Consider the following 56,556-nt stretch of genomic DNA (forward strand, 5'->3'; position numbering starts at 1 on the left):
AAAATAATCAAATAAATAATTGCTTTAAAACCCATTCGGTGCCTAGACTCTAAATGTGGTTCAGCTGCCCACATTAAAAATGTTGTCACATCTTTTGACATTTGTTCAACTGTTGCTTTAGTTCCATCTCCATATTCTATTAGATCCTCTGACAGTGGAGCAGACATTCTGATTTTATTTCCATACATATATTTGTTGTAATGAACACCTTCATCTAAAGTCATTCCAGTTGGAGCATCTTCATATCCTTGAAGTAAAGAATAAATATAGTCTACCCCACCTCCTCTAGCTTTAACTAAAACCGACATATCAGGAGGATAAGCACCACCATTAGCTGCTTGAGCTGCTTTGACATTTTCGTATGGCATTACAAATTTATCAGATAATTTTGCTGGCCTTTCAAACATTTCACCATCAGCATTTGGCCCATCTATTACTTCAAATGAAGCTGCTATAGCTTTGACTTCAGCTTCTGAGAACTCTGGTCCACCTTTTTCTCCTAAGTTTCTATAACTTAGATATTTCATTGAGTGACAAGAAGCACAGACTTCTGTGTAAACTTGATAACCTCTTTGAAGTGAACCTCTGTCAAATTTACCAAAAAGTCCCTTAAAACTCCAGTCAGTTTTTAAATAATCAACTTTTTCTGCTGATTGTGATTGAGTAAATGTAAAAAAAAATAAGACTATAATTGAAAATAATTTAATAAAATTCTTCACTTTATTTATCTATACTTTCTTTATTTTTAGCCATTGCCAAATTTGGAGAGCCTCCAAGAACAGGTTCAGTTATACTTAGTGGAATAGGCAATGTTTTTTCTTTAAATCCTAAAACTGGTAAAATCACTAAGAAATGAAGAAAATAATATGCAGTAGCTACTCTTGCAATTAATAAGTAAAGCCCTTCAGCTGGCATAGCTCCCATGTATCCTAGAATTAAAACATCAGCTACAAGTATCCAGTAGAACTGCTTGTACAAAGGTCTGAACACTGCAGATCTTATCTTTGAAGTATCTAACCATGGTAGTACAGCTAATATTAAAATAGCTGATAGCATTGCTACAACTCCAAGTAACTTGTCAGGCACAGATCTTAAAATTGCATAAAAAGGTAAAAGATACCATTCAGGAACAATATGAGCTGGGGTTACCATTGGATTAGCTTCTATATAATTATCAGCATGGCCCAAAATATTTGGTGAATAAAAAACAAAAAAGGCAAAAACAATCATAAACATTAGTAATGCAAATCCATCTTTAATAACAATATATGGATGAAACGGCACCGTATCCTTTGAAGGTTTCTTTATATCAATTCCAACCGGGTTGTTATTTCCAGGAACATGAAGTGCCCAAATATGCAAAACAACAAGGCCTAAAATTAAAAAAGGAATTAAATAATGGAGTGTAAAAAATCTGGTTAGAGTAGGATTGTCTACAGAATAACCACCCCATAACCAAGTAACAATTCCCTCACCTACTAATGGAATTGCGCTAAATAAATTTGTGATAACTGTTGCTCCCCAAAAACTCATTTGACCCCAAGGTAAAACGTAACCCATAAATGCAGCTGCCATCATTAGTAGATAAATGATTATTCCAATTATCCAAATAATTTCTCTTGGAGATTTATAAGATCCATAAAACAAAGATCTAAATATATGAATATAAACTGCTAAAAAAAACATTGATGCACCATTTGCATGAATGTATCTTATTAACCAACCATAATTAACATCTCTCATTATATGCTCAACACTTTCAAAAGCCATGTCAGCATGAGCTATGTAATGCATTGCAAGTGTTAAACCAGTTACAATCTGAGTTATTAAACAAAAAGTTAGAATTCCTCCAAATGTCCACCAGTAGTTCAAATTTTTTGGTGTGGGATAATCTGTTAAATGATTTGCTAAAGTTAAAAGTGGAAGTCTGTCATTAAACCATTTTCCAACTTTTGATGTAGGCGTGTATTCGTGATCACTCATAATATTAATTATCCAATTTTAATTGTATTAGCATTAACAAATTCGTATTTTGGAACTTCCATGTTTAAAGGTGCAGGACCTTTTCTAATTCTACCAGAAGTATCGTAATGCGAACCGTGACACGGGCAGAACCAACCATCATAATCACCTTTATCATTTAATGGGACACAGCCTAAATGAGTGCAAACACCAAGCATAACTAGCCACTCTGGATCTTTAGCTCTATCTTCATCTTTTTCAGGATGGATTAAATCTTCCATTTTAACTGACCTAGCTTCTGAAATTTCATCTTGAGTTCTTCTTCTAATAAAAACTGGTTTTCCTCTCCAAAGCACGGTTATAGTATTTCCAGGTTTAACTGAACTTACGTCAACTTCTGTACTTGCTAGTGCCTTTACTGAGGCATCTGGATTCATTTGGTCAACTAATGGCCAAACAACTGCGGCCACGCCTACTGCTCCCACAGTATATGAGGCGGTAAATAAAAAATCTCGTCTTTCTGGTTTTTTATCTGACATATGAATTAGTTGTTTATATTGTCTATTATTGATTTAAAAATACTTAATATACGAATTCATATAATATAAAATAATAATTTTACTACTGAAAGAATGACACAGAATTCAACAATTCTAAGACCTAAAATTGCACTTTATGAGCCAGATATACCTCAGAATACAGCGGCAATAATCAGAACATGCGCTTGTTTAGGCGCTAAACTTGAAATTATTGAACCATGTGGTTTTCATCTGAGTGACAAACGTTTTAAAAGAGTAGTGATGGATTACATGGATTGGGATAAAATTGATTTATATCAAAGTTCAAAACATTTCTTTGAGGCAAAAAAGAATCAAAGAATTATTTTAATGACAACTAAAGCATCGATATCTTATACAAAGTTTAATTTCAAAAAAAATGATACGATATTGTTTGGTCGAGAAAGTGCTGGTGTTCCTGAAAATATTCATCAATCTATAAATGATCGTTTGAAGATACCAATGAAAGAAAATGTCAGATCACTTAATATTGCATCCTCGGTTGCAGTTGTTTTAGCAGAAAGTTTAAGACAAACAGGGTTAATATAAAATGGATAATGAAATAAAAAAAGACATTACTAGTAATTGGTTTAAGCTTTTACAAAATGCTATTTGTGATGACATCGTTAAATTAGAAAAAAATAAAATAAAATTTAAATCAAGCTCATGGCAAAGAAGCAAAAAAAAAGATGAGGGTGGAGGTGAATATAGAATTATTAAAAATGGAAAAATTTTTGAAAAAGTGGGTGTAAATTTTTCAAAAGTTTATGGAAAATTTCCAAAAAAATTTCAAAAAAATATTCCTGGCGCAAGTAAAGATCCAAGATTTTGGGCGTCTGGAATTTCGATAGTAATGCATATGCAAAATCCTCACATTCCAGCTATGCATTTCAACACTAGATATATATGCACAACTCAAAATTGGTTTGGTGGTGGTATGGATGTAACTCCTACCATTAAAGATGAAAAGGAAAAAAATACATTTCATCAATCGTTAAAAAAAATGTGTAATCGTCACAATAAATATTATTATGAAAAATACAAAAAATGGTGTGATGAATATTTCTTCTTGCCTCATAGGAATGAAGCGAGAGGAATAGGTGGAATTTTTTTTGATTATAAAAAAAACAATTTTGAAAAAGACTTTAAATTTGTAAGAGATGTTGGTGTTACGTTTCAAATGATATTTAATGAGATTATAGAAAAAAAAATTAAAAAAAAATGGACTTTAAAAGATAAAGAGATGCAGTATATTAAGAGAGGTAGATACGCTGAATTTAACTTATTGTATGATAGAGGAACTAAATTTGGATTACAAACAGGTGGAAACGTAGAGGGTATATTAATGTCGTTACCTCCAATCGCTAAATGGAAATAATAAATGGATAAAGAACCGATAACATTGAATGGATTAAATAAACTAAAAGAAGAATTAGTTTTTTTAAAAGAAAAAAAAAGACCTGAAATTGTAGCTGCAATTGCGGAAGCAAGATCGCATGGGGATCTAAAAGAAAATGCTGAATATCACGCTGCTAAAGAGGAGCAATCTCACAGTGAGGGAAGAATAACAGAAATAAATGATATTATTGCGAGAGCAAATGTCATCGATGTTACAGTGTTAAGTAATGATGGAAAGGTGATCTTTGGTTCTACTGTATTTTTAGAAAACCTAGATAATGGTGAAAAAATTAACTATAAAATTGTTGGAAAAGACGAGGCTAATTTAAAACAAAAGCTAATTTTTTTCCAATCACCAATAGGCAAAGGTTTAATTGGAAAAAACAAAAATGATTTAGTGGAAATCATAACTCCTGCTGGAGTTAAAAATTTTGAAATAAAAGACGTAAAATATATTTAACTTTTAATAATTTTTTGAATTTGTTTTTCTGAAATTTGAAAACTATTTTGAACCCATTTTTCCTCAATCAATTTAAGCTTACTACCTAATATCTTCCCTTCAGGGATATTATATTTAGTCATTATCATGTTTGCGCCTACTGGAAAGGAAGGTGGGATTTTATTTTTATAAATTTCTATTAATTTTAATAATTTTTTTTCAACTTTAATAGATGTGAATAATGCAAAGTTAATAATATCAAGTACAGTTTGTTTACCATTATAATAAAAAATCTTATTAAAATTCTTTTCATTAAAATTTTTGATGTCCGCAACATCTTTATAAAAAAAATCAATTGATTTTAATCTTTTTTGATCTTTTTTAGATAAGTTGAATTTATAAATAGAATAATCAGTATTGTCACTTCCATCAACTATCATTAAAGACAATAAAAAAATAAAATCAACTTTAGACAGATTGTCTTGGGCATAAGAATTTAATTTCTTAAAATTATCTAGGTTTTTTAATTGAGGGAAAATCATTTTTATGATCTCTAAACAAATATCATCTTTAAATATTTTCACGAATGCGCTTGATCTCGTTAATTTTTTAAATTCATCTAACAATCTTTCTGATGATAATTTTGAAACACCATCAATATTTATTTTTATAATCTTAATTATTTTTGGATCATGACTTTGATTTGAATAATTTATAAAAAATCGCACATACCTAAGAATACGTAAATAATCCTCTTTTATTCTATTTTCAGCATCTCCTATAAACTTAATGTTACCATTCTCAAGATCCTTTTTACCATCATATGGATCAAACAAATTTCCATCTTTGTCTGAGTAAATTGAGTTTATAGAAAAATCTCTTCTAGCCGCATCTTCTTTCCAATCCAAAGAGAATTCTACTTTTGCATGCCTCCCATCTGTAGAAACATCTTTTCTCAAAGAAGTAATTTCATATTTATTTTTGTCAATTATTGCTGTGATAGTTCCATGGTCAATACCTGTTTCATAATAATTAATTTCTTTTTTTTTTAGAGCATCGCAAACTTCGCTTGGTTTCAAATTTGTAGCTAAATCAATATCATCAACTATTTGTTTTTTTATAATCTTCCTTACACAACCTCCAACGTATCTCACCTCACTATTATCAGCATAAGCGTTAAGTGCTTCAAAGATCTTATTGGCAGGTGTTTGATTTGTTAAATTAAATAGGTTTTGACTTATATAATCAAGATTTCGAGATCTAAAAAAAATTTTATCTAAAAAGTTATTCATATATGGCTGGGGCGCTAGGATTCGAACCTAGGATGCCGGTACCAAAAACCAGTGCCTTACCACTTGGCTACGCCCCAATCTTGCTTTCATATAGCACAAAAAAATAAAATTTATATAGTTTTTGATGTATTACACCAAAAATTTTTAAATTTTCTTTTAAATCTAAGTTTTGCTAATTCACAATCTTGTTTTTTTTGATAATACGCAATTATAACTGATCCAGATCCTGTCATTCTTACAAATAAAGGTTGATTTAAATTTTCTAAATAAGATTTTAAAATTTTAAGTTTTGGGTATTTTGTGAATGCAATTTTTTCAAGATCATTTTCATATTTTAATAAAGATTTTAAATTCATCATATCTTTTTTAGGATTATTTAATTTAGGTTTACTAAATTTTTTTACTTCTGAATAAATTTTTTTTGTAGAACATCCAAAATTTGGTTGAACAAGTAAGATATTAAAATTTGAAGTTTTTAAAAATTTCTTAATAACACCATTTGATGATAAAATTGTACTCTTAGGATTGATACCTAAAATTACATCAGAACCAATTAGTTTTGTAATTTGTAAAACTTTTTTTTGGCTAATCTTGATAAAATTTTTTTTAATCAAAAAATTTAGAACTGTAGCAGCATTCATGGATCCTCCTCCAAGACCAGCTTCCTGTGGAATATTTTTTTTTATCTTAATTTGAAATTTTTTATTATCTAATATTTTTTTTTCTTCTAAAATTTTAAATAATTTATTTACTGTATTATCTTTTTTAATATTTTTAGAGAAATTGCCATTAAAAAAAATCTTATGTTTGTTGCTTTTAATTTTTTTTATTGAGATTGTATCATGTAATTCTATAAACTTAACTATACTCTCAATTTTGTGAAGATTAGTTAACTTACCAGTAACATGTAAAGCTAAATTGATCTTAGCAAATGATTTTACTTCATTAGTTTTCATTAAGAATTATTGATACCTTCTGTGATTTTGATATTTATCTTTTTTTTAATGTCTTCATCTACATCCTCTAATTTTAAAACATAATTCCAAAAGTATCTGGCCTGAATATTCCTATTTAATTTCCATAAAATATCGCCATAATGATCATTAACAGTTGGATCGTCTGGCATTAATTCAACGGCTTTTTTAATATATTTTTCTGCTTCAGTATAATTATCTATCAAATAATATGCCCACCCTATTGAGTCTGTAATATAAGGATCATTACTTCTTAAAGCATATGCTTTTTCTAACATTTTCATAGCTTCATCAATTTTATAATCACGCTCTAACCATGAATAGGCTAAATAATTTAAAACATAAGCGTCATCTGGATTAATTCGTAATGAATATTTTAAATCTTTATCTGCTTTTTGATAATTGCCTAATCGTTCATAACTTCCACCTCTTCTATAAAGAAGATCAGATTTAATTTCCAAATTATCATCTAGAGATGAGATGATTTCAGTATAATATTCAATTGCTTTTTCATAATTTTTTGAATTTTTATAAAAATTTGCAATATCAAAAATCATCTTAATATTTGGGTTTTTAATTTTACTGAATTTTGAACTTAAATAATCTATTCCCTCATCATAACCCTTATTTTGAATAATTATTTGAGCTTCTTTTTTAAGTCTAAACCAATAATAAAATTTATATTTCTTATCAAAATTATTTAATATTTTTTTTGCCTTGTCATATTCACCATTTAAATAAAAATTTTCAGCCACAAGTGTTGAATTCAAAATGAATTTTGGATTTAAATAATGTGATAGATTTAAATAGAAATTAGATTTTTCAATATCATCTTGGGATGAGTATAGGTTGGAAATCAAAAATAAAAACTCACTTACAATATCGTTATGATTATCGCATGAAAAAATTTTGCTAAATTCTTTAAATTTTTTATTTTCTACCCAGCTTTTACTTTGAGACAAGAGAAGTGTAGAATTTATATATTTAAGCTTCCCAGAAACTGCCTTGGCTTCCTCAATTTGATCATTTTCAATTAAATAATTTATATAAAAAAATATATATCTTGAATAATCTCCATCAGGATTATTTATTAAGTTTAAAAAAGAAGATCTAGTATTCTCCTTTTTAAGATAACATCTTTGAAATGCTTGATTAATAATTGAGATATTGCCAAAATTTTTTTTGTTAAATAAAGTTTTTTTATTTTTAAAAGTATAAAAATATTGTCTTAATGTTTCAAATATTACAGTATTGAATCTATTTTCATTTTGAAATTTCAAACTTAAATTTAAATATTTCTCTGCTTGTTCGATATTATTCTTTTTTAAACTATCAGCTATTAAAAGCAGGTAAGCCTCAAAAAAATCTAAATTTTCATTGCTATTACTATTTTTGATTACATTAATAGCCTGCGCAACTTTATTTTCTAAGACCAAGGAAAAAGTATATCGTTTTAAATATACATCATGCTTATTCAAAAGCACCTTGGACGCATTAAAAAATTTTAATGCATCAGAATTATCCATATTTTCAAACGCAATAATTCCTGAAAAATAATTTGATAAATCTCTTGAATTAAATTCGTTAAAACTAGCACTTTTAGAATATAGAGGGGTCTGATAGGATAATATAAAAACAACAATTATTTTTATTAGTTTGTTTAACATTAAATCATTCTATGACTAAAAAAGTGATAAATCAAAAAGGCAAATTAGACGATCAGTTAATAGATACTATCGAACCAAACTTTGTATTTAAAGATAAGCCAATTAATAGATTTAATATTATTGAAAATAACAACAATTATAACCAAGCAAATAAAAGTGAGCTCCTAGAGAAATTAAAAAAACAAATTAATTCAATCGAAAATTGTAATTTAAAGGATAATTCTCAGAATATCGTGCTTGGAGATGGAAATATAAATAGCCCAATTATGTTAATTGGTGAAGCTCCTGGAGCTGAGGAGGATAAAACTATTACAACATTTCAAGGCGATGTTGGAAAATTATTAGATAAAATGCTGCTAGCAATAGAAATCAAAAGACAAAATATCTATTGCAGTTATGCAATTAATTTTAGACCTCCTGAAGATCGAAAACCAACCTCCCAAGAAATTAAGAGATACTCTGTTTTTTTAAAAGAACATATTTCAATTATTAATCCAAAAATTATCATTTTAATGGGAGGCTCAGCAATGGAAGCAGTGACAGGAATTAATACCAAAATATCATCTGAAAGAGGAAAATGGAAAGAAGTAATATTAAAAAACACAACCTACCCACTGATGATTTCATTTAATCCATCTTACTTAATTAGATTTCCAGAAAATAAGAAATATTCATGGGAAGACTTAAAAAAAATTAAAAAAAAAATCACTGAAATGAAGATAGTTATTTAAGTTAATATGATTGAATTACATAAAAGATATATTTCTTGGTGGGCAAAAAAACTTAAAATTTCTAATTACTACCTTATATGGATTTCCTTTATAAAGGGAGTTTTGATTGGACTATTAATTTACCACTTCATAATAATTTAAATGAAAATTGTAGCTGGTGTTGACGAGGTAGGAAGAGGAAGTCTAATAGGACCAGTTTACGCAGCAGCAGTAATTTTAAATAAAAATATTGATAAAAAATTATTAAAAGATTCCAAAACTATTAATAAAGATAAAAGAGAATTGTTATCAAGTTATATTAAAAAAAATTCTATTTGGTCAGTTGGCAAAGCATCTGTTAAAGAAATAGATAAAATCAATATATTGCAAGCAAGTTTACTTGCAATGAAAAGAGCCATAAAAAAACTTAAAAAAAAACCTTCTCATGTTTTAATTGATGGCAATAAAATACCTGATTTAAAAAATTATAGTTTAAAAGCTATAATTAAAGGTGATCAAAAAATAGCTTCTATCTCTGCGGCATCAATTGTTGCTAAAGTTGCTAGAGATAAATTCATAACTACATTGGCTAAGAAAAACATAGGATATAGTTGGGATCAAAATTTTGGATATGGAACAAAGCAACATTTAAAAGCTATTAAAAAAATTGGTATCAACAAGCATCATAGAAAAACATTCTCTCCCATATCTAAATTCAAGATACACAATATCTAGTTATCTATCTTTTAGTTAACACAAATCGAATCTAAATAATTCAATCTCAGGTTGACCCAAGAATCCTTTTAGAGTCTAATTATTTTATACAAATGAAAACTGATTTTCAAAATCAAATTATTAATGGAGATAGTCTTGAGGAATTAAAAAAAATTCCAAGCGAGACTTTTGATTTAGTTTTTGCAGACCCTCCATATAATTTACAATTAAAAGGTGAGCTTACTAGACCAGATAGATCTAAGGTAAATGCGGTAAATGATAAATGGGATCAATTTAAAAATTTCAAAAAATATGATGATTTTACATACGCATGGTTAGCTGAGTGTAAAAGAATTTTAAAAAAAGATGGAGCCATCTGGGTCATAGGTAGTTATCACAATATTTTTAGGGTGGGAACTGCAATTCAAAATTTAGGATTTTGGATTTTAAATGATGTTATTTGGAATAAGAATAACCCAATGCCTAATTTTCGAGGAACACGATTTACGAATGCTCATGAAACTTTAATTTGGGCCTCAAAGAGTGAAAAATCCAAATATACTTTTAATTATCAATCATTAAAATGTTTAAATGATGATCTACAAATGAGGTCTAATTGGAATTTACCAATTTGCAATGGCTCTGAAAGACTCAAAAAAAATGGTAAAAAAGTACATTCAACACAAAAACCAGAGTCTCTACTACACAGAGTTTTATTAGCGTCATCAAATAAAGATGACATGATTTTAGATCCATTTTTAGGTTCTGGAACTACAGCAACTGTAGCAAAAAAATTAGGTAGAAATTATTTTGGTATAGAGAAAGAAAAAAGTTATTTTAAAGCAGCAGAACAAAGATTAAAAAACACAAAGCCAATAGAGGATGAGTTACTCGATACGCTTAAGAATAACAGATCCAAACCACGAATTCCATTTGGCTCTTTAGTGGAACTTGGAATAATCAAGCCAGGTACTAACATTTTTGACAATAAGAAAAAAATCTCTGCAAGAATTATGGCTGATGGCAGCATTAAGCATGATCAAACTGAGGGATCTATTCATAAAGTTGCAGCAACTATCCTAGGTGCTGAGAGTTGTAATGGTTGGACTTATTGGCATTGTGATATTAATGGAAGAACACATCCAATTGATTATTTAAGACAAAGATTAATTGCTAAAAATTAATTTTTATAAATTTTACCCAAATAACTTGCTAGAAAAAATTTATTTTTTGTTAAAAATTTTAAAATAATATTTCTAAAAAAGATAATTATTGGATTTGATAAATGAAAGGCGAAATGATTAAGCTTTGATCTATTATTTATCATTCTAACTTTTACAACTCTGTTATTGTAAAATTCATTTTTATTATTTTCAATATCATTAAATAATTCATAACCACTCTCAATAGATTGAGAGGCTCCTTGAGCAAATGAAGGTGGAAAGGCAAAGAAAGCATCTCCAATTAATGAGATATTTGCGCCTGTTTTAAGGTAGCCTTTGCTGACAAAAACTGGGAAACATTTGATGTTATTTAGATTATCTAAAATATTTGAAGAAGTTTGATTTTGTAATTTAGATTTTATATCTTGAATAAAACTATTTTCTTTAAAAAGACCATAATTATCTAACTCATTTGTTGTTAATTTATAATTTAAAACTCCAATGTAATTAAAAGATTCATTGTTGTTGTTTACAGGGTAAATTACATAATGAAAATTTTGACCCATAAACAAAGAAATATTTTTTTTATTTAAATTTTTTAGTTGTTTTCTTGAAATACTACCTCTTACTGCAATAGAATTATTATAAGTAGGTTTTATTTCATTGTTAGAGATTAACAACTTACCTTTAGAAAATACACCATCAGAAATAATAAGATGATCACAAATTACTTTGGCGCCTTCATTAAAAGTTAAAATTATTTGATTATCGTTTTTTTCAATTTTTTGAATATTATGATCATACTTAATTATATTTTCTTTTAACCTACCTTTTAAAAATTCGACTAATTTAGACCTTTTTAGGGTTGTGTACTTACAATTTTCAGAATTAAACTCTGAAATATTTAGATCACAAATTTTTTTATGATTAAGATCGTAAAAATCAATTTTTTCAGGGTTAAATTTATCTTTATTTTCTAAATCATTAAATCCAATTTTATTGAGAAGCTTGATGCTATTTGTAGATAGCTGTATTCCATACCCTTCATCTAGTTCTATAGAACTATTTTTTTCATAAATTATCACTTGGTAATCAGGATTTTCTCTAAATAAATTCGCAATAAATAAACCTGAAATACCCGCTCCTATTATTGCAATTTTTTTCATCAATGGTTTTCCAAATAAGAAACAATTTTTTTTGTGAATGTTGGAAGTGTACATTTTTCTAATTGTTTTGGATCAATCCAATAAGAAAAAGGTACTGTTTTGTCTATCTTATTATTTTCAATTTTAATATTCATATTCATATTAGACATTTTAAAATTTAAATTATGTTCAAAGTTCTTTGGTTTAATTATTTCTTGCATTGGAAAAATATTCAAATTTTTCAGAAAATTAAAATTTTTATTTTTAACTAATAAATATTTATTACCTTTTTTATAAACCTTAAGTATATAATATTTTTCTTTGTTAACTTTTTTAAATTTAGTCAAAACAAAATCTTTTTTTTTAAAAGATTTGCATTTTCCTAAAACAGGACATTTTTCACAATAAGGATTGATTGGCTTACATATTAGTGCTCCTAATTCCATCAATGCTTGAGCATAATCGCTAGATCTTAAAGATGTGCCAAATATTTTTTTCTGCTTAACCAAATTATCCTTTTGAATTTGATTTTCATTTTTTAAGTATAGGTATCTTTTTAAAACTCTTTCAATATTACCATCTAAAGGAATAATAGGTTTATCAAATGCAATAGCCATAATGGCACTTGCAGTATAATCTCCAATTCCAGGAAGTGACTTAAGGTCTAAAAGATTATCGGGTAAATTTTTATTAAAATCTTTAATAACAATTTGAGCAGTTTTTTTTAAATTTTTGACTCTAGAATAATAGCCCAACCCCTCCCAAAGCTTAATTAATTTTTGATCATTAAAATTAGCAAGTGCTTCTAAATTTGGAATGTGATTTATAAATCTATTAAAATAAGGTATCACAGTTGCAACTTGCGTCTGTTGCAACATAAATTCGCTAACCAACGTGTAATATTGCTTTTTTTTGGAGGAAGTTTTTTTTCTCCAAGGTAATGTTCTTTTGTGAATATCATACCAATTAAGAATTTTATTTGTTATTATTAATTCTTTCATATGCAATTTAAAGATAATACTAAGCAGAGAAATAAAACCATTCAAGGTTTAAGATCATTTAAAGACACTTTGCCAAAGAATGTAAAAAAAATTATAAATAAAAAAGGACATATTTATTCTGAAACTTTAAATAACTGGAAATATATAGTTGGTGGGGATTTATTTAAAGTTTGTTACCCAAAAACATTTAAAAATTCTAATAAGTTTGGTGTTAGCACTTTACTCATAATGGTTAAAAAGGGCCATGAAGTTGATATGGAATATTCAAAAAAAGACATAATGGATAAGATGAATAGCTTTTTTGGTTATGGGGTGGTTGAAAAACTTAAATTTATAAGTTTTGATGATCAGCACAAAAATTTTACTAAATCTGAAATTAAACAAGAAAATGTCGCAATTGATAAATACCAAGATAAAATCAATAATGTAAAAAATAATAAAATAAAAAAATCACTTATCGAATTAACAAAGGTCTTTAAAAAAAAATGAAAAAAATTTTAGCTTTTACTCTTATATTTTTCAGCACTATCTCAAGTATTAATGCAGGGGAAATAAAAAGAATATTTGTTGGTAATAAAGATGCAAAAATAACTATAATCGCATTTGAATCTTTAACTTGTAGCCACTGTGCAAGTTTTCACAAAGATGTATTTCCTGAATTAAAAAAAGAATACCTAGATACAGGTATAGCTAAAATTGAATTTAGACATTTTCCATTAGATGCCGCAGCCTTCAATGCCTCTAAAGTTTCACAATGTAAAAATGATGGTGATTCGACAATTTTGAATAGTCTATATGCCAACCAACAAAAATGGGTAAAGGGTAATTCGGTAGAAGAGGCAAATGAAAATCTTCGAAAATTTCTGACTAGCGAAGGCTTTGATATAAATTTTGATAAATGCATAAATAACGGAGAAATAGAAGACTTTGTTTTAAATGACCGAATAGATGGAGCTAAAAACTTTAAAGTAAATTCTACTCCTACGATAGTCATAAATAACAAAAAATTTGAAAAAACTCTAAATTATAAAAATATAAAAAAAGCTCTAGAAAAACTGATATAAGTTAATGTATGGAGTTTAAAAAAATCCAATTAAATGGATTTAAATCTTTTGCAGATAAAACCAATTTTTTAATTGAAGAAGGTCTTACAGGAATTGTAGGTCCTAACGGATGTGGAAAATCTAATATTGTAGAATCTTTGAGATGGGTAATGGGAGAAACATCTGCAAAAAGTATGCGTGGATCTGGAATGGAAGATGTAATATTTAATGGCACTTCTAATAAAGCTTCAAAAAATATTGCAGAAGTCTCAATTAATGTAGAAAACAAAAATAACGAAGGACCTGTTCAATATCGCGATTTGGATCAAATAAGTGTCAGAAGAAAAATAGAAAAAGATAAAGGTTCTAAATTTTATATTAATGACAAAGAAGTAAGAGCAAGGGATGCTCAAATGTTTTTTGCAGATTTATCAACTGGCGCTCACTCACCTTCCATGATTAGTCAAGGACGTATCGGAGCTTTAGTTACTGCGAAACCAACTGATCGAAGAGCTATTTTAGAAGAGGCAGCAGGAATTTCTGGGTTACATGTTCGAAGACATGAAGCCGAACTAAGATTGGGGGCTGCAGAAAACAATCTTAAAAGAGCAGATGAATTACGAAGACAACAAGAAAAACAGTTAGCTAACCTTCAAAAACAAGCAGAGGAAGCTACGAAATATAAATTAATTTCTGAAGAAATTAAAAAGATTGAAGCTGGGTTATATTACTTAAAACTATTAGAAATTGATAAAGAGATAAAAATTGAAAATGAGATTAATAATGAAGCTGGAGGAGAAGTAGAAGGATTTAACAATAAAATAACTGAGCTAGAAAATTTAATTAAAACAGCAACAGAAAAAGTATCTCCTCTAAGAGAAAAAAATATTGAAAATTTGTCTAGAATACAAAGGCTGAATCTTGAACTACAAAATTTAGACGAAGAAAATACTAGAATACAAGATGAAATAGAGTCTATCAATAAATCAATAATAACTCTCGATGAAGATATAAATAGAGAAAGAGGAATAATTATAGACGCAAATTCAAATGAAAAAAGACTTAAAGAGGAAAAAGCAGATTTAATAGAAATAGATTCTAAATATTTTGAAACTGAAAAACTCTCTAACGAAGATTTAGAAAGTGCGAAAAAAGAACTTAAAAAAGAACAGGAGTCTGTAGACGAAGTTGTAAATAATATTGCTGAAGGAGCGGTTAATATAAGTATAGGTCCAATTACAAACGTTCAAAACTCAATTAAAAGAGCTAAAGAATTGATTGATAGTAATGAAATTAATCAAGCAGTTACATTGCTAGACAGATGCAATATTGAGCTTGATAGTTTTTTAAATGATTTAAAAAATGAGAAAAGCAGACAAGAACTATTAAGTGTAAATGAGAAATCTAAAAATATTAAACAACTTCAAGAAAAATATGCTGATGCTTACAGTAAAAATCAATCAATCAAAAATGAGTCAATTAAACGTAATGAGAGAATAAAAACTATTGAAACTGAAATTGAAAGTTGGAAAAATTTGTTATCAAATTCAGAAAAAATGGTTGCTGAATTAATTGAACGAAAAAATAAACTTTCAGCTCAATTAAAAGAGCTTGATAATCAACCTAGAGTTCAAGCAGAAAGAAAAGGACAAATTTCTGAGAATTTAAGAATTTCTGATAAAGAAAAAATTGATAACGATGTAATTATTGAAGAGACTGACAATAGAATAGAAACGTTAAGAAATGAGTTAAATGAAATTCAAGAACAATCTATTCAAATTAGAGAAAGAAAAGCAAGTTCAGGTGCAACAATAGAGGGTCTCCAAAAAAGAAAAAATGATTTATTGGATAGAATAAATTCTGAATTAAATTTATCTGAAGATAATATTTTAGAAAATTCTAATCTATTTGGTGCTGAAGAATTGCCAGAGGCTATTGATCAAGAAGATACTTTAGACAAAAAAAAGCAGGAAAGAGAAAGTTTGGGATCTGTTAATTTAAAAGCTGATGAAGAAACTAGTAAATATGAAGATGAAATTAAAAAAATGGAAAAAGATCGTTCAGACTTAGTGACGGCAATAATGAAATTAAAAGATAGCATCAATGAACTAAATCAAAAAGGAAGAGAAAGATTAATTGAGGCTTTTGAAAAAGTTAATAGAAAGTTTAACGAAGTTTATACAAAACTTTTTAATGGTGGAAATGCTAAATTAGAATTAGTTGATTCGGATGACCCGTTAGAAGCAGGATTAGAGATGCTAGTCAGTCCTCCAGGAAAAAGACTTCAATCAATAACATTACTTTCTGGTGGTGAACAAGCACTAACTGCTCTGTCCCTAATTTTTGCGGTTTTTTTAACTAATCCATCTCCTATTTGTGTATTAGATGAAGTTGATGCTCCCCTTGATGATGCAAATGTTACAAGATTTTGTAATTTGCTTGAGGAACTAATTAAAATTACAAATACAAAATTTATTATTGTAACTCACCATGCTCTAACGATGTCTAAAATGAACAGACTTTATGGAGTAACAATGCCAGAAAAAGGTATTAGTCAGCTAGTAGCTGTTGATTTACAAAAAGCAGAGGGTATGGTTGCCTAAACTATACAAATGTCAAAAGATCCGTTTAAAACTCGCCTAGAGATTGCAAAAAGCAAGATTTCAAAGAAAAATTTGTATAATAAAAAGGATAATCCATCCTCTATTGGAACAGCCTTTAAATTAAGCACAGAATTAGTTTCTGCTGTGGCTGTAGGGACAATTATTGGGTTTATTTTTGATAAGACCTTTGATACTAAGCCCTGGTTTATATTAATATTTTTTTTTGTAGGTGTAGTTGCTGGTATAACCAACGTAATTAGATCTGCAAAAAATATGCAAAAATAGATAAAATTTTATGGCATCAAATCCAATGACCCAATTCAATGTGCACAGAATTGGACCAGACATCAAAATAGGCACTTTCGATATCTCATTTACAAATGCAAGCTTGTTTATGATCATTAGTTCAGTAGCAATATTAATAATTTTTAATCTTGGATCAAAAAAAAATTCATTAATTCCAAATAAAATTCAACTTTTGGCAGAGCTCAGTTATACTTTTGTCTCAAAAATGATTAGCGATACTGCTGGTCTTAAAGCAAAACCCTATTTTGCTTTTATATTTTCACTTTTTATGTTTGTTCTGTTTTGCAATATGTTTGGGATGATACCTTATACCTTTACTGTCACTAGTCATATCATTGTAACATTTGTTTTAGCTTCATTTATTTTTATTGGTGTAACTATTATTGGATTTATGAAACATGGTTTTGGATATCTAAAATTATTTGTACCAAGTGGGGTCCCCGCGGTACTGCTTCCACTGATTGTAGTTATAGAAATAATTTCTTATTTAAGTAGACCAATTAGTTTATCAGTTAGATTATTTGCTAACATGATGGCAGGTCACACAATGATGAAAGTTTTCGGAGGCTTTGTAATAAGTCTTGGAATAGTAGGTGGATGGCTTCCACTGAGTTTTTCAGTTGCATTAACAGGCTTAGAGATCTTAGTTGCTTTTCTTCAAGCTTATGTTTTTGCAATTTTAACCTGCATCTATTTAAACGATGCATTAAATTTACACCATTAATTAACATAGGAGGATATAATGGAATTAGAAGCAGCAAAAATGATCGGAGCAGGTTTGGCAGCAATAGCTTTAGCTGGTGCCGGTGTTGGTATTGGAATAATTTTTGGAAATTATTTGTCTGGTGCAATGAGAAATCCATCAGCAGCACAAAAACAATTTCCTAACTTGCTTTTAGGTTTTGCACTTGCAGAAGCAACAGGATTATTTGGATTAGTAGTTGCATTAATCATTCTATTTGCATTTTAAATTTAATGATTAAAAAAATATATTTTCAGTCAATATTTTTTAGCTTCCTTTTTATATTGGAAGCTTTTGCAACTGAAAGCGGAGGTATGCCTCAATTAAATCCTGAATTTTGGATTTCGCAGATTTTTTGGTTAACACTAACCTTTGGAATTTTGTATATAATTTTATCAAAATTTATACTTCCAAAAATTAGTGACAACTTAGAATCTCGAAAATCACAAATTTTAGAGAATATTGAGGCTGCAGAGAGACAGAGAGAAAATAGCGAAGAAAAGCTTAAAGAATATGAAGAAATTATTTCAAAAAGTAAGCTGGAAGCAAAGAACATTTTCAATCAAGCAAGAGAAAAAGTATTAAAAGACATTGGCTCTAAAAAAGAGGTTCTTGACAAACAAATTGATGATGAAATTGGTAAAGTCGAACAAGAAATAAAAGAACTACAAAATGGTGCAGCTGAAAAAATTAATAAGATAGCTATAGATACTTCATCAGAATTAATCCAAAAACTTATTGGTGCTGAAGTAAATAACAGCAGTATATCGGCAATTGTAGATGATTTATCTAAAAGAAGTGGAGACAAGTATTATGGCAATTGATGCAACATTTTGGGTAGCAGTTTCTTTTGTTATTTTTTTTGGAGCTTTAATTTATTTAAAAATTCCTCAAAAAATCACTGGGATGTTAGATAAAATGATCTCTGATATTAAAAACGAAATTGATGAAAGTGAAAAACTAAGAACTGAGGCGAAGACATTGCTTCATAATGCCCAAAATAAATTAGATACAGCACAATCTGTTAGTAATGAAATTTTGGATGAAGCGAAAAAAGATTCAGATAAATTAATTATTGAACTAAATGATAAATTTCACAAATCATCAGAAATTAAGAAAAATTTAGCTGAAAATAAAATAAGCCAAATGAAGGAAGCGGCAATTAAAGAAATTAAAGATGCGTCAATTAAAATTGCTGTAGATTCGGTGAAAAAAATTATCACAACTTCTGTCGATAAATCTAAACTTGACGCAGTATTTCAAAAAAACTTAGATGAAACTAAAGAAGAGTTAAAAAAGATTAACTCATAATATTCTTACAATTTTATCAAAAAGCTATAAATTATTAAAATGAATTCTATAGTTATTGGTTCTGGATTTGGTGGAATAGCAGCTGCTCTAAGGCTTAAAGCTAAAGGTCATCAAGTTACACTAGTAGAGAAACATCCTGATTTAGGTGGCAGAGCAAGAGTATTTAAAAAAAATGGCTTTACGTTTGATGGTGGACCAACTGTTATAACAGCACCTTATTTAATAAACGAGTTATTTGATTTATTCAAAAAAGATCCCAAAGATTATATTGAACTTACTCCACTTAAAATTTGGTACCAATTCATTTTTGAAGATAAAACAAAATTTGACTACTCTGGAAATGAGTCAGAAATGAAAAATCAAATTCAAAAAATAAACAAGACCGATGTAAAAGGTTACGAAAAATTAGTAAATTTTACAAAAAAAATTTTTGATAAAGGTTTTACTGAGCTTGCGGATGTTCCTTTTGACAAACCATTTGTGATGATGAGGCAATTACCAGCACTTTTAAAACTTAAAAGTTATAAATCTGTTTATTCACTAGTTTCTTCATACATACAAAGTGAAAAATTAAGAAGAATGCTAAGCATGCACCCTCTTTTGGTTGGTGGAAACCCTTTTTCAACAACTTCTATTTATGGACTAATCTTATACTTAGAAAAAAAATGGGGAATACATTACTCGATGGGTGGAACTGGAAATATAATTAAAGGTTATGAAAAATTGATGAATGAAGTTGGTATAAAGATATTAAAAGAAAGCGAAGTTACCAAAATAATTTCAAAAAATAATAAAATTTCTGGTGTTCAAATAAATAGTCAAATCAATATAGATGCTGATAATGTCATTTGCAATGCAGATCCACCTGCTGTTTATGAAAAATTGTTGGGGCAAAACAAAAATAATTCAATCCTATTTAATTGGAAAAAAAATCGTATGGAATATTCTATGGGATTATTTGTGTATTATTTTGGAACAAAAAAAATATATGAAAATGTTGAGCATCACACAATAAAGTTTGGTAATAAATATAAAGAACACCTAGATGACATATTTGACAAAAAAAAATTAAATAAAGATATTAGCTATTATCTTCATAGACCAACAGCAACTGATAAATCAATGGCCCCTGACGGCAATGATTGTTTTTATGTGTTAGTCCCCGTCCCTAACAACCAATCCAAAATTAATTGGGATATTGAAGGTGAAAAAATGAAAAAATTAGTAGTAGATAAAATGGAAAAAGATTTGATGCCTAATCTTAGTGAAAATATTATAGAAGATTTTTATCTTACACCAGATTACTTTGAAAAAGATCTGAATACGAAATATGGTTCTGGTTTTTCTATCCAGCCAAAATTTACTCAATCAGCCTACTTTAGATTTCATAATAAATCAGAGGTATATGATGGTCTTTACTTTGTTGGAGCAGGAACACACCCTGGGGCAGGTGTGCCAGGTGTATTGTCTTCCGCAAAAGTATTAGATAAAATCATATAATGTCAGAACAGAGTTATTTATCAATATACGCAAAATCTTTTAATTGGGCAGGTTTTTTCTTACCCAAACAAACTTATTTAAAGTGTTCAGCTTTGTATGATTTTTGCAGAGTCGTTGACAATATTGCAGATAGCAATGAAACTATCGAGATAAAGAAAATAAAATTTTTAGATTTTCAACAAAATTTTAATAATCGTAAATTTCATGATCCAATTATTAAGAATATGTGGCAACTCATAAATGAGTTTAATATTCCATTAAAAGTTGTTCATGATCTACTAGATGGAATAAATTCTGATATTCAAAAAAATATAAAATTGAATAAAAAAAAGGATTTATTATTATACTCTTATAGGGTGGCTGGAACTGTTGGTTTAATGATGGCTAAAATTTTAAGAGTAAATAAAAAAAGCTCATTGAAGTCAGCTATTGATCTTGGTATAGCCATGCAACTAACAAATATATCTAGGGATGTTGTAGAGGACCTTAATTTTGGAAGATCTTACATAAATCTTAATTTTGAGGAAATAAGATCTACAATCGAACTTTCAGAAAATTATTATAAAAATTCGTTCTATTCAATTAAAGAAATCCCTTTTACTTTTCGTTTTGCTATTTTAGTTGCGAGAAGAGTTTATAGAAAAATAGGTTATAAGATTCTAAGAAAACAAAATTTAGAGGATTATAGAAAATCTGGAAAAATTTATGTCTCAAACATTGAAAAAATAATTGAAACTTTGTTATCTATTTTTGACTTAATTAAGTTATCACTTATAAGTAAAAACGATGACAATATTAAACACGATCATAATTTAATTAATGAAGAAATTAATTTAAATGAAAGAATTTGATTATATAATTATAGGTGGAGGTTGTGCAGGTCTCTCATTAGCGTACGAACTAGAAATTTATGATAAGTTAAAAAATAAAACTTTAGCAATCATTGAGCCAAGAGAAGAGTATAAAAGAGATAAAACTTGGTCTTTTTGGAAGATTTTTTCACATAATTTCGATGACTGTATTAAAAAAAGCTGGAATAATTTTACAATAAATAATCCAGATGAAACAAAATATGTAGATTGCCAATCTACCCCGTATCAGACAATTGATAGTGGTATGTTTTATGAGAAAATACTTTCAAAACTTAAGTCAAATAAAAATATTCACTTTTTTAAAAGTATTGATGAAATAGATAAATCAAATTCACTTGTATTTAGTAGTGTGCCTAATTTTAAAAACAAACATAATGATTTATGGCAGCATTTTTGTGGGGTGGAAATAGAAACTGATAGAGATTTTTTTGATGATGAAATATTTAATTTAATGGATTTTGCTTGTGATCAAAGAAACAAAGTTCATTTTTTTTATACGCTACCATTTACAAAAAGAAATGCATTAGTTGAAACTACATGGATATCCGAACTAAATGATGAAAGGCTTAAAGATTATGATAAGCAAATTGATGATTATTTAAGTAAACACCTTAATATCAAAAACTGTAAAATTAATTTCAAAGAAACTGGTGCAATCCCACTTTTTAGACAAAAAAACTTAAATAAATTAAATGAAATTTACATAGGTTCAGCAGGCGGCATGACTAGATTAAGTACAGGTTACACTTTCCTAAATATTCAAGAACAGAGCAGATATATAAGAGAAAACATAGAAAATATTAAAAATATAAATCTATTTAAGATTAACTCAAAATATGATTTTTTAGATAAAATTTTATTAAAAGTTCTTAAAAATAATTCTACAGAAATGAGTAATATATTTTTCAGAGTTTTTAATTCAAAACCCAAAACAGCTATTAATTTTTTATCAAATAAAAGCAGTTTTTTTGAAGATTTAGAAGTTATTCTTAAAATGCCTAAGTGGAAATTTTTAAAAGAATTAATTTAACATGAAAAATAGGATAAAAAAAATAAATCTAAATCATTCATTTATTTTTTTCTTTGTTGTAAATACTTTTTGTATTTTACTTTTAAAGTATAGCAATTTCAATATTTCATCAATTTTGTGTTTACTTTTAATTTTAATTATAGGCGTTTCCCATGGTTCATTAGACCATATTAAGGGAAAAAAACTGCTTGAGTTATTTAATATAAAATCAAATTACATATTCTATATTACATATATTTTAATTTCAGCAGCAGTCATAGCTAGCTGGATACTATTGCCATCAATGACTTTGACTCTTTTTTTAATAATCGCCTCCTACCACTTTGGTAAAGAGGATACGCAATTTTTAATAAATGATGGATCTTATTTAACTCAAATGCTTTATTTTTTTAAAGGATTTTTAATTATACTTGCTCCTTTGTATTTTCATTTTCAGGAAACTATAGAGATTTTTAAATTATTATTAATTGATAATGAGATGTTTTATTTAAGTTTAAATTTTATTGAAACAAATAAAGTAATTCAAATAGGAATAATCTGTAGCACATTATCTAGTATTTTTCTATTGTCGAATAATTTTGAAATTAAAAAATTTATAATTTTTTTAGATTATTTTTCAATTTTAATATTAAATTACTATTTATCTCCACTTTTAGCTTTTACTATTTATTTTTGTTTTTTACATTCGATTAGACATTCAATTTCATTGGCTATAGAACTTGACCCAAATAGTGTAATTAATGGATTTAAATTATTTGCTATAAAAGCCTTACCTTTAACAATTTTAACATCTGTTTTTTCTTTTTTTGCACTATATCTACTGAATAATTTATACAATCTAGATAGTGCAATTTTAAAAATAATCTTTATAGGTTTGGCGTCTTTAACCTTTCCTCATATATTGCTGGAATATTTTTTAGAAAAAAATGAAAAATAAACAAATTAATATTTTACTATCAGCTCCCCGTGGTTTTTGTGCAGGCGTTGAAAGAGCAATAGAAATTGTTGAAAAATCAATTCAAAAATATGGTTCGCCAGTTTATGTTAGACACGAAATAGTTCACAATAAATTTGTTGTTGATGACCTAAAGAAAAAAGGAGCTGTTTTTGTTGAAGAGCTTGAAGAAATAAAAGATAAATCAAGACCAGTTATTTTTTCAGCTCATGGTGTGCCAAAAAAAATACCCAAAGATGCAAAAAATTATAACATGACTTATGTGGACGCAACATGTCCATTAGTTTCTAAAGTGCATAGAGAGGCTGAAAATTTATATAAAGCTGGATACCATATAATTCTAATTGGTCATAGAAATCACCCAGAAGTTATAGGAACTATGGGTCAATTACCTGATGGATCAATTGATCTTATTCAAAACGAAGATGAAGCAAAAAATTATGTCGATAAAAATTATAAAAAAATTGCATTTGTTACTCAGACAACTCTATCCGTCGATGATACAAAAGAAATTATTCAAATTTTGAAGCGTAGGTTTAAAAATATTCGAGAACCTCAAAAAGAGGATATTTGTTATGCTACAACTAATAGACAGATGGCTGTTAAAAACATAGCAAAAAATTGTGATATGTTTTTTATAATAGGTAGTAGAAATTCATCAAATTCTGTTAGGCTTGTGGAGGTTGCAAAAAAATCTGGCTGTGAAAATTCAATGTTAATCCACTCAGAAAGTGAAATACCTTATGATAAAATTGAAAATTCAAACACGATTGGTATTTCATCTGGTGCTTCAGCTCCTGAAATATTAGTGAATAATTTTATCGATGATTTAAAAAATAGATTTACTATTAAGATAGATGAAGTAGAAATAATTAAAGAAGACGTAGTATTTAAAATCCCAAAAAAATTAAATTAAATGGCTGTTTATACAAAAATAAATAAAGAAGATATTTCTGTTATAAATAATAAATTTGATATTGAAAAAATTATTAGTTTTCAAGGTATTAAGAAAGGAATTGAAAATACAAATTATTTATTAAAATCAAAAAATAAAAAATTTATATTAACAATTTTTGAGAAAAGAGTTTCAAATAAAGAAATCCCTTTTTTCATGAAACTAATGGATCAATTAAATTATTCTAAGATTAATTGTCCAAAACCTTTAAAAAGTAAAAATGGAAGCTATTTAATAAAATTAAAAAATAAAACAGCTTGCATTGTTTCTTTCTTACAAGGTAAAGATAAAAACAAACTTAGTTTAAAAAATTGTTTTGAAGTTGGTAAAATAATTGCAGAAATCCACCACATTACTAAAAATATAAAAATATCTAGAAAAAATTCGATGGGTATTAAAAATTTAGACCCTTTACTTAAAAGTATAAAATTTAAATCTAATAAGTTTAATAATCTAGAAAAATTTTTAAAAGATAATCTAAAATATATTAAGAAAAACTGGCCAAATAAATTACCAAATGGGATTATTCATGGTGATCTGTTTATAGATAATATTTTTTTTAAAAATAATAAACTTTCAGGAGTTATTGATTTTTATTTTGCTGCAAATGACTATTTTATGTACGAACTAGCTATTTGTATAAATGCACTATGTTTTGATAAAAAAAGGTCAAAATTTAAAATTGATAAACTAAAAATAAAAAGTTTAATTATGGGGTATGAAAGTATTAAAAAAATTTCTATTAAAGAAAAAAAATCATTAAATATTTTGTGTCGAGGTGCTGCAATGAGATATTTGCTAACTAGACTTTATGATTACTCGAATACACCTAAAACTGCATTAATAAACATTAAAGATCCTAATGAGTATTATCAAAAGCTTATTACACATAATAGCTTGCTCACGTATAAAGATTATTTGATTTAATGATTAAAATTTATACAGATGGTTCATGCTTAAAAAACCCTGGAGATGGAGGTTGGGCAGCAATAATAATTAAAGATAACGAAAGTAAAGAGATAAGTGGAAGTGAAAGACATACCACAAATAATAGAATGGAGCTTTTAGCTCCAATTAATGCTTTGAAAGAAATGAAAAGAAATGAACAAATTGAAATATATACAGATTCTCAATATGTGAAACTTGGAATTACTGAATGGATTAATAAGTGGGTGCTAAACAATTGGAAAACTTCCAAAAATGAGAATGTAAAAAATAAAGATCTTTGGATCGAACTTTATAATTTAAATAAAAATTTAGATGTTAAATGGAATTGGGTTAAAGCTCATGCCGGAAATATAATTAACGAAAAAGTTGACCTACTGGCCAAAAAAGCAGCGAGCTTAAACTAATTCTAAAAAATTTTCAGCTGCTGAAATTTCACAAGAACCTGTATCTTTTTCTTCCTGTAATTTGACGACCTTCATATCATCAACTAGCATTGTGTATCTATTTGATCTAATACCAAGACCTCTTGCACTCTTATCTACATCTGCACCTATTGCCTTGGTAAAATTTAGAAAAGGATCTCCCATCATTAAAATTTTGCCGTCTACCTTGTTCTCTTTTCCCCACGCATTCATTACAAATGGATCATTTGCTGAAATACAAATTATTTGATCAATTCCTTTTTCTTTATATTTTTCAAACATATTTACATATCCAGGTAAATGTTTTGCAGAACATACTGAGGTATATGCACCTGGAAGACCAAATATTACTATTTTTTTATTTTTAAATAAATTTTCAATATTTTTTTTAACTGGCTCTCCATCTTCTAAAATAAAAACTTCAGAATTTGGTAGATTTTCATTTTCTTTTATATTCATTAAATTCTTTCTTTGATGTGTTTTTTTACTTCATCAACATTATTATCAATAATTTTATAGCTTTCTTTTTCGTCCAAAATATACATTAGTTCTTTTGGTAATTCAGCATTTAAATCTATAGCATTTTTTATTGCATCAGGAAATTTACAAGGGTGAGCTGTAGCTAAAACTATATTGTTGCCACTTATATTCACTTTATCAAAAGCTCCATAGCCTATTGCACTATGAGGATCTAAAACTACGTTAAATTTTTTGTAAACTAATTCAATAGTTTTTAAAATTTCATCTTCACTCATTTTAGATGACAAAAAATTTGTATTAATTTTATCCAATTTTTCTTGGTCTATTTTATATTTTCCTTTTTCTTTAATATCATTCATTACTTTAGCAGTTAGTGAGTCATCACCATTATTTAGATCATAGATAAGTCTTTCAAAATTACTTGCGATTTGTATATCCATACTTGGAGAAATAGTTTCTGCAACTTTTTCTACCTCATAACGCCCTCTTGAAATTGCTCTATGTAAAATATCATTTTGATTAGTTGCAACAATTAATTTGTTAATAGGAAGGCCCATTTTTTTTGCTAAGTATCCAGCGTAAACATCTCCAAAATTTCCTGTAGGAACTGAAAAATTTATAGGCGTATCTTTATCTTCTATTAAAAAATAGCTATAAAAGTAATATACACTCTGTGCAATTATTCTTGCCCAATTAATAGAGTTCACTCCTGACATTTTAATTTCGTTTGAAAAGTTCTTGTCAGCAAACATTGATTTAACTAAATTTTGGCAATCATCAAAGTTCCCATTAATTGCAATATTGAATACATTCTCATCTTTTCCGGTTGTCATTAATTTTCTTTGAACTGATGAGACACGATTATGTGGATGAAGAACAAAAATATTAACATTCTTTTTACCCTTAATAGCATCAATTGCTGCTGCCCCAGTGTCTCCTGAAGTTGCTACAACAATATTAATTTTTTGATTTTCGTTATTAAGGTAATACTCATAAAAATTTCCTAAAAGTTGCATCGCAACATCTTTAAAAGCTAACGTAGGCCCATGAAACAACTCTAGCACAGATCTATCACCAACTTTTATAAGATTAACAACATTCTTTTTTCTAAAAACTGAATATGATTTATCAATGATATTACTTAAATCATTTTCGCTCATGAAATCACCAATGAAAGTAGAGATAATTTTTTTTGCCAAATCGTTGTATTCAAGGTTTTTAAAACTACTAATTTCTGTTTCACTATATTTTCTTAGTGACTCCGGGATAAATAGACCACCATCATCTGCCAGTCCTTTTATAAAAACATCTTTAAATTCAAACGTTTTTTTATTATTTCTGGTGCTTATATATTTCATCTAATAATTTTTTTTTCTAAAATATAAATATATTAAAAGAATTGAAATCGCCATTGAAAACCAAGTAATTGCATACTTTTTATGGTTGTTTGAAATGTTAGATGTAATCACTTTGGGTTTGGGAGCTTTATAATCTCCATTTAAATATATTATATATTTAGAAAAATTTTTTCCAGTATATGAAAAAATATCATCTCTATTTAAAGTAAACCAATAGTTTTCATTAATATCATTATTGGGTTTAAATGAGTTTGCTTTTGATTGAGTTTTTAATGTTCCAATTATACTATTTGTATCTAAAACGTTAATCTCTGCTTTATCCTTTTTATTAAAAGGTATCCAGCCTCTATTAATTAAATAATTTTCATTACCTATTAAAATAGGATTAATTACTTCAAATCCAGGTTTTCCACTATCATTTAAATTATATAAATAAATTTGCTTATCAAAATCAACTGTGCCTGAAGTTGTTATTCTCAAATAATTTTTCTTATTTGATTTTGACAGATCAACTGGATCATTTTTTAAAGAATTGTTAATTTCTGATATTAAATTTAATTTCCAATCTAATCTGTAAAGTTGCCAAGAACCTAATGTTATTAAAACTAAAATAATAAAATAGACAAAAACTGAAAATAGAAACTTGTTCTTCAAGAGTTAATTATTAACTTCCCCAAACATATATTGCTGCAAATAAAAAAAGCCAAACAACATCTACAAAATGCCAGTACCATGCAGCTGCCTCAAATCCAAAATGATGCTCTTTTGTAAAATGTCCTTTTTTAGCTCTAGCTAAACACACTGCTAAAAATATTGTTCCAATGATAACATGAAACCCATGAAAACCTGTTGCCATATAAAATACAGCTCCATAAATATGGCCAGAATAATCAAAAGTAGCATGATGATATTCATAAGCTTGAAGTAAAGTAAAAAAGAAGCCTAAAATAACTGTTAGCGTTAAACCTTGAATAAACCCTTTTCTATCACCTTCTATCAACGAATGATGTGACCAAGTTACTGTTGTTCCAGAAAGCAGCAAAACAAGTGTGTTTATTAATGGAATATCCCAAGGATCAAAAGTTTCTATATCTTTTGGTGGCCAAACGTTTCCAACAAATTCATTTGGAAACAAACTTATGTCAAAGTATGCCCAGAACCATGCAACAAAGAACATTACCTCTGATGCAATAAATAAAGTCATTCCATATCTGTGATGAATTTGAACAACAGGTGTGTGATGACCTTGATGCTCTGCTTCTATTACAACATCCCTAAACCACATGTATGCACCATATAAAACTAATGCTAGGCCAAGATACATACCCCATGAAACATCGTTATGCATATAAAATATTGTTCCAATTGCTAATACTAAGCAAGAGAATGAAACATAAATAGGCCAAGGACTTGGGTCTACTAAGTGGTAATCGTGTTTTTTTTCAGCTGACATTTTTCGTGATTATGATTGTTTATAGTAATCTGTCGAGAAAAAAGTGTACGACATAGTTACATCTTGTAGATTTTTTGTAGTTGGATCATTCACAAGTTCAGGATCTAAATAAAAAGTCATCACGTAGGTAGCCTTCTCACCAGCTTTAAGAGCTTGTTTTTCAAAACAAAAGCAACCTAATTTACTGTAATATTTGCCAAAACTTGCTGGTGAAACATTAAAACTTGCCACTCCATAAGTCGTGTCATCACCATAATTTTCAACTTCAAACTCTATTCTATTAACTTGACCAACTTTAACATCAATCACATTCGATTTAGCTTTAAAATCCCAAGTAAGATTATTCACATTGGTATCAAATCTAACACTTACAACCTTATCAAGTACAATATTTGGAGCTTCTTTAGATACTTGTGTTGTTCCGCCAAAGCCTGTTATTCGACAAAACATGTCATAAAGCGGAACTGCTGCAAAAGAAAGACCAAGCATTAGAAAAAAAATTCCTCCTAGCAAAACTGGTGTTAAAGTTTTTTTCTTCATCATATTTGCCTATCAAAAACTCCCACATTATAAAGAGTGAAAAAAAATAAAAAAACCATAAATGCCAATATTGCTACTGCAGTTAAAATGTTTTTCTTTTTAGTTTTTTTGTCAGGTATCATCATAAGATTTTATCTATTAAAAAAAGAACAAAGATCATAAATAAATATAAAATTGAATATCCAAATATAGTTTTTGCTTTCTTTGCATTAAATTTATTTTTTTTAAAGTTGTAAAGTTCAAAACATAAATAATTATAATATAAAGTTAAAATTAAAGATGGAATTAAAAATACCAAACTAACAAAACCAATTGAGTAAGGTAAAACAATCACAGGAAGCATGATTAGTGAATATATAAATATATTTAATTTTGTACTTTCTACTCCATTTGTTAAAGGAAGCATGGGTATTTTAGCTTTTTTATAATCATCTGATTTATATAAGCTCAATGCCCAAAAATGAGATGGGGTCCAAAAGAAAATTATTAAAAAAAATGTAATTGGTTCTAATGAAAGAGAATTTGTTGCTATAGTCCAGCCAATAACTGGAGGTAAAGCACCTGCGGCACCACCAATAACTATGTTTTGTGGTGTTTTTCTCTTTAGCCAGATTGTGTAAACAATCACATAAAATAAAATAGTAAACAGCAATAAACCCGCTGATATTCTATTAGCAAAAAAATCTAGAGCAATTACTGAAAATATTGAAAGTGTAATTCCAAAAACCAAAGCTTGGTTTCTATTAACTTTTCCTGTTGGTATTGGTCTTAAACAGGTTCTGGTCATTAGCGCATCAAGATCAGACTCATACCACATATTTAATGCACCCGCAGCGCCAGCGCCAATTGATACTAGTATAATTCCAATAATAGCCTCTTTTGTTGGGACAATGTTTGGCGCCATTAACAAACCAACAGCACACGTAAATATAACTAACGACATTACTCTTGGCTTCATTAGTTTAAAAAGTTCAGAAAAATTAAATACGTCTTCCTGACTTAAGTTTCTATTCTTTGATTTAGACTTAATCATTAATTCTCAGTTTAAAAATCTAAAAATTATTAACTAGTAGATTTTTCAATAGCTTCTTCATCTTCAAACTTAGGTAATTCCTCAAAAGTATGAAAGTTTGGAGGTGATGGGACTGTCCATTCTAATGTTGTGGCACCTTCTCCCCAAGGGTTTTGGGCTGCAGCTTTTTTCTTAGAAAAAGCCCAAATAAGATTTACAAAAAATACTAAAAGACCAATAACAGATATATATGATCCAATTGACGATATGTAATTCCAACCAGCAAATGCATCTGGATAATCTGCATATCTTCTGGGCATTCCAGCTAATCCTAAAAAGTGTTGCGGAAAGAATACCAAGTTAACTCCAATGAAAGTTAGCCAGAAATGTAATTGTCCTAAAAATTCTGAGTATTCATATCCAGACATTTTACTAAACCAATAATAAAACCCTGCAAAGATCGCAAATACTGCACCTAAAGATAATACATAATGGAAATGAGCAACCACATAATAAGTGTCATGCATTGCAGTATCAACACCAGCATTTGCAAGAACAACTCCTGTTACTCCACCAACTGTAAATAAAAATATAAATCCTAACGCCCACACCATTGGTGTTTTAAATGTAATAGATCCACCCCACATCGTTGCAATCCATGAAAATATTTTAATTCCTGTTGGAACCGCAATAATCATCGTTGCTGCCAAGAAGTAAGCTTTAGTATCTGTGCTCAGTCCAACTGTGTACATGTGGTGAGCCCATACAACAAAACCTACAATACCAATTGCAACCATGGCATAAGCCATGCCTAAATAACCAAATACTGGTTTTTTTGAGAATGTTGAAATGATATGACTGATCATTCCAAAGCCTGGCAAGATTAAAATGTAAACTTCAGGGTGACCAAAAAACCAAAATAAGTGTTGGAACAGAACAGGATCTCCTCCTGTTTGCGCATCAAAAAAAGCAGTACCAAAATTTCGATCTGTTAAAAGCATTGTAATTGCACCAGCTAAAACTGGTAATGATAGTAATAATAAGAATGCAGTTACCAAGATAGACCAAGCAAATAAAGGCATTTTATGTAGAGTCATTCCTGGGGTTCTCATATTTAAGATTGTAGTAATAAAGTTTACTGCACCTAGAATTGATGAAGCTCCAGCTAAGTGTAAACTTAAAATTGCAAAATCCATTGCAGGTCCTGGCTGTCCAGCTTTAGATGATAATGGAGGATATATTGTCCATCCACCACCAACTCCTGTTTGACCTGGAGGGCCATCCATAAATATTGAAAGTATTAATAAAATAAATGAAGTAGGCAATAACCAAAATGAAATGTTATTCATTCTTGGAAAGGCCATGTCAGGCGCACCAATCATAATAGGTACAAACCAATTTCCAAAACCACCAATCATTGCTGGCATTACCATAAAGAAAATCATGATTAAACCATGACCAGTAACTAGCACGTTATATAAATGATAATTACCACCTAAAATCCCGTCACCAGGATGCATCAATTCCATTCTCATTAAAACTGAGAACGCTGTACCAATAACACCTGCAACAATTGCAAAGATTAGATACATTGTTCCAATGTCTTTATGGTTAGTAGAATAAGCCCATCTCTTCCAACCAGTTGGGGTATGATGATCGTCGTGTGATGCTGTTTGTGTATACATATTAGTTGCTCGCTAGTTTTATATTTTCATTTTCTAATAATGGTTCTTTTGCAAATTTAATTTTTGCACCTGTTAGCCACTCTGCATAATCCTCTTCAGAAACAACTCTTACAGTTATAGGCATAAAAGCATGTTTAATTCCACAAAGTTCAGAACATTGTCCGTAATAAGTTCCAACTTTATCTGCTTTAAACCAAGTTTCATTAATTCTTCCAGGCACAGCATCTCTTTTTACTCCAAAGGATGGTAAGGCCCATGCATGAAGCACGTCATTTGCTGTTATTAAAACTTTAATTACTTTATTTACCGGCACTACAACTTCATGATCTACAGTTAATAGTCTCGGCTGATTTTCTTTTAAATCTTTAGTTTCAATCATATATGATTCAAAAATAATATTTTCATCTGGATACTCGTATCCCCAATACCACTGATAGCCTATTGCTTTAACAGTAACGTCTGCTTTTGGAATAGTGTCTTGTTTGTATAAAATTTTAAAAGAAGGAACTGCCATTACAATTAAAATTAAACATGGAATTAAAGTCCATAAAATTTCAACTGTAACATTGTGAGTTGTTTTAGATGGGTTAGGATTTCTTGAAGCTCTAAATCTAATACAAGCATAAACCATTAAGAATAAAACAAATACACTGATTGCTATAATGATAGGAAGCAAAAGATTGTTATGGAAGTTAACAATATCTCTCATTCCATCAGATGCAGGGTCTTGAAAACCTAATTGCCAGTCTTTAGGTTTGTTAGCTAAAGCACTTGAAGCAGCAAATGCAGATAGAAATATATATAAAATTTTTTTCATTTTTAGACACTATATAGATCGTCTTTTAAAAAATTACACTTTAGTTTTCGCGACAAAATATCAATTAATGGCGTAATTTATGATTGATATAGCAGAAATAACTGCTGTTTCTGATCTAAGGATATTTTCGTTAATTTTTATCGCTTGAACACTTTTATAAGAGAGAATCTCTTCTCTTTCAGACTCGGAAAAGTCTCCCTCAGGGCCAACAACAATACAGGTTGGCTTATTACCAAGTTTTTTTAAATCTACTTTATTATTTGTTGAATTAAGATCTGTAAAAATTAAATCAACATCATTTTTATCTAAAAAATTATTTAGTTTTTGTGAGTCTTCAATATTAGGGACTTGAATTCTATTCGATTGTTCAGCTGCTTCGATTATAACTTTTTCCAATCTCTCCTTATTTATTTTTCTAACGATTGTTCGATCAAAAATAATAGGTAAAAATTTTGTAACTCCTAACTCTGTTGCTTTCTGTATCATGAAGTTAAAGTAATTTGATTTAATTGGTGAGAAAGCTAACCACAACTCTTTAGGATTTTCTTTTTGTCTTAATTGTTTCGTAACATTAAACTCAACAATACTTTTTGAAACTGTTAATATTTTTGCTTCCCACTCTCCACTATTATTAAATAAAGAAAAAACTTCATTTTCTTTGATTCTCATAACTTTTGAAACATAATGAGATTGTGATTTATCAAGTGTGTCTGTCAAATTAAGTGATAAACTTTTTGGAAAAAATAATCTAATGTTACTCATAAAGATAAATTAGTTTATGAAAAATATTAAAGCAATAATTTTTGATGCATATGGAACTTTATTTGATGTCAATTCAGCTGCTGAAAAATGTAAAGATAAAATTGGTGATAAGTGGGAAAGTTTTGCAAATTACTGGAGAACGACCCAGCTAGAATATACTTGGCTTAGAAGCCTGATGAAAAGACATAAAGATTTTTGGCAAGTGACTGAAGATAGTTTGGATAAGTCTATGAAAGCTTATGAAATAGACTCTTCAATGAGAAGTGAATTATTAGATCTTTATAAAATTCTTTCACCATTTAAAGAAGTGCCCGAAGTTTTAAAAAAACTTAAAGAGAAAAATTTTAAACTTGCTATTCTTTCAAATGGTACACCTTCCCTTCTTAATCAATTAGTTAAAAGCAATAATTTAGATAATTTATTTGATGATCTTTTTTCAATAGAAGAAGTTGGTACTTATAAACCAGACTCTAAAGTTTACGATATACCAATTAAAAAATATAATTTTCAAAAAAATGAAGTTGCTTTTTTAAGTGCTAACACTTGGGATGTATCTGGTGGTGGAAATTACGGTTATAATTCTATTTGGGTAAACAGAAGTAATAATGTTTTTGATAAACTTGATTACCAACCTCATAATGAAATCAAAAATCTAAAAGAGTTACTTAATATTATCTAATTCTATTTTCTTCAAAGTTTTTATTAAGTTTTAAAGAAATAGTTCTTATGTTTTTTCTATTCCAGTCAGAAAAAGATTTTAAAATGGGAATTACTGATAAGCCGAATTCAGTTAGTGAATACTCTACTTTTGGAGGTACTACTTGATGAACTTTTCGGTTCACTATGCCATCTGTTTCTAGCTCTTTAAGTTGTTTAGATAACATTTGTTGAGTTATAGTTTTTAAACCTTTCTTAAGAATATTAAATCTAACTCTCTTATTGTTGTACAAAGTAAATAAAATTCTAATTTTCCATTTACCTCCTAAAAAATAAATTGCTCTTTCTGCTGGACATTCTATTAAATTTTTCATGGTATGTTTTTATATACTAGTATGTTTATTTTGCGTTCTTGTGTGATTGATAACAAAGTACTAAATAGAAGTCAATTAATTGAAAGGGTAAATATGACTAAAGGACAAAGAGCAGGAGATGGACCAATCGCATTAGAGGTTGAGAAAGATAAATCTTATTACTGGTGTAGTTGTGGGAAGAGTTCAAAGCAACCATTTTGTGATGGATCTCATAAAGGTTCAGAATTTACTCCAGTTGTATACAAAGCTGAAGAAGCAAAAAAAGTATTTTTTTGTGCTTGTAAACAAACTAACAACCAACCACTTTGTGATGGTTCACACAGTAAGTAATGATTAAAGCAAGTAAAAATATGAACAATATCTTAGATCTAACTGGTAGAATATTTATCTCTCTAATTTTTTTGTTAAGTGGAATTAACAAAATTGGAAACTATGAAGGATCAGTTGGTTGGATGGAGTCTTTAGGTGTGCCTGGCATTTTTTTAATACCAGCAATCATACTTGAGATAGGTGCGCCAATATTAATTATGATTGGATATAAAGTAAAAGTTTCAGCAGCTTTATTAAGTATATTTTGCATTTCTACAGCAGTTATTTTTCATAATAATTTTTCTGATCAAATGCAGTTTATATCTTTTATGAAAAATATTGCTCTTGCTGGGGGTTTTTTATTCTTAGTTGTTAATGAAACAAAAGATTTCAGTCTAGATAAAAAACTAAATAATCGTTAATTAACTAAATATATGTGTCTTGATGCTTTAAATTAAGACACTTATAAAAAATTACATATTATTTTAAGATTTAATTTATTAGAGTAAGGTTATTAATGGACAAGCCAACTATAGCAGATAACAAGCCTAAAAAAGTAGAGTTAGTACAAAATGAAGAATACATGTTTTGTACTTGTGGAAAATCTAAAAACCAACCATTTTGTGATTGGTCTCATGCTGGTACCTCATTTGAACCTATAAGTTTTAAAGCTGAAGAAACCGGTGGTGCTTATCTTTGTATGTGTAAACATAGTAACACCAAACCTTATTGTGACGGTACGCATAAAAATTTTACCTCTAATCAAATTAATAAATCAGAAGAAATTTCAAGTACTAATGAAATAAAGAGTACAGAAGAAGAGCCACATCTTGCATACATCCATGAACTTGCAAAAAATGGCTTAACAAAACTTGGTCATCATGGAGAAATGGGAGCAATGGGTGTTCCCTCGAAAGACTTACCAAAGTGGGAAGATATTCAAATACTTACTGCTCAACTAGCAAAAAAACCTCTTCTAGATAAAGATAAAGTTGGAACAGATATAATTATAGGTAAAAACTCAAAAAAACCTCTAACGTTAAATATTCCAATTTTTGTATCTGATATGAGTTTTGGTGCACTATCAGAAGAGGCAAAAATTGCTTTAGCAAAAGGTGCAGAGGGAGCTGGTACAGGAATTTGTTCGGGAGAAGGTGGAATGCTTTTAGAAGAGCAAAATAATAATTCAAAGTATTTTTATGAGCTTGCCTCAGCTAAATTTGGTTATTCAGAAGATAAGTTAAAAAATATTCAAGCATTTCATTTTAAAGGTGGTCAAGCTGCAAAAACTGGAACAGGTGGACATTTACCAGGGAACAAAGTTAAAGGTAAAATATCTGAGGTAAGACAAATTCCAGAAGGTGAGGATGCTATCTCCCCTTCTACTTTCAAAGATCTAACAACTGTTGATGATTTTTTAAAATTCTCAAACAGAGTTAGAGAGTTAACTGGTGGTATTCCAATAGGATTTAAATTATCTGCTCAGCATATAGAAGATGACATTGAATTTGCAGTAAGTGCTAGTGCTGATTATATTATTCTTGATGGGCGTGGTGGTGGAACTGGGGCTGCTCCTTTAATTTTTAGAAATAATATTTCTATTCCTACGATTCCAGCCTTAGCAAGAGCTAGAAATTATTTAGATAAAAAAGGTTATGACCATGTATCATTAATTGTAACAGGTGGATTAAGAACTTCTGCAGATTTTGTAAAAGCACTTGCTCTTGGAGCAGACGGTATTGCAATCTCCAACTCAGCTATGCAAGCAATAGGATGTGTTGGTGCTAGAATGTGTAATACAAATAATTGCCCCGCTGGTATTGCCACTCAAAAACCAGAACTTAGAAAAAAATTAAATATTGATGAATCTTCTGCAAGATTAACTAGATTTTTTAATGCATCTGTAGATCTAATGAAGATATTAGCAAGAGCGTGCGGACATGATCATCTTAATAAACTTTCTATAAATGACTTAACAACGTGGAAAAAGGAAATAAGCGAGCTATCTGGTGTGTCATTTGGTGGAGTTATAAATAATAAGTAAAACAATAAATAGAGGAAAGAGATGAATAATATTGAAGTAAAAAAAATTATTGACCCTATTTCAGCATCTGATGGGGCTGGAGTAAAATTAAAAAGAAGTATTGGTGTTGAGCCAAATTACTTTGATCCATTCTTAATGCTAGATGAATTTGGATCTGAAAATAGTGAAGATTACATCGCAGGTTTTCCACCCCACCCTCATCGAGGAATTGAAACCGTTACCTATATGTTGGCTGGTGATTTTGAACATAAAGATAGCACAGGCGGCGAAGGTAGAATGACTGCAGGAGATGTTCAGTGGATGAAAACAGGAAGTGGAATAATTCATTCCGAAATGCCTGCAATGAAAGAAGGAAAGCTTCATGGTTTTCAATTATGGGTAAATATGCCTGCTAAACTAAAGATGAGTAAGCCTGAGTATATTTATATCGATGCAAATAAAATGAGTGTTTATAAAGATGACGACAAAACTATAAAAGTCATAGCTGGTAAATTTGAAAATGCTGAAGGCCCTGTCAAAGGTCATAACGTTGAGCCAGTTTATTTTGATGTTGAGTTAAATAAAGATAAAGAGTTCAATTTTAAATTACCAACTACTCATAATAGTTTTATTTATTTAATTAATGGTGAAATTGAAATTGGCAAAAACAAACATGACAATGTTAAAGATAGTACTTTAGTATTATTAACTAGAGGTGAAGATTTAACTGTAAAATCTAAATCGGATGCAAAATTTTTACTGATTTCTGGAAAGCCAATTAACGAGGAAATTGCGAGAGGTGGACCTTTTGTAATGAATACTAAAGCTGAAATCTTGCAAGCAGTTCAAGATTATCATAATGATACATTTGTAAAATAAATTATGAAAGCTGTAGAAATAAAAAAAAATGGTGGTCCTGAAGTTTTAGTGCTTAAAAATATTACTTTAGATAGACCAGAGCCTAACGAAGTAACAATTGAGCAAAAAGCTATTGGACTTAATTATATAGATACTTACCACAGATCAGGTCTATATCCTCTAAAAATGCCAAGTGGTATAGGTTTAGAAGGTGCTGGTGTCATTACTGATGTTGGTGGAAACGTAAAAGACTTTAAAGTTGGAGATAAAATTTCTTACGCTGGTATTCCATTGGGCTCTTATTCTTCACATAGAAATTACACAACAAAAAATCTTGTAAAAGTACCAGAGGGTATTGATCTTGAAGTGGCAGCAACTTTAATGACAAAAGGTTTAACTACGTTTTATTTATTGCATAAAACATTTCCTGTTAAATCAGGACAAACAATTCTTTATCATGCGGCAGCTGGAGGAGTTGGTCAAATATTTGGTCAATGGGCTAAAAGTTTAGGTTGTACAGTTATAGGTACTGTTGGGTCAGATGAAAAAATAAAAATAGCAAAAGAAAATGGCTATGATCATGTAATCAATTATAATAAAGAAAACTTTGCTAAAAAAGTTTTAGAGATTACAGATGGCAAAGGTGTTCCAGTAGTTTACGATGGTGTTGGTAAGGACACTTTAGATGGATCAATTGAATGTCTAGCGATAAGAGGAATGATGGTTTCATTTGGAAATGCATCAGGACCATTATCAGATATAAACGTCCCTAAAATGCTTCAGCCAAAAGGCCTGTATCTTGTAAGACCTGCAATGCAACAATACTTATCTACTAAAGAAGAGCTTTCTGAAGCATCAAAAATCATGTTTGAAAAAATCATTTCTGAAAAAGTAAAAATTAATATTTTTAAAAAATATAAATTAGATCAGGTTGTTGAGGCTCATAAAGATTTGGAAGGTAGAAAAATTTTAGGCCCTGCAGTTATACTTCCTTAATCAAGCTTAACATCCATATCAGCCATATGCAGCTTAAGTGCATTAGTTGAGATATGAATTTCTCTAATAAAAAATAAAATAGAAATAATCATAGACAAACAACAAGAACCAAAAATTAATCTAGCAATAAATATTTCATTTAAATAAAGACCAAGCACTGTCATCATATTAAACAAAAAACCGAAAGCAGCAAACATAATTGTCCATCTCAATAGTGTAATTCGTCCACTTAGATTTATGAATTGTTTTTTCCATTCATGAGGCACATGATTTTCATAAACGTGTTCATCATGAAGTTCTCTGATAAGCTTACTAAGAGAATGAAATCTATTACTATAGATGCTCATTAGCAAGGGAATGGCCGGAAACATAAGGGCTGTGACTGTGTAATCTATGTTCATACGAATCAGTTTGATTATGAATCTAGCCTTTGTTATTTACAAGTAAATTATGAACCAAATAAAGTTATTTATTGAACTTACAAGATTAAAAAGACCAATTGGCTTTATGTTGTTGTTTTGGCCATGCTTATGGGGACTAACAATTGTTTATGATTTTAATTCAGATTTAAATTTATATTTTTTTTATTCTGCACTTTTTCTTTCTGGCTCAATTTTGATGCGATCAGCTGGGTGTATAGTGAATGACATAGCAGACAAAAATTTTGATAAAAAAGTTGAGAGAACAAAAAATAGACCAATCGCTTCAGGAAAAGTGTCTACAAAACTTGCGTCCACTTACGCACTATTTTTGTGTGCTATTGCTTTTTTAGTATTAATTAATTTTAATAATTTTACAATTTTAATGGGTCTAGCCTCAATGCCTTTAGCTTTTACATACCCCTTAATGAAAAGAATTACTTATTGGCCTCAATTATTTTTAGGGATTACATTTAATTATGGGTTAATTTTGGCTTGGATTTCAATTGCAAATGATTTTTCAATAATACCAATCATATTTTATCTAGGAGCCATATTTTGGACACTAGGCTACGACACTATTTATGGATTTCAAGATATTAAAGACGATGAAATAATAGGTGTAAAATCAACTTCTATAAAGTTTAAAAATGATCCAAAAAAATTTTTGTTTATTTCATACTGCTTGTTCATCACATCTTTATTTTTAGTGGGAATATTAATGAAATTTAAAATCTATTATTTCTTATTTATGATTATCCCTATTTTACAGTTACTAGTATTTCAGGTTAAAAAACTAAATATCAATCAATCGATTGATTGTTTGTCTAAATTCAAAAGTAATAATTTTTTAGGACTGATAGTTTTTGTCAATATTCTCATTGGAAAATTAATATAGAAAATGATGAAAGCAAAAATTTTTAAAAGACTCTATCAAGAGTATACAAAAAAATTTATTGGTAAAATCTTATTAGCTTCGTTATTTTCAATTATTGTTGCCATAAGTACTTCTTCAACTGCCTGGCTGTTAGATCCAGCAATAGAAAAAATATTCATTAACAAAGATCAAACTTTGATTATTCTTATTCCACTTGCGATTATTTTTGCTTTTGCTGCAAAAGGTATTTCTCTGTATATGGCAAAACTTCTTATGATTAATGTTTCAGAAGAGGTTAAAAAAAATTTACAAACAGATATGCTAAAATCTTTCATTAAAGCAGACACTGAAATTATCGAAAGTAATCATTCAGGTAAATATATCTCAAATTTAAATTTTGACGTTAATCAAATAACTAAAATGTTGGCAGATGCATTTTTAAGTATTTTCAAAGATGGTCTTACATTAATAGGTTTGCTTTGTGTTATGTTTATCCAAAACTGGAAATTGTCATTAATAGCAATTATCATGATTCCACTTGCTTCAATCACTGCAAAAGTTGTAGGGAAAAGAATGAGCAAAATCTCAACTCAAGCACAAGAAAAATCAGGGGATTTAAATAGATATTTAATTGATCTTTTCAAAAATCATAAAATTTTAAAAATTTTTCAAAGAGAAAATTTTGAAAATATGAGGTCTGAAAAATTTGTTAATGATTTAAAGGAAAAGTCAGCAAAAATTTCAGCTGTTTACATTAGGTCTACACCTGTAATGGAAATATTAACAGGTGTAATGATTGCTATTTTGATATTTTATTCTGGAAAATTAATTATTAGTGGTGAGTTAGCTATAAATAACTTTTTTTCATTTCTTGCTGCAATGATGCTAGCTTATCAACCTGTAAAGACACTTACTAAAGTTAATGTTGCAATTGAACAAGGGTTGGCAGCTGCTAATAGAATTCTTCCAATTATAGATATTAGAAATGAAATTAATTTAAATGAAGATAAGGATAAATTGAATATTTCAGAGGGAAGTATAATTTTTGAAAATGTTGACTTCACGTATAAATCCAATCCAGAGAACAAAGTCCTTCAAAATGTTAATGTAAATTTTACTGGTGGCAAAATGACAGCATTGGTTGGTCATAGTGGATCAGGTAAATCAACATTATTAAACATGATACCAAGAATTTATGCTCCAACTGATGGGACGATTCATTTAGACGATCAAGATATATCAAAATTTAATTTAGCGTCCTTAAGAGGCCAAATATCAATTGTTGATCAAAATACTACATTATTCGACGATACAGTTTTAAATAACATTAAATACGCTAGACCGGAAGCAACCGATGAAGAGGTGTATAAAGCAGCAGAACAATCAATGTGCAGTGAATTCATTAACAATTTAGAGAATGGATATCAAACTATGATTGGAGAGAATGGAGTAAAGTTATCTGGTGGAGAAAAACAAAGACTATCAATATCAAGAGCTTTTCTGAAAAAAAGTAAAATAATATTATTAGATGAGGCGACATCATCTTTGGATTCTGAAACTGAAGAAAAGATTCAAAAAGCGCTGAGTCAATTAACTTTAGACAAAACTACAATTGTAATTGCTCACAGGTTATCAACAATTCTTAATTCTGATAAAATATATGTTGTAGATAGTGGTAAAATTATTGACTCAGGAAATCATGAAAGTCTTTTATTAAAATCTAAAGTTTACAAAAATTTTTATGAACGACAAATTAAAGAGTATTAATGTATTTTTTTTACAACATACTTACAAACTTAGCTATCATCATATCACCTATAATTATTATTTACCGAATATTAAAAGGCAAAGAAGATTTAAAAAGAGTTGGGGAAAAATTTAGTATTTATTCTCAAAAAAAAAATAATAAAAAGGTTTGGATACATGCGGCAAGTGTTGGTGAGCTAATGAGTATTATCCCAATTATAAGGAAATTAGAAAAAAATAAAAAAATAAAAAATATTTTGCTATCAACATCAACTACTAGTTCGGCTAAAATTTTTAATAAACTTAAGTTAAAAAAAACATCCCATGTATATTTTCCATTAGACAACAATTATATAGTAAAAAGATTTATTAATTATTGGCAACCTGAACTGGCAATTTTTATAGACTCAGAAATATGGCCAAATATGTTTAACAATTTACGTATAAAAAATATTCCTATCATAATTATGAATGCTAGAATTACACAACGTAGTTTTAATAGATGGCAGATTTTTCCAAACTTTGCTAAACAAGTATTTGGAAAAATATCTTTAGCGTTACCCCAAAACTTAGAAACCTTAAAATATTTAAAATTATTTAAAGTTAAAGATATTAGGATAGCAGGTAATTTGAAATATTATGGTCAAAAGGATAATCATGCTCATTCAACAAAATTATTAAAAAATAAATTTAAAAACTTTAAAGTTTGGTGTGCTGCTAGCACTCATTACAATGAGGAAGTATTAATTGGAAACTTACACAAGAAACTTAAAAAGAAAGAAAGAAAATTAATTACAATAATAATCCCAAGACATATTAGTAGAACTAGTGAAATTAAAGAGGCTTTAAATAAACTCAGTCTTAATTGCATTTCACATTCTTCAAATCAAAAAATTCAAAAAGATACTGATATATATTTAGTTGATAGTTATGGTGAATCTTCTAGATTTTACAATCTAACAAATGTATCCTTTGTAGGTGGGTCAATCATAAAACATGGTGGCCAAAATCCTCTGGAGCCTGCAAGGCTAGGAAATTACATTGTTAGTGGGCCTAATATTAAAAACTTTAAAGAAATATATGCTTTTTTAAATAATCTTAAAATGTCATCATTTTCTTCTGATATTTTAAAAATGGAAAATTTAATATTAAAAAGATTAAAAAACAAAACACCAAATAAAAACATAAAAAAAATTATTAAAATAGGTAATGATGTTCTTGAAAAAAATTTATTTTATATAAATAAATATTTAATATGAAGTTAATAAAACCTAAATTTTGGGAATCAAAAAATTTTATTTCATTCATTCTTTACCCTTTATCAGCAATCACATTTTTAATTAATTTTGCAAAAAAATTTTCTATAAAAAATAACTTTGAAATTAAATCAATATGTATTGGTAATATATTTATTGGTGGAACAGGAAAAACATCCTTGGCAATAGAAATAAATGATCTGCTAAGAAAAAAATTTAGGACAGTATTTATAAAAAAAAATTATAAAAATCAGATAGATGAAATTAATTTATTAAATAATAAAGGTAAAATTATATCAGCGAGTAATAGAGAAGATGCGCTTTTTACTGCTTCTAAGAAAAAATATCAGGTAGCAATACTAGATGATGGTTTGCAACAAAAAAATATCAATTATGATTTAAAGATTGCATGTTTTAATTCAAAATATGCATTTGGAAATGGATATGTGCTTCCAGCGGGACCCTTGAGAGAAAACTTAAATATAATAAAAGATTATGATTTAATCTTCTTAAATGGAGAAAAAAAAAATAAAAAACTTTTATCAAAATTAAAATCTATTAATAAAAATTTACAAATATTTGAAGGAAAATATAAGCCATTAAATTTGAAAAAATTTGATTTAAGAAAAAAATATTTAATGTTTTGTGGTATTGGAAATCCACATGAGTTTGAACAAACTTTAGTTAAATATAAATTTAATATTAGTAAAAAAATAATTTTTGCTGATCACCATAAATTTTCAAATATTGATCTAAAAAAATTAAAATCTAATGCTAGCAGAGACAATTTAACGTTAGTAACGACAGAAAAAGATTTTTTTCGATTAAATAAAACTCAAAGAAAAAATATTAAATTTTTAAAAATTAAGCTAGAAATCAAAGATAAAGAAAAATTAAAAAAAATTCTAATATCAAAATTATGAAGAAAATAGCTTATTTTTTAGAGTTCATTTTAATCAAAATTTTATTCCTATTATTTCAACTAATAGGATATCGGCTTTCATCAGATTTAGGTTTTTTTATTGGAAGAACAATAGGCCCAATATTTAAATCAAAGAAAATAATCATTCAAAATATAAAAAAAGCAAATATCAAACACTCTGATAATCCATCTCAAATAGCCTCTAATGTACTCGGTAATTATGGAAGGATTTTTGCTGAATACGTTTATTTAAAAAAATTTAGAAATGATGAATTAAAAAAATATGTGTCGATAGATGGTTTAGAACATTTAGAAAATTTAAAAAAAAATAATAAAAAAGCAGTATTTATTTCAGGTCATTTTAATAATTTTGAACTAATGGCAATGGAAATTGAAAAAGCAGGAATTGACCTTGCTGCTATCTACAGACCCTTAAATAATATTTTTTTGAATAAAACGATGGAACAAATTAGGAAAGAAAATATTTGTAAAAATCAGATAAAAAAAGGTCGAGCTGGTAGCCGTGAAATAATTAAAAATTTGACTGAAGGTAAATCGATAGCTTTAATGATAGATCAAAGGGTTAGAGAGGGAGAAAAAGTTAAATTTTTTAACAATTTGGCAACAACTACAACTATACCTGCTCAATTAGTAAGAAAATATAATTGTGAGTTGGTACCTATTTATATTGAGAGAAAAAAATCAAACTATTTTAAAATTTATATCTCAAAACCAATTAAAGTGAGTAAAACAAAATCAGTCTTAGAAATTACTGAATTTCTAAATCATGTACTCGAAAAAATGATTTTAAAAAATGTTGATCAGTGGATTTGGACACATGATCGATGGAAAAGTTAATTATTGTCTTTTTCTCTTTTAATAGAAGACTCAACGTAAGAAAAATAAGCCTCTTGTTTGTCAACATTCCAATAATTTAAATTTTCTAAAGGTATTAATTTTTTAGAGATAGCACAAATTACATGGTCACCTTCTTCAATAATTTGAAAATTATTAGGCATATATTTTAATTTAGCTAATTTATTTTTCATTAATAAGATATATAAATATTAATATGAAAATTGCAATTATAGGTAGCGGTGGCAGAGAACACGCAATAGCAGCAACAATATCTAAGTCTTCAGTTATAAATGAAATTGTTTGTATTCCCGGGAATGCAGGAACTTCAAAAATTGCAACTAACGTTGAGATAGATATTAATGAATTTGATAAATTGCATAAATTCATTAAAGAGAATTCTATAGATTTAGTTGTCGTTGGTCCTGAACAACCTTTGGTAAATGGAATTGTAGACTATTTAGAAAAATTTGACATAAAAGTATTTGGCCCTAACAGAATTGCTTCTCAACTGGAGGGTTCTAAAATTTTTACTAAAAAACTCTGTCAAGAATATAATATACCAACTGCTAACTTTGGTATTTTTGAAAATAGAGTTGATGCAAAAAAATTTTTAGAAAATACAAAATATCCTAATGTAATTAAAGCAGACAATCTAGCCGCAGGTAAAGGAGTTTATATTTGTAATAACGAACAAGAAAGTTTAATGGCTGTCGAGGAAATATTTGATGGAAAATTTGGAGAAGCTAAAAATGTTCTTATAGAAGAATTTCTAAAAGGTGAAGAGATGAGCTATTTTATAATTAGTGATGGGGCAACTATTAAAAGCTTTGAGACTGCGCAAGATCATAAAAGAGTTCTTGAGGGAGATAATGGTAAAAATACAGGTGGGATGGGTGCCTACTCACCTTCCCGACTGATAAGTAATGATTTGGAAGATAAAATTTTAAGTAAAATTATTAAACCTACAATTAAAGGGCTCTCAAAACTTGGGACTGAATATAAAGGCTTTTTATATGCTGGTTTAATGATTGTTGATAATGAACCTTATCTAATCGAATATAATGTTCGAATGGGTGATCCTGAATGTCAAACTATTCTTCCTAAACTAAAAACTAATTTAGTAGAAATACTTGAGGCTTGTTGTAATAAAAAACTTGCAGATATAAATATTGAGTGGACTGATAAAAAAAGTTTATGTGTTGTTTTATGCTCAAAAGGATATCCAGACACCTATCAAAAAAATATCTTAATAAATAATCTTGAAAAATTCAATCTAGATGAAAATAATTTTATATTTCATGCTGGAACTAAAAAAGAAAAAGAAAAAATATATGCTATTGGTGGACGTGTACTAAATTTTATTTCTCTCTCTGATGATTTTTTACAAGCTAGGGATAACGTACATCAATGTATAAAAAAATTAGATTGGGATGGTGGATTTTATAGAGAAGATATTGGTTTTAAAGTTATTGATAAATGAGAGTCATAGGTGGAAGATTCAAGGGAAAAAAACTTCTTGAACCCAAAGATAAAGAAACTAGGCCTTTAAAAGATCTTACAAAAGAATCTATATTCAACATAATTAATCATTCAAACAAGTTTTCAATTGAAATAAAAAAAGCATACGTTTTAGACCTATTTTCTGGAGTAGGTTCTTTTGGTATTGAATGTCTTTCTCAAGGAGCGGATCATGTGACATTTATAGAAAAATATGATGGTGTTTTGCCCATTCTCAAAAAAAATATTAATAATTTAAAATCAGAAATTAATTATCAAATTATTGAAAATGATATTCTAAATAACTTTGAGTTTAAAAGTTTAAAATTGAGATATGATATAATTTTTTTAGATCCACCCTACAAAGAAAAGGCTTTAAAAAATATTCTTAATACAATAATTGAAAATAAAATACTTAAAGATAATGGTGTAATTATTATTCATAGACATAAAAAGGAAATTGATGAATTTCCAAAAAATTTTCAATTGATTGATGAAAAAAAATATGGAATTTCAAAGATTATATTTGGATCTTACTTTTAGAACAGAATTTTCTTAGTTTCTTTTTTTATAAGCTCTACAGCTGGTTGATCAAATGGATTAATCTTTAGGGCTTTACCAATTAATATTGTTTCAAGTATAAAAAAGCAAAAAAGCTCTCCTAGTGTTTTTTCATCTCTTTTTCTAACTTCAAAACTTCTAAAAGGAATATTTTTCTTTTTAAAAACAATTTCTGTAGCCTTTTTTTGAGCATACATAATTTGATTAATATCCTTATTTTTTAAATACATTTGCTCTGGTAAAACTGACTTATTATTAGTTTTAAGAGAATTATTTTCGTGTGAATAGAAAAATGTAAAAAAATTATTCTTAAAACCATCCAGATATAATTGCATCACACTATGATTATCTTTTGGCATTACGGAAATAATAGGAAGTATACCTTTTTTCTCTTTACCAAGGCTTTCAGCTACTAATTGTTGATACCAATTAAATAAATTAGTTGATTGCTCATCATAATTAATAACAATCGAGTTAAATTTTTTAGATTTTAAAAAATAAATTGTAGCTTCTACATTCGAAATCAGTTGCTTCATAAAAATTTTATTTTTTACTAAATCATTTAATTGTCTAAAGTCTTTATAATTTAGCCCCATTAATTCTGCAGGCAACATACCAACCTCTGACAAAACAGAATACCTTCCTCCTATATAATTATTATGATCAACAACTTCTGCTTTTAATTTTTGTGCAAGTAAACTCAAATAGCTTTTTTTTTTCTGTTATAAATAAATTTATATCTTTCTTTTTGATTAAAATATTTGCATTTACAATAGTTTCAGTTGTATTTCCTGATTTTGATATAATTAAATTATTAAAATTTTTTTTTAATTTTTTATTTTCAAAAGCATTTAAATTATCAACAAACGTGAATTTTTTTTTAATTTTTTTTTTAAAAAATCATAAATTGCTTGAGCTCCAAGGGTAGATCCTCCCATTCCTATGATTCTATAGTCAAATTTTTTATTAAAATGTTTTGTATTTTTTTTACTGAAGCTATCTTTGTAAGATTTTGAAAGTGAACGAATTAATTGATTTTTTTCATTTAAAATTAAGTTTAAGTTTTTCTTTGTGATTAATATTTTTTTTTTAGTTAAAAAGTTTTTAAAACTTATATTTTCAGTGAGCATTAATTATTTTTAATTTGATCAAGTATTGACTGTTCAAAATTTTTATCTGTGTCAGTAGTTTCTAATTTTTCATTATTATTATTTTCAGTAATTAATGACTCAATATTATTAATTTGACTTTCTTGATCTATTTTTTCGTTTGATGGAACTGGTAATTCTTCAAAGCTTGGAGGCATAGAAAGAGGGGATTTTTTTTCAATTAAAAATTCTTCAGATGTATTTTTATTCTGTGGGTCAAATGCCTGCTGCATTAAACCACAATTTGAAAGGATAATTGTACCTAAAATTATTAAAATTAAAAACTTAATATTTTTTATCATTATTTTTTTTTTCAGTTTTGTTTTCTACTAGTTCTAAAATAATCATGCCAATTACACCTAATGTAATAAATATATCTGATACATTAAAAATAAACCAATGAAAATTTCCTACATGGAAATCTATAAAATCAGGTACAGCATTAAAAAAAATTCTGTCATGCAAATTACCTAGTGCTCCTCCAACTATCATCAGCAACGAATATCTTTTAAAACCCTGACTTTTTAGTGACATTATAACTAATATCACAACTATTATTGAAATTATTAAGCTTAAGATATTATATAAATGTGATTCATTGAATGAGAGCAATCCAAACGCAATTCCTTTATTCCAAATTAATACAATGTTTAAATAAGTAGAATTAAAGATTTCTGATCCAAGATTATTCTTATCTAATTGAATAACGTATATTTTTGATAGCCTATCTAAAAAATATATTAAAGATACTATTGAAAAACTAATATAAAATTTTTTGCTTAAAAATTTAAATATCATTCAGAGTGTTTCGGACAAGTTTTTCTTGAACAAGCATTCTTGGTAACTTTCCAGCATACTTGACATTTTGAACCTTCGGCTTTCGTAGTTTGAACTTTTATTTCGGATTTTTCTAAATAAAAAACTTCTGCACTTGAAGTGATGCAAAGTTCTGAAAAATCTACATCTTTTGAAATGTCGTTTAGTTTTTTATCTAAATTAATTTTTAAGCTTGCCTCTAAACTTGATCCAATTTCTTTACTTGCTCTTTTTTCTTCAATACTGATATTACAAACATTTCTGATTTTAATAAGCTCTAACCATTTTTGATTTAAATTTTCATTATTTAAAGTTTTTGGAAATTCTATAAATTTTGTTAAATGAATGCTTTTATTATCATTCAATATTAATCTGTATATTTCTTCTGTAGTAAATGACAGAATTGGAGCAAACCACTTCAATAATGAGTTTAGAATAATATTTAGCAAAATAATTGTAGATTTTCTTTTCTTAGTGTCTTTAGAATCACAATATAAAGTGTCTTTACGAATATCAAAATAAAATGCCGACAAATCTACAGTACAAAAGTTTAGTAGCTCTTTGTATAGATTGTGAAAATCATAGTTGTTAAAATAATTTTTAAAATTTTCATTTAAAGAATAAATTTTATGAAGCATAAATTGTTCTAATTCAGGCAGTTCAGATAAATTTAATTTCTCTAAATTTATTTCTTCAAAATTATCATTAAGATTTCCAAGTAAATATCTAAAAGTATTTCTAATTTTTCTGTAAGAGTCGGCATGTTGGTCTAAAATTGAATGATCAATTCTTAAATCCTCTGCATAATTTGATGAAGCTACCCAAATTCTTAGAATATCAGCACCATATTTTTTTAGAATATCTTCAGGAGCAATCACATTTCCAAGAGATTTAGACATTTTTAATCCTTTTCCATCTACAACAAAACCATGTGATAGAATTGACTCAAACGGTGCTTTCCCTCTTGTTCCACAAGACTCTAGTAGCGATGAGTGAAACCATCCTCTGTGTTGATCTGACCCTTCAAGGTACATCGATGCTGGCCATTTTAAATCTTCTCTTTTTTCTAAAACAAACGAATGAGTAGATCCACTATCAAACCATACTTCAACAATATCACTTAACTTTTCATAATCTTCTGACTTATATTTGTCACCTAAAAATCTTTGTGGGTTATCTGAAAACCAGCAATCAGAACCTTCTTTTTCGTATATGTTTGCTATATTTTCATTCACTTCATCATCGACTAATATCTCTTTAGTTTTTTTGTTAACAAAAATTGGAAGAGGAACTCCCCAAACTCTCTGTCTTGAAACACACCAGTCGGGTCTAGTTTCAATCATAGATCTTAATCTTTCTTTTCCTTTGCTAGGATAAAAAGTAGTTTTATCTAAAGCTTTTAAGGCTGTTTCTCTCAGTTTATGACTTTCCATTGATATAAACCATTGTGGTGTTGCTCTGTGTACCAATGGAGCCTTAGATCTCCAAGAATGAGGATAGGAATGTATCAGCTCACCATTTGCTAATAATTTTTTTTGTTCTTTTAGTTTCTCAATAATAATCGGATTAGCTTTAAAGATATGATTTCCTTCAAATAAATGAACGTTCTTAGTATATTTTCCGTCACCATCAACTGTTTCAATAGCTTTAATTCCATGGTTTAAACATAAATTAAAATCGTCAGGTCCATGACTTGGTGCACAATGCACAATACCCGTTCCTTGTTCTGTTGTTACAAATCTTGCCTCCAACATTGGAATATCAAACTTATATCCTAAATCAAAAAATGGGTGGTCACAGATCGTACCTTTTAAATCTTTACCTTTAAATTTTATAATCTCGTTATAATCTTTAATTAAACATTCTTTTATAACAGACTCTAACAAGGCTTCCGCTACTACTATCTTTCGATTTTTGAAATCACCCTCATCATTTAGTTGTATCAATAAATAATCAAGCGCTTCGTTATAAGCTAAAGCTTTATTTGCTGGTATAGTCCATGGAGTTGTAGTCCAAATGATAATCTCACTTCCCTCAAGTTCTTTTAAATTAGAAGATTTTATGGGAAAAGATGTGTAGATCGTATCTGATTTGTGATCTTGATATTCAACTTCTGCATCAGCCAATGCAGTTTTTTCAACTGTAGACCACAAAACTGGTTTGAACCCTCTGTATAGACTACCTTCTTTTAAAAATTTTCCTAATTCTCTTACAATTTGAGCTTCTGCATCAAAACTCATTGTAGAATAATAATTTTCCCAATCGCCTATAACACCTAGTCGTTTAAATTGTCCTTTGTGAACCTCAATCCATTTTTCTGCAAACGATCTACATTCCTTTCTAAACTCAACTACTGGAACTTCATTTTTATTTTTTTTATTCTTTTTGTATTGCTCTTCTATTTTCCACTCAATTGGTAAACCATGGCAATCCCATCCTGGAACATATATCGAATCTTTACCATCCATTTGATGGAATTTAACTATAATGTCTTTAAGAATTTTATTTAGAGCGGTACCCATATGAATGTTTCCATTCGCATAAGGAGGGCCGTCATGTAAGACAAATTTTTCTTTACCTTTGCTAGATTGTCTAAGCTCTTGATATAAATTAATTTTTTTCCAATATTCTAATATTTCTGGCTCTCTTACTGGTAAATTAGCCTTCATAGAAAAAGTTGTCTTAGGAAGATTAATTTGTGAATTACTCATTATGCTCTCTTTGCTATTTTCAAATCCAATTTAATTTGAGATTTTAACTTATTAATATTCTTAAATTTTTTCTCTTTTCTTATAAATTTTAAAAAATCAACTGATAATTGCTTATTGTAAAGATTTCCAGAAAAATTAAACAAATGAACCTCAAGTAAGATTTTTTTTTGATTAAATGTTGGTCTATAACCAAGATTTGCTATCCCTTTTAGTATATTTAAATTATTTTTACGAAGAACCCTTACTGCATACACGCCTGGTTTTGCTAGCACATAATCTTTAATATCTATGTTGCATGTTGGAAAACCTATTTTTTTTCCAACTTGTCTGCCCTTTTGAACCATCCCATCAATAGACCATTTTCTACTTAATAATTTATTGGCTCTTTCCAAAAAACCTTTTTCCAAAAAACTTCTAATTAAAGAAGATGAAACTATCTTTTTTTCAATCAGAAGAGGTTTTGGTTTAATAACTTGGTAATTGTACTTTTCTTGATGTTGAACCAAAAATTTCACATCTCCTTCTCTTTTATTACCAAATCTAAAATTATTACTAACAAATATAAATCTTGCCTTTAATCTTTTTGATAAAATATTTTTTATAAAATTGATTGATTTTATCTTTGAAAAAGTTTTATCAAATTTTTTAGTTACAATAAAATCAACTCCAAGATTATTTAATAAATTGTGTTTTTGATTATTACTAGACAATCTAAAATTGTTTAAAGATTTGTTAAAAAACATCTTTGGCATTGGGTCAAAATTGATTACACCAATTTTTGAGTCATATTTTTTTTTATAAGATTTAGCTAATTTAAATAATTTTTGATGGCCTAAATGAACTCCATCAAAGTTTCCAATTAAAATTATTGACCCTTTGTGATTTTTAGCAATTTCAAAATTATTATATAATCTTACCATTTTAAATCTGACTGAGTAAAGTTTACAATTGATTCATATTGTTTTGATACTTTTTCTATTCCATTATTTCTTATTTCATTTTTATGCACTCCATTAGTAATTAATAAAGAGTCATAATTTAAAAGATTTGCTCCCTTAATATCAGTGTTAAGGTTATCTCCAATTGATAAAGCTTTTCTATTTTTATTATCTATTGATTGATTATAAACTTCTGGATAAGGTTTACCAAAATATACAACCTCTCCTCCCATTTTTTCAAATACCATAGCAACTGATCCTGCACATAATTCTCTTTTGTTTCCTTTATCAACTATCAAATCTGGATTTGTACAAATCATTTTTTTATCAATATGATTTTCTAATAAATTTTTATAATAATTTAAATCCTGATCATAATCATCCAACAAACCAGTGCACAAAAGGTATTGGCTTTTGTCAATATCATTGGACTTATTATCTTTAAAATCATTAAATAAATCAAAATCTCTTGGTGGACCTATGTGATAAAAATTTTTTGAAGAGTAAAATTTTTTTAAATAATTAAGCGCAGCCTCACCTGAAGTAAAAACTTTATCTCTAAACTTTTCTTCCATCCCCATTTTTTCTAAAAATTCTTTCACAGGCTGAATGGGTCTTGGTGCATTGGTTAATAAAACAAAATTTTTATTTATTTCCAATAACTTTTTGAGAGTAAAAATTGCGCCTTCATGGAGCTTGATGCCATTATGCATTACTCCCCATAGATCTATATAAAAAAGATCATAATTTTGTGCAATTGATTTTAAACCCTCATTATCTAAATTTTTAGTCATATTTTAAGGTATAAACCATAAAATCCATAATTTCTCAGGATTTTCATAACTTATTTTTCATATTATCTTGAAAAAGTTAAGTCAGTATCTATATGAAGCACATATTTAATAAGGAGAATTTATGAAGTTTAAACCGTTACATGACAGAGTATTAATCGAAGTTTTAGACAGTAGTGAAAAAACTGCTGGTGGAATAATCATCCCAGATACAGCACAAGAAAAACCTCAAGAAGGAAAAGTAGTTGCTGTTGGTGGTGGAGCTAAAACTGAAGATGGAAAATTAATTCCAATGGATGTTAAAGTTGGTGACAAAGTTTTATTTGGCAAGTGGTCAGGAACTGAAGTCAAAATTGATGGTAAGGAATATAGCATAATGAAAGAGTCAGACATTATGGGTATTTCAGGTAAATAATTTAATTTAAAGGAGAAAGTAAAATGGCAAAAATAATTAAATTTGACGCTGAAGCAAGAGCGGCAATGATGAGAGGTGTCAATATTTTAGCTGATACCGTTAAAGTTACTTTAGGTCCAAAAGGCAGAAATGTTGTAATGGATAAATCTTACGGTGCACCAAGAATTACTAAAGATGGTGTTTCTGTTGCTAAAGAAATTGATCTTGAGGATAAATTTGAAAACATGGGTGCTCAAATGGTTAAAGAAGTTGCTAGCAAAACTAATGAAGAAGCTGGTGATGGTACAACTACTGCAACTATTTTAGCTCAAGCAATTGTAAAAGAAGGTGTTAAATATGTGACCGCTGGCATGAATCCTATGGATGTAAAAAGAGGAATTGATGCAGCAGTAGAAAATGTTAAAGAAAATTTAATTTCTTCAGCAAAGAAAGTTAAAGACAGTGATGAGATTGCTCAAGTAGGTACAATTTCTGCAAATGGTGATAAAGAAATTGGATCTATGATTGCAAAAGCTATGCAAAAAGTTGGTAACGAAGGTGTTATTACTGTTGAAGAAGCAAAAGGAATTGACACTGAACTTGATGTTGTTGAGGGTATGCAGTTTGACAGAGGTTACTTATCTCCATACTTTATTACAAACAGTGATAAAATGACAACTGAGTTAGACAATCCTTACATCTTATTACATGAAAGTAAATTAACTAACTTACAACCAATGGTTCCATTATTAGAAGCTGTTGTACAATCAGGCAGACCTTTAATGATTATTTCTGAGGATGTTGAGGGTGAAGCATTAGCTACTTTAGTTGTAAACAAACTAAGAGGTGGGCTAAAAGTTGTTGCTGTAAAAGCTCCAGGATTTGGTGATAGAAGAAAAGCTATGCTTGAAGATATTGCTATATTAACTGGTGGCCAAGTAATTTCTCAAGATCTTGGAATTAAACTTGAAAATGTTAAACTTGATGACCTTGGATCTTGCAAAAAGATCAAGGTTGATAAAGACAACAGCACAATCGTTAGTGGTAGTGGTAAAAAATCAGATATCGCAGCAAGATGTGATTCAATTAAAAAACAAGTTGAAGAAACTACGTCTGACTATGATAGAGAAAAACTTCAAGAAAGACTTGCTAAATTAGCAGGTGGTGTTGCGGTTATCAAAGTTGGTGGTGCAACTGAAGTTGAAGTTAAAGAAAGAAAAGATAGAGTTGAAGATGCTTTAAATGCAACTAGAGCCGCTGTTGAAGAAGGTATTGTAACAGGTGGTGGTTGTGCTCTTTTATATGCTGCTCAAAACCTTGAGAAAGTAAAAGTAAAAGGTGACGATCAAAAAGCAGGTGTTGAACTTGTGAGAAAAGCACTTGAAGCTCCTATTAGACAAATTACTAAAAATGCTGGTGTAGATGGTTCAGTGGTAGTTGGTAAATTGTTAGAGCAGAAAAAAACATCATATGGTTATGATGCTCAAAACGAAGAGTATTGTGATATGTTTGCAAAAGGGATCATTGACCCAGTTAAGGTCGTGAGAACAGCTCTTCAAGATGCTGCTTCAATCTCTGGATTATTAGTAACTACAGAAGCTATGATTGCTGACAAACCAGAAGAAAAAGATGCTGGTGGTGGAATGCCAGCTGGTATGCCTGGTGGAATGGGCGGCATGGGTGGAATGGGTGGAATGGGAATGTAATACAGTTCCATCTAGAGAACACTCTAGATACAAATACTAAACAAAATTAGAACCCTCAGAAAGAAATTTTTGGGGGTTTTTTTTACTTAATCTTTTTGTGAACTATTTTATTCCAATTGTATCCATAATGAACTGAATTGATTACAATTATTTTAGAATTATCAAGATCAATAACTATTTGCTGTCCACCATAACCATCCATACCTAATATATTTCGATTTTTTCCACCAACCATATTAAGATGAAACTGCCCACCATAACTTCTGGTGTAATTATCAATTTGGGTTTTCTTATATTCTTTTTTATTTTTATTAATTTTTCTTTCATTTAAAGTTTTTAAGTATTTGCCAACACAGGTATCATTCTGCCAATCATCCATTATTGCTTTTGCCACTCTTAAATAATCATATCGAGTTAAGAAAAAAGTGTATCTAGCATCGTTTGTATTCCATCCTCTTTCTCTAGTATAGACAAACCAAACATCATTTTCTATTTTTGCTTTATCTTGAAAAATATTATTCATCAAATTTTTAAAGTCATCACCTGTTTTGTGAATAACATAATTAAAAATGATATTTGTATTTAACCCATGATAATTATATTTCTTACTAGATTTTTCAGTTCCTTGAAGTTCAGTTTTAGCAAATGATTCAATCGAATGACTATTAAACCATCTGCCAGATTTCTTTAAACCATCTCTTTCAGTTACATGGTTTTGGTCTCCAGCGCTCATATTCAATATATCAATTAATTTTTGATCCTCATAAAGGGTATTTTTAATGACTTCCCAATCGTTTAATCGACTATCAACACTATTAATGTAACCTCCACAAATTGCATGACCCGTAATATACGATACAAAACTTTTACCTACAGAGTGAGA

General features: G+C 28.4%; 64 protein-coding genes and 1 tRNA gene (2 of these 65 cut by a window edge). 36 read left to right on the forward strand and 29 right to left on the reverse strand.

What is annotated here, in order from left to right:
- The 3 genes in view from AC5SLZ_RS05595 to petA are tightly spaced (at most 8 nt apart) and all read right to left on the reverse strand, a layout consistent with a single transcriptional unit that may run on beyond the window.
- On the reverse strand, positions 1-719 hold the 5' portion of the coding sequence (locus AC5SLZ_RS05595) for a cytochrome c1 (protein WP_028036503.1). 61 nt of this gene lie to the left of the window's left edge; only the first 719 of its 780 coding nucleotides appear in the window; its start codon is at positions 717-719; its stop codon lies off the left edge, out of view.
- Between the two features lies 1 nt (position 720).
- Positions 721-1,983, reverse strand: a complete 1,263-nt coding sequence (locus AC5SLZ_RS05600; protein WP_028036502.1) for a cytochrome b — start codon at positions 1,981-1,983, stop codon at positions 721-723.
- A gap of 8 nt (positions 1,984-1,991) precedes the next feature.
- Positions 1,992-2,501 (reverse strand): ubiquinol-cytochrome c reductase iron-sulfur subunit, encoded by a 510-nt coding sequence (petA, locus tag AC5SLZ_RS05605; protein ID WP_028036501.1) that lies wholly within the window; start codon positions 2,499-2,501, stop codon positions 1,992-1,994.
- Positions 2,502-2,594: 93 nt separating this feature from the next.
- Here petA and AC5SLZ_RS05610 point away from each other — a divergent pair, with 93 nt between their 5' ends.
- The 3 genes from AC5SLZ_RS05610 to greA are packed head-to-tail and all read left to right on the forward strand — an operon-like array spanning position 2,595 to position 4,377.
- Positions 2,595-3,068, forward strand: coding sequence for a tRNA (cytidine(34)-2'-O)-methyltransferase (locus AC5SLZ_RS05610; RefSeq protein ID WP_028036500.1), 474 nt, complete (start codon positions 2,595-2,597; stop codon positions 3,066-3,068).
- 1 nt (position 3,069) lies between these two features.
- Complete coding sequence (gene hemF / locus AC5SLZ_RS05615; RefSeq protein WP_028036499.1) at positions 3,070-3,897, forward strand: oxygen-dependent coproporphyrinogen oxidase; 828 nt, start codon at positions 3,070-3,072, stop codon at positions 3,895-3,897.
- A gap of 3 nt (positions 3,898-3,900) precedes the next feature.
- Positions 3,901-4,377, forward strand: a complete 477-nt coding sequence (gene greA / locus AC5SLZ_RS05620) for a transcription elongation factor GreA (protein ID WP_028036498.1) — start codon at positions 3,901-3,903, stop codon at positions 4,375-4,377.
- Here the strand turns inward: greA and AC5SLZ_RS05625 are convergent.
- The 4 genes from AC5SLZ_RS05625 to AC5SLZ_RS05640 form a co-directional block, all read right to left on the reverse strand.
- Positions 4,374-5,648 carry a CCA tRNA nucleotidyltransferase gene (locus tag AC5SLZ_RS05625; RefSeq protein ID WP_028036497.1) on the reverse strand — a complete coding sequence of 425 codons (1,275 nt, stop codon included), beginning with the start codon at positions 5,646-5,648 and terminating at the stop codon, positions 4,374-4,376. The genes greA and AC5SLZ_RS05625 overlap by 4 nt on opposite strands.
- A gap of 3 nt (positions 5,649-5,651) precedes the next feature.
- Positions 5,652-5,725: transfer RNA gene (locus tag AC5SLZ_RS05630), tRNA-Gln, on the reverse strand.
- A 33-nt stretch (positions 5,726-5,758) separates the two neighbouring features.
- A complete protein-coding gene (locus AC5SLZ_RS05635; protein ID WP_028036496.1) occupies positions 5,759-6,604 on the reverse strand; it encodes a GHMP family kinase ATP-binding protein in 846 nt (281 codons plus the stop codon).
- Complete coding sequence (locus AC5SLZ_RS05640; protein ID WP_494615320.1) at positions 6,604-8,289, reverse strand: tetratricopeptide repeat protein; 1,686 nt, start codon at positions 8,287-8,289, stop codon at positions 6,604-6,606. The genes AC5SLZ_RS05635 and AC5SLZ_RS05640 overlap by 1 nt, the downstream gene beginning before the upstream one ends.
- A gap of 11 nt (positions 8,290-8,300) precedes the next feature.
- Here AC5SLZ_RS05640 and AC5SLZ_RS05645 point away from each other — a divergent pair, with 11 nt between their 5' ends.
- The 3 genes from AC5SLZ_RS05645 to AC5SLZ_RS05655 all read left to right on the forward strand — a co-directional run bounded on the left by AC5SLZ_RS05645 (position 8,301) and on the right by AC5SLZ_RS05655 (position 10,897).
- Entirely contained in the window at positions 8,301-9,020 is a 720-nt protein-coding gene (locus AC5SLZ_RS05645; RefSeq protein ID WP_028036494.1) for a uracil-DNA glycosylase, read from the forward strand.
- A 141-nt stretch (positions 9,021-9,161) separates the two neighbouring features.
- A complete protein-coding gene (gene rnhB / locus AC5SLZ_RS05650; RefSeq protein ID WP_028036493.1) occupies positions 9,162-9,734 on the forward strand; it encodes a ribonuclease HII in 573 nt (190 codons plus the stop codon).
- Between the two features lie 92 nt (positions 9,735-9,826).
- Entirely contained in the window at positions 9,827-10,897 is a 1,071-nt protein-coding gene (locus tag AC5SLZ_RS05655; protein ID WP_028036492.1) for a DNA methyltransferase, read from the forward strand.
- Here the strand turns inward: AC5SLZ_RS05655 and AC5SLZ_RS05660 are convergent.
- A complete protein-coding gene (locus AC5SLZ_RS05660) occupies positions 10,894-12,042 on the reverse strand; it encodes an NAD(P)/FAD-dependent oxidoreductase (RefSeq protein ID WP_028036491.1) in 1,149 nt (382 codons plus the stop codon). The two genes, AC5SLZ_RS05655 and AC5SLZ_RS05660, sit on opposite strands and share 4 nt — an antisense overlap.
- Positions 12,042-13,022 carry an A/G-specific adenine glycosylase gene (locus tag AC5SLZ_RS05665; RefSeq protein ID WP_028036490.1) on the reverse strand — a complete coding sequence of 327 codons (981 nt, stop codon included), beginning with the start codon at positions 13,020-13,022 and terminating at the stop codon, positions 12,042-12,044. Before AC5SLZ_RS05665 ends, AC5SLZ_RS05660 begins: the two co-directional genes overlap by 1 nt.
- Between AC5SLZ_RS05665 and AC5SLZ_RS05670 the strand changes: the two genes are divergently transcribed.
- The 15 genes from AC5SLZ_RS05670 to rnhA are packed head-to-tail and all read left to right on the forward strand — an operon-like array spanning position 13,023 to position 25,691.
- Complete coding sequence (locus tag AC5SLZ_RS05670) at positions 13,023-13,511, forward strand: DciA family protein (protein WP_494615322.1); 489 nt, start codon at positions 13,023-13,025, stop codon at positions 13,509-13,511.
- Entirely contained in the window at positions 13,508-14,086 is a 579-nt protein-coding gene (locus AC5SLZ_RS05675) for a thioredoxin domain-containing protein (protein ID WP_028036488.1), read from the forward strand. The genes AC5SLZ_RS05670 and AC5SLZ_RS05675 overlap by 4 nt, the downstream gene beginning before the upstream one ends.
- Positions 14,087-14,094: 8 nt before the next feature.
- On the forward strand, positions 14,095-16,668 hold the full coding sequence (locus AC5SLZ_RS05680; RefSeq protein WP_494615323.1) for a chromosome segregation SMC family protein: 2,574 nt from the start codon (positions 14,095-14,097) through the stop codon (positions 16,666-16,668).
- Positions 16,669-16,677: 9 nt separating this feature from the next.
- Complete coding sequence (locus tag AC5SLZ_RS05685; RefSeq protein WP_028036486.1) at positions 16,678-16,953, forward strand: AtpZ/AtpI family protein; 276 nt, start codon at positions 16,678-16,680, stop codon at positions 16,951-16,953.
- Between the two features lie 10 nt (positions 16,954-16,963).
- Positions 16,964-17,698, forward strand: a complete 735-nt coding sequence (locus AC5SLZ_RS05690) for a F0F1 ATP synthase subunit A (protein WP_028036485.1) — start codon at positions 16,964-16,966, stop codon at positions 17,696-17,698.
- 18 nt (positions 17,699-17,716) lie between these two features.
- Entirely contained in the window at positions 17,717-17,944 is a 228-nt protein-coding gene (locus tag AC5SLZ_RS05695) for a F0F1 ATP synthase subunit C (RefSeq protein ID WP_006997791.1), read from the forward strand.
- Positions 17,945-17,949: 5 nt separating this feature from the next.
- On the forward strand, positions 17,950-18,540 hold the full coding sequence (locus tag AC5SLZ_RS05700) for a F0F1 ATP synthase subunit B family protein (protein WP_494615325.1): 591 nt from the start codon (positions 17,950-17,952) through the stop codon (positions 18,538-18,540).
- Positions 18,497-19,027, forward strand: a complete 531-nt coding sequence (locus AC5SLZ_RS05705; RefSeq protein WP_494615326.1) for a F0F1 ATP synthase subunit B family protein — start codon at positions 18,497-18,499, stop codon at positions 19,025-19,027. The genes AC5SLZ_RS05700 and AC5SLZ_RS05705 overlap by 44 nt, the downstream gene beginning before the upstream one ends.
- Positions 19,028-19,066: 39 nt before the next feature.
- Positions 19,067-20,527 (forward strand): phytoene desaturase family protein, encoded by a 1,461-nt coding sequence (crtI, locus tag AC5SLZ_RS05710; protein WP_494615327.1) that lies wholly within the window; start codon positions 19,067-19,069, stop codon positions 20,525-20,527.
- Complete coding sequence (locus AC5SLZ_RS05715) at positions 20,527-21,378, forward strand: phytoene/squalene synthase family protein (RefSeq protein WP_494615328.1); 852 nt, start codon at positions 20,527-20,529, stop codon at positions 21,376-21,378. The genes crtI and AC5SLZ_RS05715 overlap by 1 nt, the downstream gene beginning before the upstream one ends.
- Complete coding sequence (locus AC5SLZ_RS05720) at positions 21,365-22,429, forward strand: lycopene cyclase family protein (RefSeq protein WP_494615330.1); 1,065 nt, start codon at positions 21,365-21,367, stop codon at positions 22,427-22,429. Before AC5SLZ_RS05715 ends, AC5SLZ_RS05720 begins: the two co-directional genes overlap by 14 nt.
- A gap of 1 nt (position 22,430) precedes the next feature.
- Positions 22,431-23,366 (forward strand): Brp/Blh family beta-carotene 15,15'-dioxygenase, encoded by a 936-nt coding sequence (locus AC5SLZ_RS05725; protein WP_494615331.1) that lies wholly within the window; start codon positions 22,431-22,433, stop codon positions 23,364-23,366.
- Positions 23,356-24,300, forward strand: a complete 945-nt coding sequence (gene ispH / locus AC5SLZ_RS05730; protein WP_494615332.1) for a 4-hydroxy-3-methylbut-2-enyl diphosphate reductase — start codon at positions 23,356-23,358, stop codon at positions 24,298-24,300. The genes AC5SLZ_RS05725 and ispH overlap by 11 nt, the downstream gene beginning before the upstream one ends.
- Entirely contained in the window at positions 24,301-25,266 is a 966-nt protein-coding gene (locus AC5SLZ_RS05735) for a homoserine kinase (RefSeq protein ID WP_494615333.1), read from the forward strand. It begins immediately after the preceding gene.
- Positions 25,266-25,691 carry a ribonuclease HI gene (gene rnhA, locus AC5SLZ_RS05740; RefSeq protein WP_028036476.1) on the forward strand — a complete coding sequence of 142 codons (426 nt, stop codon included), beginning with the start codon at positions 25,266-25,268 and terminating at the stop codon, positions 25,689-25,691. The genes AC5SLZ_RS05735 and rnhA overlap by 1 nt, the downstream gene beginning before the upstream one ends.
- Here the strand turns inward: rnhA and AC5SLZ_RS05745 are convergent.
- The 9 genes from AC5SLZ_RS05745 to AC5SLZ_RS05785 all read right to left on the reverse strand — a co-directional run bounded on the left by AC5SLZ_RS05745 (position 25,683) and on the right by AC5SLZ_RS05785 (position 33,816).
- A complete protein-coding gene (locus tag AC5SLZ_RS05745) occupies positions 25,683-26,168 on the reverse strand; it encodes a peroxiredoxin (RefSeq protein ID WP_494615334.1) in 486 nt (161 codons plus the stop codon). The two genes, rnhA and AC5SLZ_RS05745, sit on opposite strands and share 9 nt — an antisense overlap.
- Entirely contained in the window at positions 26,168-27,547 is a 1,380-nt protein-coding gene (gene thrC, locus AC5SLZ_RS05750; protein ID WP_494615335.1) for a threonine synthase, read from the reverse strand. The genes AC5SLZ_RS05745 and thrC overlap by 1 nt, the downstream gene beginning before the upstream one ends.
- Positions 27,548-28,201: an SURF1 family protein gene (locus AC5SLZ_RS05755; RefSeq protein WP_494615336.1), complete on the reverse strand. Its 654-nt coding sequence runs from the start codon at positions 28,199-28,201 to the stop codon at positions 27,548-27,550.
- A 10-nt stretch (positions 28,202-28,211) separates the two neighbouring features.
- The gene (locus AC5SLZ_RS05760; protein ID WP_028036472.1) at positions 28,212-29,000 is read right to left on the reverse strand and encodes a cytochrome c oxidase subunit 3; all 789 of its coding nucleotides are present in this window, start codon (positions 28,998-29,000) and stop codon (positions 28,212-28,214) included.
- Positions 29,001-29,009: 9 nt separating this feature from the next.
- Entirely contained in the window at positions 29,010-29,540 is a 531-nt protein-coding gene (locus tag AC5SLZ_RS05765; protein ID WP_028036471.1) for a cytochrome c oxidase assembly protein, read from the reverse strand.
- A gap of 121 nt (positions 29,541-29,661) precedes the next feature.
- Positions 29,662-30,573, reverse strand: coding sequence for a heme o synthase (gene cyoE / locus AC5SLZ_RS05770; RefSeq protein WP_494615337.1), 912 nt, complete (start codon positions 30,571-30,573; stop codon positions 29,662-29,664).
- Between the two features lie 29 nt (positions 30,574-30,602).
- Positions 30,603-32,237: a cytochrome c oxidase subunit I gene (ctaD, locus tag AC5SLZ_RS05775; RefSeq protein ID WP_494615339.1), complete on the reverse strand. Its 1,635-nt coding sequence runs from the start codon at positions 32,235-32,237 to the stop codon at positions 30,603-30,605.
- Between the two features lies 1 nt (position 32,238).
- A complete protein-coding gene (coxB, locus tag AC5SLZ_RS05780) occupies positions 32,239-33,054 on the reverse strand; it encodes a cytochrome c oxidase subunit II (RefSeq protein WP_494615340.1) in 816 nt (271 codons plus the stop codon).
- A gap of 60 nt (positions 33,055-33,114) precedes the next feature.
- Positions 33,115-33,816: a 16S rRNA (uracil(1498)-N(3))-methyltransferase gene (locus AC5SLZ_RS05785; protein WP_028036466.1), complete on the reverse strand. Its 702-nt coding sequence runs from the start codon at positions 33,814-33,816 to the stop codon at positions 33,115-33,117.
- A 16-nt stretch (positions 33,817-33,832) separates the two neighbouring features.
- Between AC5SLZ_RS05785 and AC5SLZ_RS05790 the strand changes: the two genes are divergently transcribed.
- A complete protein-coding gene (locus AC5SLZ_RS05790) occupies positions 33,833-34,495 on the forward strand; it encodes a haloacid dehalogenase type II (protein WP_494615341.1) in 663 nt (220 codons plus the stop codon).
- On the opposite strand, the gene AC5SLZ_RS05795 is transcribed toward AC5SLZ_RS05790, so the two are convergent.
- Entirely contained in the window at positions 34,488-34,847 is a 360-nt protein-coding gene (locus tag AC5SLZ_RS05795; RefSeq protein ID WP_028036464.1) for a winged helix-turn-helix transcriptional regulator, read from the reverse strand. The genes AC5SLZ_RS05790 and AC5SLZ_RS05795 overlap by 8 nt on opposite strands.
- A gap of 93 nt (positions 34,848-34,940) precedes the next feature.
- Here AC5SLZ_RS05795 and AC5SLZ_RS05800 point away from each other — a divergent pair, with 93 nt between their 5' ends.
- From AC5SLZ_RS05800 to AC5SLZ_RS05820, 5 genes are all read left to right on the forward strand, one after another.
- Positions 34,941-35,177, forward strand: coding sequence for a CDGSH iron-sulfur domain-containing protein (locus AC5SLZ_RS05800; RefSeq protein ID WP_494615343.1), 237 nt, complete (start codon positions 34,941-34,943; stop codon positions 35,175-35,177).
- Positions 35,177-35,578, forward strand: a complete 402-nt coding sequence (locus tag AC5SLZ_RS05805) for a DoxX family protein (RefSeq protein ID WP_494615344.1) — start codon at positions 35,177-35,179, stop codon at positions 35,576-35,578. The genes AC5SLZ_RS05800 and AC5SLZ_RS05805 overlap by 1 nt, the downstream gene beginning before the upstream one ends.
- Positions 35,579-35,673: 95 nt before the next feature.
- Positions 35,674-37,200: a glutamate synthase-related protein gene (locus AC5SLZ_RS05810; RefSeq protein ID WP_494615345.1), complete on the forward strand. Its 1,527-nt coding sequence runs from the start codon at positions 35,674-35,676 to the stop codon at positions 37,198-37,200.
- Positions 37,201-37,221: 21 nt separating this feature from the next.
- Positions 37,222-38,058, forward strand: a complete 837-nt coding sequence (locus AC5SLZ_RS05815; protein WP_494615347.1) for a pirin family protein — start codon at positions 37,222-37,224, stop codon at positions 38,056-38,058.
- A 3-nt stretch (positions 38,059-38,061) separates the two neighbouring features.
- The gene (locus AC5SLZ_RS05820) at positions 38,062-39,033 is read left to right on the forward strand and encodes a quinone oxidoreductase family protein (protein ID WP_494615348.1); all 972 of its coding nucleotides are present in this window, start codon (positions 38,062-38,064) and stop codon (positions 39,031-39,033) included.
- Here AC5SLZ_RS05820 and AC5SLZ_RS05825 read toward each other — a convergent pair.
- Entirely contained in the window at positions 39,030-39,380 is a 351-nt protein-coding gene (locus AC5SLZ_RS05825; RefSeq protein ID WP_494615349.1) for a DUF2721 domain-containing protein, read from the reverse strand. The two genes, AC5SLZ_RS05820 and AC5SLZ_RS05825, sit on opposite strands and share 4 nt — an antisense overlap.
- A gap of 103 nt (positions 39,381-39,483) precedes the next feature.
- On the opposite strand from AC5SLZ_RS05825, the gene ubiA reads away from it, so the two are divergent.
- Genes ubiA through AC5SLZ_RS05850 form a run of 5 tightly spaced genes read left to right on the forward strand, consistent with a single transcriptional unit; the run spans position 39,484 to position 45,111 of the window.
- A complete protein-coding gene (gene ubiA / locus AC5SLZ_RS05830) occupies positions 39,484-40,350 on the forward strand; it encodes a 4-hydroxybenzoate octaprenyltransferase (RefSeq protein WP_494615350.1) in 867 nt (288 codons plus the stop codon).
- A 3-nt stretch (positions 40,351-40,353) separates the two neighbouring features.
- Positions 40,354-42,096, forward strand: a complete 1,743-nt coding sequence (locus AC5SLZ_RS05835; protein WP_494615351.1) for an ABC transporter ATP-binding protein — start codon at positions 40,354-40,356, stop codon at positions 42,094-42,096.
- Entirely contained in the window at positions 42,096-43,334 is a 1,239-nt protein-coding gene (locus AC5SLZ_RS05840) for a 3-deoxy-D-manno-octulosonic acid transferase (RefSeq protein ID WP_494615353.1), read from the forward strand. The genes AC5SLZ_RS05835 and AC5SLZ_RS05840 overlap by 1 nt, the downstream gene beginning before the upstream one ends.
- Positions 43,331-44,254: a tetraacyldisaccharide 4'-kinase gene (gene lpxK / locus AC5SLZ_RS05845; RefSeq protein WP_494615354.1), complete on the forward strand. Its 924-nt coding sequence runs from the start codon at positions 43,331-43,333 to the stop codon at positions 44,252-44,254. The genes AC5SLZ_RS05840 and lpxK overlap by 4 nt, the downstream gene beginning before the upstream one ends.
- Positions 44,251-45,111 carry a lysophospholipid acyltransferase family protein gene (locus tag AC5SLZ_RS05850; RefSeq protein WP_494615355.1) on the forward strand — a complete coding sequence of 287 codons (861 nt, stop codon included), beginning with the start codon at positions 44,251-44,253 and terminating at the stop codon, positions 45,109-45,111. The genes lpxK and AC5SLZ_RS05850 overlap by 4 nt, the downstream gene beginning before the upstream one ends.
- Here AC5SLZ_RS05850 and AC5SLZ_RS05855 read toward each other — a convergent pair.
- The gene (locus AC5SLZ_RS05855; protein WP_028036452.1) at positions 45,108-45,302 is read right to left on the reverse strand and encodes a DUF2093 domain-containing protein; all 195 of its coding nucleotides are present in this window, start codon (positions 45,300-45,302) and stop codon (positions 45,108-45,110) included. The two genes, AC5SLZ_RS05850 and AC5SLZ_RS05855, sit on opposite strands and share 4 nt — an antisense overlap.
- A 23-nt stretch (positions 45,303-45,325) precedes the next feature.
- Here AC5SLZ_RS05855 and purD point away from each other — a divergent pair, with 23 nt between their 5' ends.
- The gene (gene purD, locus AC5SLZ_RS05860) at positions 45,326-46,591 is read left to right on the forward strand and encodes a phosphoribosylamine--glycine ligase (RefSeq protein ID WP_494615357.1); all 1,266 of its coding nucleotides are present in this window, start codon (positions 45,326-45,328) and stop codon (positions 46,589-46,591) included.
- Positions 46,588-47,151, forward strand: a complete 564-nt coding sequence (rsmD, locus tag AC5SLZ_RS05865; RefSeq protein ID WP_494615359.1) for a 16S rRNA (guanine(966)-N(2))-methyltransferase RsmD — start codon at positions 46,588-46,590, stop codon at positions 47,149-47,151. The genes purD and rsmD overlap by 4 nt, the downstream gene beginning before the upstream one ends.
- Here the strand turns inward: rsmD and AC5SLZ_RS05870 are convergent.
- The 7 genes from AC5SLZ_RS05870 to AC5SLZ_RS05900 form a co-directional block, all read right to left on the reverse strand.
- On the reverse strand, positions 47,148-47,873 hold the full coding sequence (locus AC5SLZ_RS05870; RefSeq protein ID WP_494615360.1) for a phosphoglucose isomerase-related protein: 726 nt from the start codon (positions 47,871-47,873) through the stop codon (positions 47,148-47,150). The two genes, rsmD and AC5SLZ_RS05870, sit on opposite strands and share 4 nt — an antisense overlap.
- A gap of 147 nt (positions 47,874-48,020) precedes the next feature.
- Positions 48,021-48,299 carry a hypothetical protein gene (locus AC5SLZ_RS05875; protein ID WP_494615361.1) on the reverse strand — a complete coding sequence of 93 codons (279 nt, stop codon included), beginning with the start codon at positions 48,297-48,299 and terminating at the stop codon, positions 48,021-48,023.
- Positions 48,299-48,619, reverse strand: coding sequence for a DUF3035 domain-containing protein (locus AC5SLZ_RS05880; protein ID WP_494615363.1), 321 nt, complete (start codon positions 48,617-48,619; stop codon positions 48,299-48,301). Before AC5SLZ_RS05880 ends, AC5SLZ_RS05875 begins: the two co-directional genes overlap by 1 nt.
- Positions 48,603-49,115: a signal peptidase II gene (lspA, locus tag AC5SLZ_RS05885; RefSeq protein WP_494615365.1), complete on the reverse strand. Its 513-nt coding sequence runs from the start codon at positions 49,113-49,115 to the stop codon at positions 48,603-48,605. The genes AC5SLZ_RS05880 and lspA overlap by 17 nt, the downstream gene beginning before the upstream one ends.
- On the reverse strand, positions 49,112-51,844 hold the full coding sequence (gene ileS / locus AC5SLZ_RS05890) for an isoleucine--tRNA ligase (protein WP_494615366.1): 2,733 nt from the start codon (positions 51,842-51,844) through the stop codon (positions 49,112-49,114). Before ileS ends, lspA begins: the two co-directional genes overlap by 4 nt.
- A complete protein-coding gene (locus AC5SLZ_RS05895; protein ID WP_494615367.1) occupies positions 51,844-52,764 on the reverse strand; it encodes a bifunctional riboflavin kinase/FAD synthetase in 921 nt (306 codons plus the stop codon). Before AC5SLZ_RS05895 ends, ileS begins: the two co-directional genes overlap by 1 nt.
- Positions 52,758-53,576: a TIGR01459 family HAD-type hydrolase gene (locus tag AC5SLZ_RS05900; RefSeq protein ID WP_494615368.1), complete on the reverse strand. Its 819-nt coding sequence runs from the start codon at positions 53,574-53,576 to the stop codon at positions 52,758-52,760. The genes AC5SLZ_RS05895 and AC5SLZ_RS05900 overlap by 7 nt, the downstream gene beginning before the upstream one ends.
- A 121-nt stretch (positions 53,577-53,697) precedes the next feature.
- Between AC5SLZ_RS05900 and groES the strand changes: the two genes are divergently transcribed.
- A complete protein-coding gene (groES, locus tag AC5SLZ_RS05905) occupies positions 53,698-53,988 on the forward strand; it encodes a co-chaperone GroES (protein WP_008546060.1) in 291 nt (96 codons plus the stop codon).
- Between the two features lie 23 nt (positions 53,989-54,011).
- Positions 54,012-55,673, forward strand: a complete 1,662-nt coding sequence (groL, locus tag AC5SLZ_RS05910; protein WP_494615371.1) for a chaperonin GroEL — start codon at positions 54,012-54,014, stop codon at positions 55,671-55,673.
- 82 nt (positions 55,674-55,755) lie between these two features.
- On the opposite strand, the gene AC5SLZ_RS05915 is transcribed toward groL, so the two are convergent.
- Positions 55,756-56,556, reverse strand: partial view of a hypothetical protein gene (locus AC5SLZ_RS05915; RefSeq protein ID WP_494615372.1) — the 3' portion only. It continues 555 nt past the right edge of the window; the window shows 801 of its 1,356 coding nt (coding positions 556-1,356); its start codon lies beyond the right edge, outside the window; its stop codon occupies positions 55,756-55,758.

The organism is Candidatus Pelagibacter sp. PS_06, from assembly GCF_059418045.1.

Bases quoted from the DNA above. Each gene is read 5' to 3' on its own strand.
- AC5SLZ_RS05600 (WP_028036502.1), bottom strand. From the start codon at position 1,983: ATGAGTGATCACGAATACACGCCTACATCAAAAGTTGGAAAATGGTTT.
- petA (WP_028036501.1), bottom strand. From the start codon at position 2,501: ATGTCAGATAAAAAACCAGAAAGACGAGATTTTTTATTTACCGCCTCA.
- AC5SLZ_RS05610 (WP_028036500.1), top strand. From the start codon at position 2,595: ATGACACAGAATTCAACAATTCTAAGACCTAAAATTGCACTTTATGAG.
- hemF (WP_028036499.1), top strand. From the start codon at position 3,070: ATGGATAATGAAATAAAAAAAGACATTACTAGTAATTGGTTTAAGCTT.
- greA (WP_028036498.1), top strand. From the start codon at position 3,901: ATGGATAAAGAACCGATAACATTGAATGGATTAAATAAACTAAAAGAA.
- AC5SLZ_RS05625 (WP_028036497.1), bottom strand. From the start codon at position 5,648: ATGAATAACTTTTTAGATAAAATTTTTTTTAGATCTCGAAATCTTGAT.
- AC5SLZ_RS05635 (WP_028036496.1), bottom strand. From the start codon at position 6,604: ATGAAAACTAATGAAGTAAAATCATTTGCTAAGATCAATTTAGCTTTA.
- AC5SLZ_RS05640 (WP_494615320.1), bottom strand. From the start codon at position 8,289: ATGTTAAACAAACTAATAAAAATAATTGTTGTTTTTATATTATCCTAT.
- AC5SLZ_RS05645 (WP_028036494.1), top strand. From the start codon at position 8,301: ATGACTAAAAAAGTGATAAATCAAAAAGGCAAATTAGACGATCAGTTA.
- rnhB (WP_028036493.1), top strand. From the start codon at position 9,162: ATGAAAATTGTAGCTGGTGTTGACGAGGTAGGAAGAGGAAGTCTAATA.
- AC5SLZ_RS05655 (WP_028036492.1), top strand. From the start codon at position 9,827: ATGAAAACTGATTTTCAAAATCAAATTATTAATGGAGATAGTCTTGAG.
- AC5SLZ_RS05660 (WP_028036491.1), bottom strand. From the start codon at position 12,042: ATGAAAAAAATTGCAATAATAGGAGCGGGTATTTCAGGTTTATTTATT.
- AC5SLZ_RS05665 (WP_028036490.1), bottom strand. From the start codon at position 13,022: ATGAAAGAATTAATAATAACAAATAAAATTCTTAATTGGTATGATATT.
- AC5SLZ_RS05670 (WP_494615322.1), top strand. From the start codon at position 13,023: ATGCAATTTAAAGATAATACTAAGCAGAGAAATAAAACCATTCAAGGT.
- AC5SLZ_RS05675 (WP_028036488.1), top strand. From the start codon at position 13,508: ATGAAAAAAATTTTAGCTTTTACTCTTATATTTTTCAGCACTATCTCA.
- AC5SLZ_RS05680 (WP_494615323.1), top strand. From the start codon at position 14,095: ATGGAGTTTAAAAAAATCCAATTAAATGGATTTAAATCTTTTGCAGAT.
- AC5SLZ_RS05685 (WP_028036486.1), top strand. From the start codon at position 16,678: ATGTCAAAAGATCCGTTTAAAACTCGCCTAGAGATTGCAAAAAGCAAG.
- AC5SLZ_RS05690 (WP_028036485.1), top strand. From the start codon at position 16,964: ATGGCATCAAATCCAATGACCCAATTCAATGTGCACAGAATTGGACCA.
- AC5SLZ_RS05695 (WP_006997791.1), top strand. From the start codon at position 17,717: ATGGAATTAGAAGCAGCAAAAATGATCGGAGCAGGTTTGGCAGCAATA.
- AC5SLZ_RS05700 (WP_494615325.1), top strand. From the start codon at position 17,950: ATGATTAAAAAAATATATTTTCAGTCAATATTTTTTAGCTTCCTTTTT.
- AC5SLZ_RS05705 (WP_494615326.1), top strand. From the start codon at position 18,497: ATGATTTATCTAAAAGAAGTGGAGACAAGTATTATGGCAATTGATGCA.
- crtI (WP_494615327.1), top strand. From the start codon at position 19,067: ATGAATTCTATAGTTATTGGTTCTGGATTTGGTGGAATAGCAGCTGCT.
- AC5SLZ_RS05715 (WP_494615328.1), top strand. From the start codon at position 20,527: ATGTCAGAACAGAGTTATTTATCAATATACGCAAAATCTTTTAATTGG.
- AC5SLZ_RS05720 (WP_494615330.1), top strand. From the start codon at position 21,365: ATGAAAGAATTTGATTATATAATTATAGGTGGAGGTTGTGCAGGTCTC.
- AC5SLZ_RS05725 (WP_494615331.1), top strand. From the start codon at position 22,431: ATGAAAAATAGGATAAAAAAAATAAATCTAAATCATTCATTTATTTTT.
- ispH (WP_494615332.1), top strand. From the start codon at position 23,356: ATGAAAAATAAACAAATTAATATTTTACTATCAGCTCCCCGTGGTTTT.
- AC5SLZ_RS05735 (WP_494615333.1), top strand. From the start codon at position 24,301: ATGGCTGTTTATACAAAAATAAATAAAGAAGATATTTCTGTTATAAAT.
- rnhA (WP_028036476.1), top strand. From the start codon at position 25,266: ATGATTAAAATTTATACAGATGGTTCATGCTTAAAAAACCCTGGAGAT.
- AC5SLZ_RS05745 (WP_494615334.1), bottom strand. From the start codon at position 26,168: ATGAATATAAAAGAAAATGAAAATCTACCAAATTCTGAAGTTTTTATT.
- thrC (WP_494615335.1), bottom strand. From the start codon at position 27,547: ATGAAATATATAAGCACCAGAAATAATAAAAAAACGTTTGAATTTAAA.
- AC5SLZ_RS05760 (WP_028036472.1), bottom strand. From the start codon at position 29,000: ATGTCAGCTGAAAAAAAACACGATTACCACTTAGTAGACCCAAGTCCT.
- AC5SLZ_RS05765 (WP_028036471.1), bottom strand. From the start codon at position 29,540: ATGAAGAAAAAAACTTTAACACCAGTTTTGCTAGGAGGAATTTTTTTT.
- cyoE (WP_494615337.1), bottom strand. From the start codon at position 30,573: ATGATTAAGTCTAAATCAAAGAATAGAAACTTAAGTCAGGAAGACGTA.
- ctaD (WP_494615339.1), bottom strand. From the start codon at position 32,237: ATGTATACACAAACAGCATCACACGACGATCATCATACCCCAACTGGT.
- coxB (WP_494615340.1), bottom strand. From the start codon at position 33,054: ATGAAAAAAATTTTATATATATTTCTATCTGCATTTGCTGCTTCAAGT.
- AC5SLZ_RS05785 (WP_028036466.1), bottom strand. From the start codon at position 33,816: ATGAGTAACATTAGATTATTTTTTCCAAAAAGTTTATCACTTAATTTG.
- AC5SLZ_RS05790 (WP_494615341.1), top strand. From the start codon at position 33,833: ATGAAAAATATTAAAGCAATAATTTTTGATGCATATGGAACTTTATTT.
- AC5SLZ_RS05795 (WP_028036464.1), bottom strand. From the start codon at position 34,847: ATGAAAAATTTAATAGAATGTCCAGCAGAAAGAGCAATTTATTTTTTA.
- AC5SLZ_RS05800 (WP_494615343.1), top strand. From the start codon at position 34,941: ATGACTAAAGGACAAAGAGCAGGAGATGGACCAATCGCATTAGAGGTT.
- AC5SLZ_RS05805 (WP_494615344.1), top strand. From the start codon at position 35,177: ATGATTAAAGCAAGTAAAAATATGAACAATATCTTAGATCTAACTGGT.
- AC5SLZ_RS05810 (WP_494615345.1), top strand. From the start codon at position 35,674: ATGGACAAGCCAACTATAGCAGATAACAAGCCTAAAAAAGTAGAGTTA.
- AC5SLZ_RS05815 (WP_494615347.1), top strand. From the start codon at position 37,222: ATGAATAATATTGAAGTAAAAAAAATTATTGACCCTATTTCAGCATCT.
- AC5SLZ_RS05820 (WP_494615348.1), top strand. From the start codon at position 38,062: ATGAAAGCTGTAGAAATAAAAAAAAATGGTGGTCCTGAAGTTTTAGTG.
- AC5SLZ_RS05825 (WP_494615349.1), bottom strand. From the start codon at position 39,380: ATGAGCATCTATAGTAATAGATTTCATTCTCTTAGTAAGCTTATCAGA.
- ubiA (WP_494615350.1), top strand. From the start codon at position 39,484: ATGAACCAAATAAAGTTATTTATTGAACTTACAAGATTAAAAAGACCA.
- AC5SLZ_RS05835 (WP_494615351.1), top strand. From the start codon at position 40,354: ATGATGAAAGCAAAAATTTTTAAAAGACTCTATCAAGAGTATACAAAA.
- AC5SLZ_RS05840 (WP_494615353.1), top strand. From the start codon at position 42,096: ATGTATTTTTTTTACAACATACTTACAAACTTAGCTATCATCATATCA.
- lpxK (WP_494615354.1), top strand. From the start codon at position 43,331: ATGAAGTTAATAAAACCTAAATTTTGGGAATCAAAAAATTTTATTTCA.
- AC5SLZ_RS05850 (WP_494615355.1), top strand. From the start codon at position 44,251: ATGAAGAAAATAGCTTATTTTTTAGAGTTCATTTTAATCAAAATTTTA.
- AC5SLZ_RS05855 (WP_028036452.1), bottom strand. From the start codon at position 45,302: ATGAAAAATAAATTAGCTAAATTAAAATATATGCCTAATAATTTTCAA.
- purD (WP_494615357.1), top strand. From the start codon at position 45,326: ATGAAAATTGCAATTATAGGTAGCGGTGGCAGAGAACACGCAATAGCA.
- rsmD (WP_494615359.1), top strand. From the start codon at position 46,588: ATGAGAGTCATAGGTGGAAGATTCAAGGGAAAAAAACTTCTTGAACCC.
- AC5SLZ_RS05875 (WP_494615361.1), bottom strand. From the start codon at position 48,299: ATGCTCACTGAAAATATAAGTTTTAAAAACTTTTTAACTAAAAAAAAA.
- AC5SLZ_RS05880 (WP_494615363.1), bottom strand. From the start codon at position 48,619: ATGATAAAAAATATTAAGTTTTTAATTTTAATAATTTTAGGTACAATT.
- lspA (WP_494615365.1), bottom strand. From the start codon at position 49,115: ATGATATTTAAATTTTTAAGCAAAAAATTTTATATTAGTTTTTCAATA.
- ileS (WP_494615366.1), bottom strand. From the start codon at position 51,844: ATGAGTAATTCACAAATTAATCTTCCTAAGACAACTTTTTCTATGAAG.
- AC5SLZ_RS05895 (WP_494615367.1), bottom strand. From the start codon at position 52,764: ATGGTAAGATTATATAATAATTTTGAAATTGCTAAAAATCACAAAGGG.
- AC5SLZ_RS05900 (WP_494615368.1), bottom strand. From the start codon at position 53,576: ATGACTAAAAATTTAGATAATGAGGGTTTAAAATCAATTGCACAAAAT.
- groES (WP_008546060.1), top strand. From the start codon at position 53,698: ATGAAGTTTAAACCGTTACATGACAGAGTATTAATCGAAGTTTTAGAC.
- groL (WP_494615371.1), top strand. From the start codon at position 54,012: ATGGCAAAAATAATTAAATTTGACGCTGAAGCAAGAGCGGCAATGATG.